The organism is Reyranella aquatilis (assembly GCF_020880995.1).
In the GTDB taxonomy this organism is placed as follows: domain Bacteria; phylum Pseudomonadota; class Alphaproteobacteria; order Reyranellales; family Reyranellaceae; genus Reyranella; species Reyranella aquatilis.
Genome location: NZ_JAJISD010000003.1, coordinates 56075 through 113335, shown reverse-complemented (window position 1 = coordinate 113335; position 57261 = coordinate 56075). Strand labels below are relative to the sequence as shown.

Sequence of the window (57261 nt, the reverse complement as noted above, 5' to 3'; positions counted from 1 at the left end):
CGCCGTAGTAGCCGTCGGCCAGCGTGTCGATCAGGGTCATCGGGCCGGGCAGGGTGAACTTGAGCTTGCGCGAGGTGGCGGCGCGGGCGATGCGCGCCTCCCGCTCGTGCACGAAGCGGCGGCGCTTCAGCGCCGAGGTGACGGTCGGGCAGTCGGCATCGTAGCGGTTGTTGCGGATGCCCATGCGGACCTTCTTGTCGAAGTCGACGCCGTCGACCTCGGCCAGGAAGCCGTGCACGAAATGCTGACGCGCCTGCTCGCCGTCGCTCACGATGTCGAGTCCGGCCTCTTCCTGGCGGCGGATGGCGAGGAAGGTCGCATCGTCCTTGGCTTCGAACAGCGGCTGGCCCGACAGGGTCCAGGGCGCCCAGAGCACGTTGGGCGTGGCGAGCCAGGCCGGCTTGGGCAGGCTGCCCGCGAGCGTCGTCTCGAACATGGCGTTTCCCCGTTTCTAGCTTGTCGTGTTGTTCGCGGCCGGCACCGGCAAGCCGGAGCCCGGACTCGATGTCGGCAGCGCCAGGCCCGGCGTCGCCTCAGGCGGCAGGATCTGGCCGTAGGTGCCCGGCGCGCGCCACTGCAGCGTCCCGAAGGCGCCGCAGCTCTCGCACACCGGCCGCCAGGCTTCGTGGTGGGCGCCGCACGAGGTGCAGCGCCAGGCGCGGTCGGCCGGCGCATCGGCGGCGCGGCCCAGCCACTCGCGCACCTTCTCCGGGCCGGTGTGGGCGCGTTCCTCGACCTCGGCCATCAGGCGGCAGACGCGCGTGGACGGGTTGGTGCCGGAGGCCGTCTCGAGATGGCGACGCGCCTCGCCCCACAGGCCGGCCTCGAGCGAGGCCTGCGCGAGCGCCAGATGGCTTTCGATGTCGCCCGGATTCTGCTGCGCCAGCCGGCGCACGATGCCGACGCGCTTCAGCGCCTCGGTCTCACCGGAGGACTCCAGATAGAGCGCGACGAGATCGGGATGCGGGGCGACCGACCAGCCGCGCTCGATGGTCTTCATCGCCTTCTTCGAATCGCCCGACTTGAGCTGCAGCTCGGCCAGGCGCTGCGTGACGGCGATGCGCTCGGGTGCGAGCCCGAACGCCTCGCGGGCCAGGGCCAGCGCGTCGCTCGCACGGCCCTCGCGCTCGGCCTCGCGGCTGCGCTCGACTTCCAGCAGGGCCTTCAGCGTGCGGCCCTTGTCGGCGGTGACGACCTTGCGTCGGATACCCGCTTCCAGCGTCTCCTGGGCGGCCTTCCACTGGCCCCCCTGCGCCTGCATGTCGAACAGCGAATGCACGACCCACGGCGTCTGCGGCCGCAGCCGGAAGGCGCGCTCGGCATAGGCCAGCGCCTGCGCCTGGTCGCCGTCGCGCAACGACTGGCCGATCAGGCCGCGCAGGCCGAGAAAAGCCATCTGGTCGTCGTCGAGCATCGCGCTGAAGGCACGGCGGGCGCCGTCGCGATCGCCGTTGAGCTGCGCGGCCTGTGCCGAAAGCAGCAGCGTCAGCGCGGGTTCCGACAGGAGCTGCTCGGCCTTGCGGGCATGCTTCTGCGCCTCCACGCCATCACCGGCGGCGACGGCGGCGAGCCCTTGCGTCAGCTCGCGATAGCCGCGACGGCGGCGGCTCTCGCCCCAGCCGTCGAGCAGCGCGCCCGGCGCGCCCACGATCCAGCGATAGAGCAGCCAGCCGGCGATCCCGATCAGGATCAGCACCACGACGGCGATCATCAGCACGCCGAAGCTGGTGTCGAGGCGCCAGCCGCGGAACTCCGCGGTGACCGACCCCGGCCGCTCGGCCAGCCACACCGCGCCCAGCATCGCGGCGATGGCGACGACGAACCAGATGATCGTGCGCAACATGGTCATGGGAAGGGACCTACTTCGCCGCGCCGAGCAGGGTGACAGCCTGGGCCGAGATCTGGTCGGCCGCCTGCTTGGCCGCGAGATGCGCCTCGGCGCGCGACAGCCAGCCGGCCGTGGCCTTCGCCGTCTGCGGCGGCAGCGACTTCACCAGCGCCACGGCCTTGGCGAGGTCGCCGGCGTCGAGCGCGGCTTCGGCGCGGGCGAGCTTGGCTTCGGTACCGTCGCCCTCGACATCGTTGCCGACGCGGCGCAGCGAGACCAGGCCGCGCACCTTGCCGAGCAGCCGCTCGCCGAAGGAATCGTCGGCGAGGTCGTCGGCCAGCGCCGCCTTGGCGACGGCGGGAAACTCCGTCACCAGCGCTGGCCGCGAGGCGACGCCGGTCTGGGCATAGGCCTGCAAGGCGGCGGTGCTCTCTCCGAGCTTCGCATCGCCCTGGACGAGCGGCGTCAACAGGGCGAGATCGGTGGCGAAGGGCAGGCCGGAACTGACGGCGGCGCTCAGCCGTGCAGCGATGCCGATGATCGCCGACGCCCGGGCCGTACTCATCGCCTTCTGCTCTCCCGCCGATCGCGCGGTCGCCTCGCCGCGCGCCTTCTCGACGGTCTCGGCCAGCAGCCGCGTCTGGTCGCGCTGGACGGCGACCGACTGGTCGATCGTCTGCAGCGTGTTGCGCAAGGTGGCCATCTCCAGACGCAGGGTCGCGAGTTCCTTCTCCTGCTCCGCCGTCACCGCCGGGGGTTGGGCGGGGGCTGCGGCCGGAGCAGGCGCGGCCGCGGGGGCCTGTTCGGGCGCCGACGTCGCGGCCCCGGCCGCACGGCCTTCCAGCGCCTCGACCTTGGCGCGCAGCTCGGCGATCGCCGGGTCGGGCCCCGCGGTGCCGCCGGTGCCGGACCTTTCCGTGATGGCGGCCGACGTGGCGCGCAGGCGCTTTTCGAGTTCGTCCAGGCGGGCGCCGAGATCTTTGCGGACGGTCTCGACCGAGGCATTGGCGACCGCGGCGGCATCCTGGCGGACCTGCTGCAGGTCGATCGCGGGAACGGGCGCGGCGGCCGTTGCTCCCTTCCCCTGCCAGAGCGCTCGGATCTCGGCCGGCCAGTAGGGCAGGGAGATCAGGGCGCCGGCCAGCACCAGGCAGGCGGCGATCACCCCGGTGACGAAGGCGCCGGCCACGCCGACGCCGCGCCGGACCTGGACGGGCGGCGGCGTCACGCGCGGGCTTTCCGATGCCGGCTCCGCCGGCGGGACCTGGGAGGAAGAAGGTGTGTCGCTCATGATGCTCGGTCCTTCCACGCCGGCTGCCGTGTCGGCCCAGGGGCCAGCTACGGGCAGACGCTCGATTTCGTCCAGCACGGACTGACGGGTCGGGCGTTGTGCCGCCACCGTCGCCCTGAATGGCAGCGCGCTCAAGGGTTCGAGCGCCGCGGCACTGATGGCGAGGGCGGTCACGGTCGACAGTGAACCGGCCAGTCCCGCCTCCTCCACCAGCCGGGCGAACAGGGTGGAGGCCCGTGGCGAGAAGAAGATCGCGACATCGAGTGCGCGCGCCTGCAACGCGGCCCGCGCCGAATCCGGCAGCTCGCCCGCCTCGCGCGCCTCGTAGAGCGGGATACGACGCACGTCGAAACCGGCGGGCGCGAGGCTCTCGGCAAAATCATGGGCGATGTCGACGCCGGAGATGTGGAGGAGAGGGCCGGCCTTCGGATCGAGGCGACGGCGGGCCAGTTCGGCGAGCGCCTCGGCGTCGCCGGCCGCGGAGGTCACGGAGACGAAGCCCAGACCCTCGGCCGTCGAGGCCGTGGTGTCGCCGACAGCGAGGACGGGCTTGGCGCGCTGCTCGGTCGCTGCGGCGAACGCCCGGGCGCCATTGGCGCTGCTCAGCAGCACGGCCTGGCACGCCGACAGGGTCGTCGCGAAATCTGCAGGCGGCCGCAAGATCTCGAGATGGAACAGCGGCGCGATGACGGGCACATGGCCGCGCTCGGCGAGCGCCGTGGCCAGCGTCGTCGCCTCGCGTTCCGGCCGGGTGATCAGCACGCGCATCACGCCTCCGTAGCCGGGGCGTCCCGCCGACGCAATCGAGAACAAGCCTCCTGCCGGCAAGGCTGCGAAGCCGCCGTTCGGAAGCATGGGCGATGCGAATCATGCCTGTTGCCCGCCCTTCGGGATGGCATGCTTCGCGGGGCTCCCGGCGGTGAGGGAATGGCGCTACAGCAGGACGACGCCCTCGATCGCCAGCAGCTGGCGCTTGGTCGGCAGGCCCTTGCCGCCCGAGAAGCCGCCTTCCTTGCCACCGCTGCCCAGCACGCGGTGGCAGGGCACGATGATCGGAATAGGATTGCGTCCACAGGCCATGCCGACGGCGCGCGGTCCGGAGCCCAGTGCGATCGCCATGCCGCCGTAGGTCGCCGTGCCGCCGAAGGGGATGTCGCACATCAGCTTCCAGACGCGCTTCTGGAAGTCGGTTCCGCGCGCGGCCAGCGGCAGCTCGAAGTGCCTGAGCCTGCCGGCGAAGTAGCGGTCGAGTTGTCGCAGCGCCTCGTCGAGCACCTGATTCGTCGAGGTGTCGTGCGCGCTTTCGCCGTCGCCGGCCCAGCGCACCGATGTCACGGCGTCTTGATCCGCTTCGACCGCCAACCGGCCGACGGGGGTATCGACGTAACGAATGGACATGTGGCAAGCGTAGCGCCCGCGTCCGGCTTTTGCCAACATGGGGAAGAATGTCTGGGGGAGTGAAGAGCAAGGGCGCAAAGCCCTCCGTGAAAGGCCCGACCCGCCGTGCGTTGCTCGGCGGCGCCGCCTTGTTGTGGCCGACGCTCGTCCTCGCCCAGCCGGTTCCGCGGCGCCAGCAGCCGGCAGCCGAGGCAGGTCCGCCGCCGGTCGTGTTCGTACACGGCAATGGCGATTCCAGCGCGCTCTGGATCAATAACCTCTGGCGCTTCGAGGCCAACGGCTACAAGCGCAACCAGCTGTTCGCGATCGACTTCGTTTATCCCAACGCGCGCAGCGACGATTCGAAGCCGCAGCCCTACCGGTCCTCCGCCGAGGACCAGATGAAGGAGCTGACCTCCTTCGTCATCCAGGTGCTCAAGGCGACGCGCCGCCGCAAGGTGGCGCTGGTCGGCTCCTCGCGCGGCGGCAACGCCATCCGCTCGATGCTGAAGAACGGCGGCGCCGACATGGTGAGCCATGCCGTGCTCTGTGGCACTCCCAACAAGGGGATCGTGATCTCCGAAACGCTGCTGCCCGGCAGCGAGTTCAACGGCGCCTTCCCGTTCCTGAAGGGCCTGAACGAAGGCCCCGACGATCTCGTTCCCGGCGTCGAGATGATGGCGATCCGGTCCGACCGGAACGACAAGTACTCCCAGCCCGACGGGCGCTTCATCGGTGCGCCCGGCAAGCCGACTGGCGTGAGTTACGATGCGTCGGAGCTGCGCGGCGCGCGCAATGTCGTGCTCGACGGGCTCGACCATCGCGAGGTCGCGTTCAACAAGCTGGCCTTCGCCGCGATGTTCGAACACATCACCGGCAAGCCCCCGGCCACCCTGTTCATCGCCCAGGAACCGCTGCCGATCCTGAACGGCCGGGTGACCGGCATGACCGAGGGCGTCTACACCAACATCGCGGCGGCCGGGGCCGAAGTCGAGATCTTCGAGGTCGATGCCAAGACCGGCGAGCGCAAGAGCGCCGTGGCCCTGCACCGCAAGACCACGGGCGAGGATGGCGTGTGGGGCCCGTTCGTGGGCCGCGCCGACGCCTACTACGAATTCGTGCTGCACATGCCGGGCCTGCCGACGACCCACACCTACCGGTCGCCGTTCCTGCGCTCGAGCGACCTCGTGCATCTCAGGCCGCAGCCCTTCGCCAAGTCCGACGAGGGCGCCGGCGCGGTCACGATCATGAGCCGCCCACGCGGCTATTTCGGCGTCGGTCGCGACAAGTTCTCGCTCGACGGCAAGGTGCCGCCGGGCATCAACGACGGCGTCCCCGGCGTTTCGACGGGACGCCTCACCTTCGACGCCACGCCACCGCGTACCGTAACGGCCGTGTTCAACAACGAGACTATCCCGACCCGCACCTGGCCCGCCAAGGACGGCCACATCGTGGTCGCAGAGTTCCTGAACTGAGCTTTCGTATTTCTCTCCCCCGATAGGGGGAGAGAAGAACGCGGTTCAACCTTCGTACGTGTATTTGAAATTGCAGTGGCTGGCGCCCTGCATGATCGTCTGCGTGCGTTCGAGCTTGAGCTTGGGGTCGTAGCCCTCGCAGAACGCGCCGTCGCGATTGCAGGAGAGCAGGGCGCCGATTTCGCTCAGGCCCATCGCCTTGTAGGTCTCGGCGTACCGGCAGCGCACGACGTTGAAGGTGAAGGTGTCGGCGGTCTGTTCCTTGACGTCGATCTCCAGCGACCCGCCCGCGGTCCACAGATGCTGAATGTCCTGGAACGACTTGAGCGACGTGCCGCCGGGCACCGAGGCGGCGAATTGGCGGGCCTGCTCGATGGCGGACCGGCGCACCGATTCCTCGATGGTCTTCTTCGCGACCTCGATGCCGTGGCTCGCCTTCAGGGTCTCGTACACCTCCTTCAGGATCTCGGCCTCGATACGGCGCTTCTCCAGCATGGAGAGGCCTTCGGGGTGCGGGGAGCTGGCGGCCGACTGGCTCATGGGCTTGTCTCCGGTGGGGAATAATCGAGCCTAGCGCGTCCCCGGCATCTTGACATGGGGGTCCCCCGATGAAATATCGGCCGCACCATGATTTCGCACGTCCTCCGGTCGCGACGTCGCCGCTTTGAAAAGCGGTTCGGAAACGCGCGCGCGTAACAAACGCGCCGTATCGTGAAGCCGCTGGAGAGACGAAGCGGCTTCCATCCTTCCTTCTCCAGTCGGCCATCCCTCAAAGGCCCAGCATCGAGAGAGAAGAACATGACCAGCAACAAGACCAAGATCTTCATCGACGGCCAGCACGGCACCACCGGGCTGCAGATCCTCGACCGCCTCAAGGACCGGGCCGACATCGAGCTGCTCGAACTGCCGCTGGCGGACCGCAAGGACCTCGGCAAGCGCGCCGAGATCGCCAGGGCGTCCGACATCACCGTGCTCTGCCTGCCCGACGCGGCGGCCAAGGAACTGGTGGCGGCGATGGGTGATTCCGACACGGTCGTGATCGACGCCTCGACGGCGCATCGCGTGGCCGACGGCTGGACCTACGGCTTCCCCGAACTGGCCAAGGACCAGCGCCAGAAGCTGCTCGCTTCCAACCGCATCTCCAATCCGGGCTGCTATCCGACCGGCGCCATCGCCCTGCTGCGGCCGCTGATCGACGCCGGCATCGTGCGCGCCGATTCGACGCCGGCCGTGTTCGGCGTCTCGGGCTACACCGGCGGCGGCAAGGAGTTGATCGCGGTCCACGAGCAGCCGGGCGTCGAGCCGTTCGGCCTCTACGGGCTCGAGCTGACGCACAAGCACGTGCCGGAGATGAAGAAGTATTCCGGCCTTACGCATGCGCCGCTCTTCGTGCCGTCGGTCGGTCACTATGCCCAGGGCATGCTGATCACCATCCCGATCACGCGCGACATCACCACGAAGCAGGTGACGGCCAAGGACGTCCACCAGGTGCTGAGCGACTACTATGCCGGCGAGACCTTCGTGCCGGTCCGGCCGCTCGCCGACCGGGCGTGGCTGGAGCGCGACCGGTTCCTGCGCGCCGACCGGCTGGTCGACACCAACACGATGGAGCTCGCGGTCTACGGCAACGATGCCGACGGCAACGTGCTCGCCGTGGCCTCGCTCGACAATCTCGGCAAGGGCGCGTCGGGCGCGGCGGTGCAGTGCATCAACCTCAAGACCGGCGTCGACGAGACGACGGGCCTCGCCGTCGGCTGAACCTTTCGCCATGGACGAGACGCCAGCGCTGCGGCGCGCGGTGGCGGACGATGCCGCCGCCGTGCGGACCCTCACGCGCGAAGCCTACGCCAAATGGGTCCCCGTGATCGGCCGCGAACCGATGCCGATGAAGGCGGACTACGAAGAGGCGGTGCGCCAGCATCGCATCGACCTCGCCTTTCTCGATGGCGGGCTCGCCGCCCTCATTCAGACGATCGACAAGGGCGATCACCTGGTGATCGAGAATGTCGCCGTCGCGCCGGCTTTCCAGGGACGCGGCGTCGGCCGGTACCTGCTGGCGCATGCCGAGCAGGTGGCGCGGGAACTGGGCTATGCCGAGGTCCGGCTCTACACCAACAAGATGTTCGAGGCGAACGTGCGGCTCTATCTCGCCTTCGGCTACCGCATCGATCGCGAGGAGACCTCCTCGCTCGGCGTCACGGTCTATATGAGCAAGCCGCTTCCCGCCGCTTGACCGTGGTTGCTTGAATGTGTTCGCGTCCGGCGCGGAGGAAAAGCCATGCCGGACAGCAAGCCGAAGAAGAAGACTCCTGATCAGCTGCGCAGCGCGCGCTGGTTCGCGCCCGACGATCTGCGCGCCTTCGGCCATCGCTCGCGCGCGATGCAGATGGGCTACGCGCCGGAGGAATGGGCCGGCAAGCCGGTGATCGCCATCCTCAACACCTGGTCCGACGCCCAGCCCTGCCACATGCACTTCAAGACCCGCGTCGACGACGTGAAGCGCGGCATCCTGCAGGCCGGCGGATTTCCCATGGAGCTGCCGGCGCTGTCCCTGTCGGAAAGCTTCCTGAAGCCCACGACCATGCTCTATCGCAATCTCCTCGCCATGGATGCCGAGGAACTGCTGCGCGGCCATCCGGTCGACGGCGTCGTGTTGATGGGCGGTTGCGACAAGACCACGCCGGCGCTGCTGCTGGGCGCGATCAGCATGGGCCTGCCCACGATCTACCTGCCGGCCGGGCCTATGCTGCGCGGCAACTGGAAGGGCAAGACTCTGGGCTCAGGCTCGGATGCCTGGAAGTTCTGGGACGAGCGCCGCGCCGGTAAAATTTCCGATAGCGACTGGGTCGATGTCGAGGCCGGCATCGCGCGCAGCTACGGCACCTGCATGACCATGGGCACGGCCGCCACCATGATGGCGATGGCCGAGACGCTCGGCATGTCGTTGCCCGGCGCCTCGTCGATCCCGGCCGCCGATGCCGGCCATATCCGCATGGCCTCGGCGTGCGGCCGGCGCATCGTCGACATGGTCTGGGAAGACCTCACGCCCAACAAGATCCTGACGCACGAGGCGTTCCTGAACGCCATCACCGTGGCGATGGCGGTCGGCTGCTCGACCAACGCCATCATCCACCTGATCGCGCTGGCGCGGCGCGCCGGCCAGAAGATCGGCCTCGACGATTTCGAGCGCGCCAGCCGCAAGGTGCCGGTGATCGCCAACATCCGCCCGAGCGGCGACAAGTATCTGATGGAGGATTTCTTCTATGCCGGCGGCCTGCCGGGCCTGATCGAACAGATCCGCGATCACCTGCATCTCGACGCGCTCACCGTCACGGGCAAGACCTTGGGCGAAAACGTGCAGGGCGCGGAGATCTACAACGACGACGTGATCCGCTCCGTCGCCAACCCGATCTACAAGGAAGGCGCGCTCGCCGTCCTCAAGGGCAATCTCGCGCCCGACGGGTGCGTCATCAAGCCGAGTGCCTGCGCGCCGAAGTTCCTGAAGCACACCGGGCCGGCGCTGGTGTTCGACGACTATCCGTCGATGAAGGAAGCGATCGACCGCGAGGATCTCGACGTCACCGAGGACACGGTGCTGATCCTGCGCAATGCGGGACCGCAGGGCGGGCCGGGCATGCCGGAATGGGGCATGCTGCCGATCCCGACCAAGCTGGTGAAGCAGGGCGTGCGCGACATGGTGCGAATTTCCGACAGCCGCATGAGCGGCACGAGCTACGGCGCCTGCATCCTGCACGTCTCGCCGGAATCCTATATCGGCGGGCCGCTGGCGCTGGTGAAGACCGGCGACATGATCTCGCTCGACGTCGACAAGCGCACGATCGACATGAACGTCTCCGACGAGGAACTCGCCCGGCGCAAGGCGGCGTGGAGGCAGCCCGAGCCGCGTTACGAACGCGGCTACGGCTGGATGTTCACGAAGCATATCAGGCAGGCCAACGAAGGCTGCGACTTCGATTTCCTCGAGACGGCGTTCGGCAAGCCGGTGGCGGAGCCGTCGATCTATTGAAGCGTTAGGCATTCTTCGCTTGCGCTCAGGATGACACCTGTTTGTTCAGGCAGCGTTGTCATCCTGAGCGAAGCGAAGGATCCTTTCTCTCGGCATTGGAGAAAATCCTTCCAAGGTGGTCGACGAACGCGACCACTTCTCATCCATTTTCGTCGGACGGATTGTTCTCAGCGACTGAATTTTCTATCTCAGGCGCCGCTTGCGCGATCGCGCATCCCGTTTTCGTAGAGAGTTGCATGCCCCTGTCATCGTTCCAGCGCCGCGCCTTCCTGGCGGGTGGCGCGTCGTTGTTGGCGGCCCCCGCGGTTCTTGCCCAGGGCGCACGCGTGCCGATCCGCATCGGCAACATTCCGGTGATCGGCGCGGCGCCCATCTTCGTGGTCGACAAGGAGGGCTGGGCCAGAGACGCCGGCCTCGACCTGACGCTCACCACCTTCCAGTCGGGACCGCACGCCATCCAGGCACTGGCCTCTGGCACGCTCGACGCCTATGTCGCGGGCATCGCGCCGCTCGGCGTTGCCCGCTCGCGCGGCGTCGATGTGAAAGTGGTGGCCGCTACGGCGAGCGGCGAGAACGTGTTCGTGGCCGTGCCGCGCCTCGCCCAGCATTTCGCGCCGGGTGTCGCACCGGCCGAGGCGTTCAAGCGCTACAAGGCGGCGACGGGCAAGCCCGCGCGCCTCGCCACCCAGCCCGCCGGATCCGTTCCCAACACGACACTGCAATACTGGCTGTGGGAAGTCATCAAGGCCAACCGAGAGGACGTCGAGATCGTCGCCATGGGCATCGACGCCACGCAGCAGGCTGTGCTGGCCGATGCTGTCGAAGGCGCGACCGTTCGCGAGCCGGCGCTGACCATCATCCAGAAGTCGAACCCCGGCATAAAACTCGTCGAGGTCGGCGACAAGCTGTTCCCCGGCCAGCCCGGCACCGTCGTCGCCGTCACCGGCGCGCTGATCGCCAAGCAGCCGGCGGCCGTGCAGGCGCTGGTCGATGCACTGGTGCGCGCGGGCGATCTGCTGAACCGCGATCCGGACAAGGCCGCGCCCGCGGTCGCGGCCAATCTCGCCAAGGGCATCGTCGACCTGGAGATCATCAAGACGGCGCTGAAGTCGCCGGCCACCAGGTTCGTCATCGATCCGCGTGAGGTGATCGCGCCGTCGAAGGCGATGGAGGCCTATCAGGTGAAGCTGGGCTCGCTCAAGGAAGCCGCGCCGCTCGACGATCTGTTCGACGTGCGCTTCTTCGAGAAGGCGCGGCGCCCGGGCTGATGGCCGGGCTGAACCGTCGCTGAACCGTTCCATGGCCCTCACGCAAACCGCCGACCTGCCGGCCTTATCCGCCTCCAGCCGCGCCCGCCTGGGCGCCCTGGGCTCGATCGGGCTCGGCGCCGCGGGCCTGCTCGCCTTCCTGCTCATCTGGCAGGCCGTGCCGGCGCTCGGCCTGGTCAATCCGATGATGCTGCCGGGACCGCTGGCGATCCCCACGGCTTTCCGCAGCGAGATCGATTCGGGCATGTGGCTGAAGGCGGTCACGGGCAGCCTCAGCCACTACGGCATCGGCCTGGTGATCGGTGCGGCGCTGGGCGTGGCGGTCGGCGTCCTCACCGGCATGTCGCGTGTCGCCGAGGACCTGACCTCGTGGGTCGTGCGGCTGTTGCGCCCGATCCCGGGCCTCGCCTGGGCGCCGTTCGCCATCATCTGGTTCGGGGTCACGCCCAAGGCCGCGGTGTTCATCATCGCCGTGTCGGTCTTCTGGATCGTCTTCTTCGCCGCGCACGGGGCGGTGCGCGGCGTGGATCGCGACCTGCTCGAAGTCGCCGAGGCGTTCGGCTTTCGCAGGGCTCACGAGAAGCTGCTCAAGATCTACCTGCCGGCCGCGATGCCGGGCATCCTCGTCGGCCTGCGCACGGCGCTCGGCCAGGCATGGATGGCCGTGGTCGCCGCCGAGATCTTCGGCGTGCCGGGTCTCGGCAATCGCATGATCGAGGCCTCGTCGCTGCTCGCGACCGACATCGTGGTCGTCTACATGCTCACCATGGCCGCGCTCTACGGCATCCTCGATTCCTTGTTTCTCGTGGCCCAGAACTGGTTGCTTCGATGGAAAGCGTGATCGACATAAGGGGGCTCGGCCTCACCTTCGAGCGCGACGGCCGCCGCACCGAGGTGCTGCGCGGTCTCGATCTTTCGATCCCGCGCGGCGCGTTCGTGGCCATCGTCGGCGCCTCCGGCGTCGGCAAGTCGACCTTGCTGCGCGTGCTGATCGGCCTGGCAAAGGCCAGCGCAGGACAGGTGTCGGTGACGACCCGCTCGGCGGCGCGCCAGCCGGTGGCACTGGTGTTCCAGGATTCGCGCCTGCTGCCGTGGCGCCGCGTCGTCGACAATGTCGCCCTGGGCCTCGAAGGCTCGGGCCTGTCCAAGATCGAACGCCGCGCCCGCGCGGTCGAAGCGTTGCGCGTCGTGGGACTGGCCGAGCTCGCCGGCCGCTGGCCCTATCAGCTCTCCGGCGGACAGCGCCAGCGCGTGTCGCTGGCCCGCGCGCTCGCCGTCGAGCCCGAGGTGCTGCTGATGGACGAGCCTTTCTCCGCGCTCGACGCGATCTCGCGCGAAGGGCTGCAGGACGAGCTGACCCGCATCTGGCGCGAGACCGGCAAGACCATCCTGTTCGTCACCCACGACATCGAGGAGGCGGTCTATCTCGCCGATCGCGTGGTCGTGCTGGCCGGCGCGCCGGGCCGGGCCGTGATCGATCGCACGATCGACGCCTCGCGGCCCCGGCACCGTGACGATCCCGCCCATTCGGCGTTGATCGCCGACATCCGCGGTCACATCGCCCGCCCGGGCTGACCTCGGCACCGGCGGGGCATCGACCTAACAGGTCGAACCCGTCACGAAACCGCAATGCCTCCCGGACTAGGAGGAGGCGATGGACGAGAGCGGGCTGGAGCCGGATCGTCGCAGCCCCGGCCGGGCCGCCGCGAGTTCGATTGACGCTGTTGACGGGCGGGCGTATGGCGCCTCGCGACTGAACGGAACAGGAGCCGATGACCCCTCGACCATGCCTCGCGCCGACCGCGCCTCACGCTCGCCTCGCGACCGTGCCCGCGTCCGGCGCCATGCCCCCGGGACTCATCGGCCGCTAGCCCGCCAACTCCAGGCGGTCGTGGCCGCGCTTCCCGGTCGGGTACCGCTCGACGGACCACCAGGAAGCAAACATGCGTACATCCCGTAACCACGCGGCCCGTCCGGCCGCACCGCCGCTCGGCCTGGGCGGCGGGCGCTTCGCGCCCAACCTCTTCGACGCGGCGATCTTCCTGCTGATCGTCGGCGTCTTCGTGCTTCTCGGCCACGGCGTGCGCGAGATGACCGCGCCGGTCGCACAGCTCGGAACGCCGGTCACGCTCGATCCCGCGAACCTGCCGGAATATGCGCTGCGCACCACGTTGCGCATGTTCGCCGCGATCGTGGCGTCGCTGGTCTTCACCTTGGTGGTCGCGACGCTGGCCGCGCGCAGCCGCAAGGCCGAGCTGGTCATCGTGCCGGCGCTCGACATCCTGCAGTCAGTGCCGGTGCTTGGCTTCCTCACCTTCACCGTCGCGTTCTTCCTGCAACTCTTCCCCGGCAGCGTGCTGGGGGCGGAGTGCGCGGCGATCTTCGCCATCTTCACCAGCCAGGCCTGGAACATGGCGTTCAGCTTCTACCAGTCGCTGCGAACCGTGCCGCGCGACCTCGACGAGGTGGCACGGCACTTCCGCTTCTCGCCCTGGCTGCGCTTCTGGCGGCTGGACGTGCCCTTCGCGGCGCCGGGCCTCATCTGGAACACCATGATGTCGATGTCGGGCGGCTGGTTCTTCGTCGTCGCCTCCGAAGCCATCACGGTCGGCGACACCACGGTGACGCTCCCGGGCATCGGTTCGTGGCTGGCGCTGGCGATCCAGGAGCGCGACATCCATGCCGTCCTGCTGGCGGTGGCCACCATGGCAGCGGTGATCCTGGCCTACGACCAGCTCATCTTCCGGCCGATCGTCGCCTGGGCCGACAAGTTCCGCTTCGAGCAGACTGCCGCCGATTCACGGCCGCGTTCCTGGCTCTACGATTTCTGGCGGCGCGCCCGCATGCTGCCACGCATCACCCGCGGCGTGGGCTGGCTGGTGAACCAGATCGCGCGGCTGCCGACGCCGATCACCCGGCCGCCCGGCCCGCCGCGCGCGACCCCGGCCTCGCGCCGGGGCGAGATGGTCTTCGCCGCGATCCTCGCCGGGCTGGTCGGCTATGCAGCCTGGCACATCGTGACGTTCACGCGCGCAACGCTCAGTCTGGACGATCTTCGGGCCGCGCTGGGCGACGGGTTGCTGACCCTGGTGCGCGTGCTGGTGCTGATCGCACTGGCCAGCTTCGTCTGGGTGCCGGTCGGAGTCTGGATCGGGCTGCGGCCGCGTCTCGCCACCGCCCTTCAGCCAGTCGCGCAGTTCCTGGCGGCGTTCCCCGCGAACGTCGTGTTCCCGGTCGCCGTCGTGGCGATCGTCAGCCTGCGGCTCGACCCGAACGTCTGGCTGAGCCCGCTCATGATCCTCGGCACGCAATGGTACATCCTGTTCAACGTCATCGCCGGCGCGAGCGCGATCCAGACGGACCTGCGCGACGTGGCGGCGCTGTACCGCCTGGGCGCCTGGCAGAAGTGGCGCCAGCTGATCGTGCCCGCGATCCTGCCCTACTACGTCACCGGCGCGCTCACGGCGGCGGGTGGATCGTGGAATGCCAGCATCGTGGCCGAGGTGGCGAGCTGGGGGGATACGCATCTGCGCGCCGAAGGCCTCGGCGCCTACATCGCCGATGCCACGGCGGCCGGCGACTTCCCGCGCGTCGTGCTGGGAATCGTCGTCATGTCGGGGATGGTGATCGCCTGCAATCGCCTGCTGTGGCGGCCGCTCTACCGGCTCGCCGAAAACCGCTTCAGGGTCGAGTAGGAGAAGCCCGATGGATACGCTCACCAACCCCGTGCAAGGCCGGACGCTGGTCGAGGTCGACCGGCTGCGCAAGGTCTATCCGAAGGGCAGCGGCGAGGACGTGCTGGTGCTCGGCGACGTCACCTTCACGCTCGGCCGCAACGAGATCGTGTCCTTCCTCGGCCGCTCGGGCTGCGGAAAGACCACGCTGCTGCGCATCCTGGCAGGCCTGATGCCGGCCAGCGGCGGCGAGGTGCGGATCGACGGCCGGCGCGTCGCGGGTCCGTCGCCCGACGTCGCCATGGTGTTCCAGTCCTTTGCCCTCTTTCCCTGGCTCACCGTCCTCGAGAACGTCGAGGTCGGGCTGGAAGCGCAGGGGATCGCGCCGGCCGAGCGTCATCGCCGGGCGCTGGCCGCCATCGATCTGATCGGCCTCGACGGATATGAAAGCGCCTATCCAAAGGAACTGTCGGGCGGCATGCGCCAGCGCGTAGGCATCGCCCGTGCGCTGGTGGTCCAGCCCACGGTGCTGCTGATGGACGAGGCCTTCTCCGCACTCGACGTGCTGACCGCGGAGACGTTGCGCACGGATCTGCTCGACCTCTGGATGGAAGGCCGCCTGCCGATCTCCGCCATCGCCGTCGTCACGCACAACATCGAGGAAGCCGTGCTGCTGTCTGACCGCGTGCTGGTCTTCGCCTCCAACCCCGGCCGCGTCGCGGCCGAGATCAGGATCGACCTGCCGCATCCGCGCAACCGCCTCGACCCGGCATTCCGGCAGATCGTCGAGGATCTGTATGCCAGCATGACCGCCCGCCCGGACGGCAAGACGGGGCAGGGGCATTTCTTCGGCACCGGCATCGCCATGCTGCTGCCGCGCACCTCGCCCAACCTGATCGCGGGCCTGCTGGAAGCGGTGGCGGCCGAGCCCCGTCCCGGCCATGCCGACCTGCCCGACCTGGCCGGCGACCTTCACATGGAGGTCGACGATCTCTTCCCGGTCGCCGAGGTGCTGCAGCTTCTGCGCCTCGCCGAACTGGCGGAGGGCGACATCAGGCTGACGGAGGCGGGGCGGCGATTCGTCGGCCTCGATCCCGACGGCCGCAAGAAGCTGTTTGCACAGCATGTGCTGACCTACGTGCCACTCGCCGCGCACATCCGGCGCATCCTCGACGAGCGCAGCACGCATCGCGCGCCGGGCAGCCGCTTCCGCGCCGAGCTGGAGGATCACATGTCGGAGTCCTTCGCCGACCAGACTCTGCGCACCGTCACCTCGTGGGGCCGCTTCGGCGAGATCTTCGCCTATGACGAAGTGAGCGACGTCTTCAGCCTCGACAATCCCGGCTGAGCGCCGAGGGAGTGGGAATCATGCACTTCGATCTGTTGGAACTCGGCGATACCGCGTTGCGACTGGGCATCGCCCTTCTGCTGGGCTCGGCGATCGGCTTCGAACGCCAATTGAACCAGAAGATGGCCGGCCTGCGCACCAATGCGCTGGTGGCGCTGGGCGCCTCGGGCTTCGTGGCCTTCTCCGGCTTAGTGGGCGCCGGCGATCCGACGCGGGTCGCCGCGCAGGTCGTGACCGGCATCGGCTTCCTCGGCGCGGGTGTCATCCTGCGCGAAGGGGTCAACGTGCACGGGCTCAACACCGCCGCGACGCTGTGGTGTTCGGCGATGGTCGGCACGATGGCCGGGTCGGGCCATGCCGCTCCCGCGCTGCTGGCGGCGGCGATGGTGGTGGCGACCAACCTGCTGCTGCGGCCGCTGGTGCGGCGCATGAACACCCGGCTGCTCACTTCGACGGATGTCGAGGGTCACTACACGGTGGAGGTCGTCTGCAAGGGCGCGGAGGAAGCGCATATGCGCTCGCTCCTGCTGCACGCACTCTCGCAGGCGGGCCTCGGTCTGCGTCGCCTCGACAGCGAGGACATTCCCGACACGTCGAAGGTAACGGTCACCGCCCAGGCCGTCGCCGCGAAGCGCAACGATACCGCGCTCGAACAGATCGTGGGCCGCCTCAGTCTCGAGCCCAACGTGTCCGCCGCGACCTGGCAGATCGACCGCGCGATTCCCGAATCGTGAACCGGCTTCAGCCGATGGCGCCGGTCTCGCGCAGCGTGGCGATTTCGGCGGCACTGTAGCCGAGCTCGCCCAGGATCTCTTCGGTGTGCGCACCGTGTCCCGGTCCTGGGCCGGGCGTCACCGGCTCGGGCGCGAAGGACATGCGGATCGGCGCCGAGATCGTGCGCGGCATGTCCTCCTGGCGCGTGTTCACCACCGCGCCGTTGGCGACGGCCTGCTCGTCGTCGGGAACGTCGCGCAGGATGCCAAGCAGGCCGAAGGTGATCTCGTGCTGCCGCAGGCGTTCCTTCCACTCGGGCCAGGGCCGCCCGGCAAATACCGGGTCGAGGATCGCGGCAAGGTCGGTTGCGTGCGCCCGCCGCTTCTCCGTGGTCTCGAAGCGCGGGTCTTCCATCAGGTCGGTGCGCTCGATCGCCTGGCAGAGTTCGGGCCACAGCTTGTCCTCGCGCACGATGGTGAGCTGGATCCAGCGCCCGTCGGAGGTGCGGTACTGGTTGGCGAGCGCGCTGCGCGGCTTGGTGCGCGGCGGGCGAGGGGCCACGAACGAGCCCAGCAGCGCGCCCTGCGCCAGGATGGCGTTGGACCACAGGCCGCTGGCATGCAGCGACGTGCCGACCTCGCTGCCCTCGCCGGTGCGTTCGCGGTGCAGCAGCGCCATCGAGATGGCGGCGAACAGGTTCATGCCCGCCATCTGGTCGCCCTGCGCCGGCAGCGAGAAGGCCGGCGGGCCGCCTTCGTAGGTGAGGCCGTCGAGCAGGCCGGAGCGGGCGAAGAAGGCGGTCGAATCGAAGCCCGGCTGCTCGGCGTCGGGACCGGCTTCGCCGTAGCCGGTCATCGAGGCGTAGATCAGTCGCGGATTGAGCGGCGCCACGTCCGAGTATCGCATCCTGAGCCGCGCGCGGACCTTCAGCGGGAAGTTCACCACCATCACGTCGGCGGTCTTCACCAGCCGGTCGAACGCGGCACGGCCCTCGGGTTTCTTGAGGTCGAGCACCAGCGAGCGCTTGTTGCGGTTGGTCATGTGCCAGCAGAAGTTGACCGGATGCTGCGGGATCGAATGGGCCTGACCCAGCTTGCGCTGCGGATCGCCCTCGCCGGGCGGCTCGATCTTGATGACCTCGGCACCGTAGTCGCCCATCACCGTGGTGGCGACCGGGCCGGCGATGAAGCTCGCGAGGTCGAGGACCCGGAGGCCCTGCAGCGGCAACTGTCCGCTCATTGAGTTTTCCCTTTCGAACGCCTACACCCCAGCCTATCCGGGGAGAACGGCATCAGGTCAATGGCCGGCAGGTTTCGCAATTTCTGGCTCTCAGGCGCCTTTCTGCTCGTGGTCGTCGGGCTCGGGATCGCCCTGCGGTCCGCGCTCTGGGCATGTGTCGCCGCCGCCGTGCTGGGTATCGCCGGCGTCGTGCTGTTCCGCGGCAACCGCTGGCGCAGCGGTGCGCTGCTCGCGACGGCGCTGGCGCTGAGCCTCGTGGCGCTCGACCTGTTCGCCGGCTTCCTGTCGCCCAAGGCAGTGAACGTGGGCGTGGTGACGCGCACGATCCCGCAATGGTGGCCGCCGCCCGATCCGATCCTCGGCTTCCGGCCCAAGCCCGACAGCGAAGTGATCGCCACGGCGACCTGGGGCGACGAGCTGGTCTATCGCCAGACCTACCATTTCAATTCGGCCGCGGCGCGCGTGACGCCGCCGGCACCAGCGACATCAGATACCTATCTGTTCATCGGCGATTCTTTCGTCTTCGGGCAGGGCGTGGCCGACGACCAGACGGTGGCATCGCAGTTGACGCGGTTGAGCAGCCCTCCGGCGCGCACCGTCAATCTCGGCGTGCCGGGCTACGGCCCCAATCATCTCGTCCGCGCCTTCGAGGCGGGTCTCTACGACCGCTACAAGGACCAGAAGGTGAAGGCCGTTGTGACCTGGATCATCCCGGCCCATCTGCAGCGTGTGACCGGTGACGGCTCGTGGCTCGGCTCCTCGCCGCGCTACGTCCTCGACGACGGCAAGCTGCGCTTCACCGGCACTTTCAACGAGCATCGGTGGCGCGATCCGCTGGCCGGTCTGCACTATCTGCTGGGCGAGCATTTCGCCTTCATCGAAGCGATCGGCCAGAAGCAGCGCCAGGAGGAGCAGATCGAGCTGTTCCTGGCGATGATGGCGAAGCTGCAGGCGGAGGCCCGCGCGAAGTTCAACGCCCCGCTGGTCATCATCTATTCCTGGCCCGACGAGAGCACGCAGAACCGCTACGGCGATTCCAAGGTCGAGCAGCCGCTGCTGGTCGCGACGCTGGTGAAGCTGCGCAAGCTGGGCGCGCCGATGCTGAGCGTCGCCGATGCGACCCAGGGCGAGACGGCAGCGCGATTGATGATCCCGCATGACGGACACCCCTCGGCTTACAGCACCGAGCGCATCGCCATCGCCTTGAAGAAGCTACTCGACGCACGCTGATCTCTCGCCTCGTCGTCGGGTCCGTTGCGTTTCATTTGACAGTTCGCCTGCAAACCCGGCAGCTTGTCGACAACAGGATCGTCCGCGCGAACGGATGACCGAGGAAGCGTTCTTGCGGGAGGATGGACAGGGTGAGCCATGTGGCGCCCATGCGCGCGCTCAACCGGCCGAAGCCATCGGTCTCGGTCGAGACTCGCGCTGACGGCGTTCTGATCCTTTCTTCCGGACGCTCGCTGCCGGCCGACCTGCCGCTCGTCATCGACTGGCTGGAACGGGCGGCCATGCGCCGGCCCGACGTCACGTTCCTCGCGGAGCGCCGTGGCCCGCACCGCGCGTGGCAGCGGCTTACCTACGCCGATGCCTGGGTGAAGACGGGCGCCGTCGCCTCCTGGCTGATCGCACAGGGCTTCGGCCCGGGGGCTATGCCGGTTGCGATCCTCTCCGACAACAGTCTGGAGAACGCCCTCTTCCTGTTCGGCGCATTGCGCGCGGGCGTGCTGGTGGCGCCGATCTCGCCCAATTACTCGTTGGCCGGCGACTTCGCGCGCTTCGATCACGCGCTGGGCATCGTCGAGCCGGGACTGGTTTTCGCACAGGACTCGGAAGTCTACGGAGCGGCACTCGACCGTGCCGAGCGGGCCGGCGCCCGTGTGGTCACGGTGGATGGCGGGCGCGGCCTTGCCTTCGGCGCGCTCGCCGCCTGCTCGATCGATGCCGCCGTCGCCGAGCGGCGCCAGCACGTCACAGCCGACACGCCGGCCAAGATCCTCTTCACCTCCGGCTCCACCGGCATGGCCAAGGGCGTGCTCAACACCCATGGCAATCTCACCGCCGGGGTCGAGATGATCCGCGCCGTCGGCGAACCGCTCGACGACAGCCGCATTGCCGTGTCGCTCGACTGGCTGCCCTGGCATCACACCTGGGGCGGCAACGCCAACCTGAACAGCATCATCCGGGTCGCGGGCTCTCTCTACATCGACGGCGGCCGACCGATTGCGGGCCGCTTCCAGGAGACGCTGGAGAATCTGCGCGAGCTCTCGCCCTCGGGCTTCGGCACCGTGCCGGCCGCCTATCCGATGCTGCTGGAAGCGCTGGAGCGCGACGCCGACCTGCGCGCCAAATTCTTCAAGAACATGCGCGGCCTGGGCTATGGCGGTGCGCTGCTGCCGCAGGAGAGTTTCGACCGGCTGCAGGGCGTGGCGACCGAACAGCTGGGCGAGCGACTGCCGTTCGGCTGCGGCTGGGGCATGACCGAGACCACCAGCACCGGGCTGATGGTCTACTGGAACGTCGAGCGCGCGGGTCTGCTCGGCCTGCCGCAGCCCGGGATGCTGGCCAAGCTGGTGCCGGCGGGCGACCGCTACGAGCTACGTGTGAAGGGCCCGAACGTGATGCCGGGCTACCATCGCAACGAGGCAGCCAACCGCGAGGCCTTCGACGAGGACGGATTCTTTCGGACCGGCGATGCCGCGCGCTGGGTCGACGAGAACCGGCCCGAGGCCGGCATCCAGTTCGCCGGACGTCTCTCGGAGGAGTTCAAGCTGGCGTCGGGCACCTGGGTCCGCGCCACCACCCTGCGCACACAGCTCATCGATGCGCTGCAGCCCTATGTGCGCGACCTCGTCATCGCCGCGCCCGACCGGCCGTATCTCGGCGCGCTCGTGTGGCTGGACGCCACGGCGTGTCGCGAGGCCGGAGGCCCCGCCGTATGGCAGCCGGCGCTGGCGCGTCTGCTGGCGGGTTTCAACGCGGGTCCGGGCGGATCGAGCACACGTGTGACGCGATTGCTGCCTCTCGACGCGCCGCCTTCGCCCGACGCGGGCGAAGTGACCGACAAGCGATCGATCAACGCGCGCCGCGTCCTCGAACATCGCGCGGCCGATCTGGCCCGCCTCTACGCCGAACCGGCCGATCCGGCGGTGGTCGCCGCCGAAGGGAAGGGTTGATGCAGGCCTATATCGTGCGCCGCGTATTGGCGCTCATTCCGACGCTCTTTTTCGCCAGCCTCATCGTCTTCGTGACGGTGCGCATGATCCCCGGCGACGTGATCGATCTGATGCTGAGCCAGAATGACATCGGCGCCTCGAAGATGGGCCGCGAGCAGCTGGAGAAGGCGCTGGGCCTCGATCAGCCGATGTGGATCCAGTACGGCCGCTGGATGGGCGCCATCCTGTTCCACGGCGATTTCGGCCGCTCGCTCTGGCAGAACACGCCGGTCAACGAACAGCTGCTGCAGCGCCTGCCCGTCACCTTCGAACTCGGCCTGATGGCGCTGATCGTCGGCCTCTCGGTGGCCATTCCCATCGGCGTCTATTCGGCGATCCGCCAGGACACGCCGGGCGACTACGTGGCGCGTTCCTTCTCGATCCTGATGCTGGCCGTGCCGAGCTTCTGGCTGGGCACCATGGTCATGGTCTTCCCGTCGCTCTGGTGGGGCTGGTCGCCGCCCATCCAGTTCGTGCCCTTTTCCAGGGACCCGTGGGGCAACCTCAGCCAGATGATCATTCCCTCGATCATCCTGGGATGCGCCCTATCGGCCATCACCATGCGGTTGACGCGCACGATGATGCTTGAAGTGCTGCGCCAGGACTACATTCGCACCGCCTGGGCCAAGGGCCTGGGTGAGAAACTCGTGGTGGCGCGTCACGCCCTGCGCAACGCACTCATTCCGGTGGTGACCCTGATCGGGTTGCAGGCGCCGCTGCTGATCGGCGGGGCGGTGATCATGGAGCAGATATTCGTCATTCCCGGCATGGGGTTGCTGCTGCTCGATGCGGTGAGCCAGCGCGACTATCCCGTCATCACCGGCGTGTTCCTGATCGTGGGCGTCGCGGTGATGTGCATCAATCTGATCGTCGACCTGAGCTACGGCCTCCTCGATCCCAAGGTGAGGTATCGCTGATGGCCACCGTTGCGGAAACAGCCGTTGCCGCCCCGCCGCGCCGCAAGCGCGGGCCGGTTCTGCACTTCATCGGCCGCCTCTTTCGCGAGAAGCCGCTGGGCGCCGCCGGCGCCGTCGTCTTCGTGCTGTTCCTGTTCTGCGGGATCTTCGCCGACGTGCTGGCGCCCTACGGCATGAACCAGATCTCGCCGCTCAACCGGCTGAAGCCGCCGTCCTGGGCGTTCCCGTTCGGCACCGACAATCTCGGCCGCGACATGCTTTCGCGCTGCCTCTACGGCGCCCAGCTTTCGGTCATCATCGGCTTCTGTGCCGCCGGCATCGCCACGATCATCTCGGTCTTCCTCGGTATCGTCTCCGGCTATCTGGGCGGCAAGTTCGACCTCGTCCTGCAGCGCTTCGTCGATGCCTGGATGAGCTTCCCCGACCTGATCATCCTGATCGTGGTCGTGTCGGTCGTCGGCCCCGGCATGCCGCAGATCATCGTCACCCTCGGCCTGCTGCTGGGCATCGCGGGCTCCCGCATCATCCGCGGTGCCGTCGTGTCGGTGCGCGAGAACATGTACGTACACGCCGCGCAGTCGACCGGCGCCTCGACCTTCCGCATCCTGTGGCGCCACATCCTGCCCAATGTCATGGCACCGGTGATCGTGCTGTTCACCACCCGTGTCGGCACGGTGATCCTGGCCGAATCGGGTCTGTCCTTCCTGGGCCTCGGCGTGCCGCCGCCGGCGCCGACTTGGGGCGGTCTGCTGTCGGGCAGCGGCCGCACCTTCATGCTGCAGGGACCTTGGCTCGCGCTGGCGCCCGGCCTCTGCCTCACCATCGTTGTCTACGCCACCAACATGTTCGGGGACGCCCTGCGCGATCTGCTCGATCCGCGCATGCGGGGCTCGCGCTGACGAAACGAAGAACAAGAAAACAGAACACGAGGAGGAAACGATGAAGATGAAGAGGTGGGCCAAGGGGCTCCTTGCCGGTGCAATGGGTTTGGCGCTCGCGGGAACCGCGCAGGCACAGGCCGAGAAGCCGCAATACGGCGGCACGCTGGAAGTCGGCACCGTCTACGTGACCCTGTCGGCGCTATCGTTCGATCCGGCCGACTGGAACTGGAAGCTGAACCACGACACCGGCCAGTTCTACGAGCAGCTCTTCGCCGCCGACCTCTCCAAGAGCAAGCGCAACGGCGGCAAGTATCCCTTCTATGCCGATGCCTGGCTGCCCTCCGACGCGATCCGCGGCGAATTGGCGGAGAAGTGGGTGTGGAGCGACAATCCGCTCCGGCTCACCATCGACCTGCGCAAGGGCGTGATGTTCCCGGAAAAGCCGGGCGTCATGAAGGAGCGCGAGCTCACGGCAGAGGACGTCGTCTTCGCCTTCAACCGCCTGGCCAACAGCCCCAAGAAGATCGCGGGCTACTTCGATCATGTCGAGAAGGTCGAGGCGACCGACAAGTACACGGTGGTCTTCACCTTCAAGTACTTCAACGCCGAATGGGACTATCGCTTCGGCTGGGGCTACTACTCGACGATCACCCCCAAGGAGGTCGCCGATGCGGGCGCCACAAACTGGAAGAACGTGAACGGCACCGGCCCGTTCATGCTGAGCGACTTCGTCCAGGGCAGCTCCAACACCTACTCCAAGAACCCGATCTACTGGGACAAGGAGAAGATCGACGGCGTCGAGTACAAGCTGCCGTTCCTCGACAAGGTCGTCTACCGCACGATCAAGGACGAGGCGACCTACCTCACGGCGCTGCGCACCGCCAAGCTCGACCTGCTGGAGAACATCCGCTGGAGCGCGGCGGACGACCTCAAGAAGTCGACGCCGCAGCTCAAGTGGTCCCGCTGGCTCGGCATGAGCGGCCAGTTCCTCGCCATGAGGGTCGACACCAAGCCGTTCGACGACATCCGCGTGCGCCGCGCGCTGAACATGGCGGTCAACAAGCAGGAGATCGTGAAGGCCTATTACGGCGGCAACGCCGAACTCTTCGCCTATCCGCAGCATCCCGACTATCTCGGCTACTACGAGCCGCTGGAGGCGATGCCGGAATCGGTGCGCGAGCTCTACACCTTCAATCCGGACAAGGCCAAGAAGCTGCTGGCGGAGGCCGGATACCCGAAGGGCTTCAGCTTCAAGGTCCAGGTCTGCTCGTGCAATCCCGACCATATGGACCTGTTGCCGCTGGTCGCCGCCTATCTCGAGGCGGTGGGCGTGAAGCTCGAGATCCAGCCGATGGAATATGCGGCCTTCCTCTCGGCGATGACGACCAAGACCAACGCGCCCGGCTACTTCATGAACAACGGCCACACCAACCCGACGACGACGATCCGCAAGAGCTTCGTCACCAAGGAAGTGTGGAATCCATCGCAGTACTCGGATCCGGAGTTCGACAAGAAGGTCGCCGAGATGTACCTGGAACGCGACGAGGCCAAGCGCCAGGTCATGATCAAGGCGCTCACGCGCGAGATCCTCGAGAAGACGCCCTACATCTGGCTGCCGACGCCCTACATCTATACGGCCTGGTGGCCCTGGGTGAAGGGTTACAATGGCGAGCTGCGCGCCGGCGCCGTGCGTCCGGGCCCGATCTACGCCCGCATGTGGGTCGACCAGGAACTGAAGAAGAAGATGGGCAAGTGATGCCTTCGCCGGGAGCGCGCCACTCCAGCGCCGCGGCCATACTCGATGCAACAAGTGACGCGCCGCGCGAGCGGCGCGCGCCGAGCCCATGACCGCTCCGCTTCTCAGCGTCCGCAACCTGTCGACGCGCTTCCGAACCGAACGCGGCACGGTACGGGCGGTCGACGGTGTGTCGTTCGATGTCGCCGCCGGCGAGACCCTGGCGATCGTGGGCGAATCGGGCTCTGGCAAGAGCGTGACCGCGCTCTCGATCCTGCGCCTGATCCCCGACCCGCCCGGGAAGATCGAGGAGGGCGAGATCCTCTTCGAGGGCCGCGACCTGCTGAAGCTCGACGATGCCGGCATCCGCGCGATCCGCGGCGACCGCATCGCCATGATCTTCCAGGAGCCGATGAGTTCGCTCAATCCGGCGCTCACGGTCGGCATGCAGGTCGGCGAGCCGATCAACCTGCACCGCAAGACCGTATGGGCGAAGGCGCTCGACAAGGCCGCCGAGCTCCTGGGCAAGGTCCGCATTCCCGACGGGCGCAGCCGGCTCTCCTCCTATCCGCACCAGTATTCCGGCGGCATGCGCCAGCGCGTGATGATCGCCATGGCGCTGGCCTGCCAGCCGCAGCTGATCATCGCCGATGAGCCGACCACGGCGCTCGACGTCACGGTGCAGGCGCAGATCCTGGCGCTGCTCAAGGAACTGACGCGCGAGGCCAACTCCGCGATGATCCTGATCACCCACGATCTCGGCGTCGTGGCGCGCTACGCCGACCGCGTCGTGGTAATGTATGGCGGCCGCATCGTCGAGACCGCGCCGGCGCGGCAGCTCTACAAGACGCCTCGCCATCCCTATACGCGCGGCCTCATGGCCTCGGTGCCGCGCCTCGACGGCGACACCGACCGGCCGCTGGTGCCGATCGAAGGGCAGCCGCCCGATCTCGCCACCCTGCCGCCGGGCTGCGCTTTCGCGCCGCGCTGCAAGGAGGCGGCCGATCGATGCCGCAGCGAGCGACCGCCGCTGGTCGAGAGTGCTCCCAACCATTTCTCAGCGTGTTTCTTCCATGACCGCCTCGCCAGCTGATCCCGTCCTGAAGGTCGAGGGACTGAAGATCCACTTCCCGATCACGGCGGGCGCGATCCTGCGCAAACAGGTCGGCACGGTGAAGGCGGTCGATGGTGTCAGCTTCAGCGTGGCGCGCGGCGAGACGCTGGGGCTGGTGGGCGAATCCGGCTGCGGCAAGTCGACGACCGGTCTCGCGATCCTGCGCATGCTCGACATCACCGAGGGCCGGATCGAGTTCGAGGGCGAGGACATCACGCGCCACGACCGCAAGCGCATGCGCCCGATCCGGCGGCGCATGCAGATGGTCTACCAGGACCCCTACGGTTCGCTGAACCCGCGCATGAAGGTGGCCGACATCGTGGGCGAGCCGCTGGTGGTGCACGGGCTGGCCTCCGACCAGGACAAGTACCGCGCCCGCGTCGCCGACCTGTTGCGCATGGTCGGCCTGCTGCCCGACATGGCCGAGCGCTATCCGCACGAATTCTCCGGCGGACAGCGCCAGCGCATTGGCATTGCCCGCGCGCTCGCGCTGGAACCCACGCTGCTGATCTGCGACGAGCCGGTGTCGGCGCTCGACGTGTCGATCCAGGCGCAGGTCGTGAACCTGTTCATGGAGCTGCAGGAGCGGCTGGGGCTCACCTATATCTTCATCGCCCACGATCTCAGCGTGGTGCGCCACATCAGCGACCGCATCGCCGTCATGTATCTCGGTCGCATCGCCGAGATCGCCACGCGCGAGCAGCTCTACAAGGACCCGCTGCATCCCTACACGCAGGCGCTGCTGGCCGCCGTGCCGATCGCCGATCCCGAGCTGGAGGCCGCGCGCGGCGCCGACATCATCGCCGGCGAAATCCCCAGCGCCATGCGCCCGCCGCCCGGCTGTCGCTTCCACACGCGGTGTCCCCGGGCAATGGACGTCTGCAAGGCGGTCGACCCGCCGCTGAAGGAGATGGACGACGGCCGTGCGGTGGCGTGCCATCTGCACGGCTAATGAGGATCACGTCGAATCCGCCTATTCCGCGATTTCGCTGCAGCAGGCGTAAGCCTGATCGATCCTTGGGGAGATCCCGACGACCGTCACAAGCGTTAGTGAGAACTCACCGTGAAAGCTGCAGCGCTGCGCACTGGTCGAGGACCCAGGCCTTGCGTTCCTCGAATATCGCGGAGGGGCGGTTGACTTCGGGGCGCTGATGGAACCAGCCGATCGTCGCCATCCAGCGGATCAGGCGGAACTCGGCGATCAGGCTCAGGGCTTCATCGGGGACGGGGCGCTTGGCGCGATAGCCGGCGAGGAAGGCGCGCTCGATCTCGGCGGCATTCGGCTTGGTCTGCCAGTGCGTGAGCGCGGTGGCGATGTCGTACTGATGCCAACCGAATCCCGCATCGTCGAAATCGATGACGGTCAGCCGCTCGCCGTCGACGACGATGTTGCCGGGATGCAGGTCGGCATGGATCACGCTGTAGGCGGACGGGTCCCGGCTCAATCGCGACAGCAGGGCGTGCAGGCGCTGCCGGACGTCGAGCAGCAGGCTGCGTTCGCCGGCCGTGAGCGAGCGATGTTCCCAGAACTCGCCCCAATGCGGGGCCATGCCCATCAGGCCGTCGCTGTCGAGCGCGTGGCGCTTGAAGCCCGGTGGCGGCGTCCAGGCACTCGCCTGGACATGCATCGCGGCGGTGATGGCGCCGAGTTGCTTGAAGGACGCCTCGATGAGGCTCTGGTCAGTCATCCCGGCCAGCACGTCTGACAGCAGGCGGCCCTCGGTCCAGCTCGCCATCCCGGCGAAGCGCTTCTCGCCGGTGGCGGCGATGATCACCGGGACATAATCCTGTCCGTCGCGCGTCATCACGGCGTCGGGGACATCGATTCCGGCCTCGGCCAGCGCCCGGATCCAGGCGCGCTCGGAGACCAGTTCGTCGAGCGTGTGATAGCCCGGCCGGTGGAGGCGAAGGACGTAAGGCCTTCCGTCGCGGCCGTCGGTCACCTTGAACGTGACGTTCTCGGAGAGCGACACCAGCGTGAGATCGCAGGCGTCGATCGGAAACGCTTCGAGCGCGGCGCGCGCCGCGGGCGCGAAGACGCGATCGACGGTCGCCTTGTCCATCGAGCCGGTCAACGGGCCTAACCGTCGACTTCCGCCATCGTCGAATCGAAGGCGACGAGGAATTCCTCCGCGTGGCTCTTCTGGAAGACCAGCGGCGGCCGGATCTTCACGACGTTCCGGTAGGCGCCGGCATTGCTGGTCAGGAAGCCGCGGTCCTTGAGGCGGTTGATGATGTCGACGGCCTTGTCGGCGTCGGGCTCGCGCGCCGCATCGCCCTTCGCGATCTCGACCCCGATGAACAGCCCATGGCCGCGCACGTCGAGGATCGACGCGAAACGGCCCTGGCGTTCGGCGAGCGCGGCCTTCAGGAACGCGCCCACGGTGGCGACGTTCGCGGCCAGCCCATCGCGCTCGATGACGTCGATCACCGCCATGCCGACCGCCGCCTGCAGCGGGCTCGAGGCGAAGGTGTTGAAGTAGCGCGTCGCGCTCCGGAACGTCTCGACCAGCCTGCGGCTCGCGGCGGTGGCGGCGAGCGGCAGGCCGTTGCCCATCGGCTTGCCGGTGACGACGATGTCGGGCCTGAAGCCCAGAACGTCGTAGCCCCACCAGACACCGCTGCGGCAATAGCCGGCCTGGACCTCGTCGGCGATCACCAGTCCGCCCGCTTCGCGCACGATCTCGGCGGCCCGCGCCATGAATCCGCGCGGCACGTCGGGCAGTCCCTCGTTGGCGAAGATCGAACAGACGATCAGCCCGGCGAAGCCCGTGCCGTCCTCCTCGAAGCTGCGTATGACCTGCCGCAGCCGGTCGAGATAGGCCTCGCACAATTCGTCCTCGGTCGCGCCGGAGATCAGCGGGCGCAGCATCTCGGGGAAGGGGATCGCGCGCACGTCGCCGGCGCTGTTCTGCCCGTTGCCGATGCGCGTCATCTTTCCGACCGCCTCGCTGTTGCCGTGATAGGTCGCGTTGGTGCAGACGATGCCGGCCTTGCCGGTCGCCATGCGCGCCATACGCAGCGCCACCTCGTTGGCCTCGGTGCCGGAGCAGGAGAAGATCACGCTCTCGATCTCCCGGCCGTGCAGCGCCGCCAGCCGCTCGGCGAAGGAAACGATGCCTTCGTGCAGGTAGCGGCTATGGACGTTCAGCGTCGACTGCTGGCGGGCCATCGCCTCGGCCACATGGGGATTGGCGTGACCGACGCAGGGCACGTTGTTGTACATGTCGACGTAGCGCCGGCCCTCGGGATCGAACAGCTCGACCCCCTGGCCCCGCACGATGTGCAGAGGCGTGTTGTAGAAGAGGGGTGCGCCGGCTCCGAGAGCGCGGTCGCGGCGGGCGGCGAGTGTCGTCGAGTCCATCGGTCGGCCTTTCGGTGGCGTCGACCGCGACGATAGCGCCCGCCGTGCGCCGTTCCTACATCTTCCCCGAAACGATGCGCGCGCCCAGCGCCCAGCGATGGACCTCCGACGGTCCGTCGTAGACACGGAAGGCGCGCGAATCGCGGAAGAAGCGCTCGACCACCGTGTCGCGCGTGATGCCGAGGCCACCCAGGATCTGGACGCAGCGGTCGGCGACGCGGAAATAGGCCTCCGAGCAGATGACCTTGGACATCGAACTTTCGTTCGACGCGCGCTCGCCCTGGTCCAGCAGCCAGGCGGTGTGCCAGATCGACAGCCGCGCCTGGTTCATGTCCATCAGATTGTCGGCCAGCATGAACGACACGCCCTGATGCTCGCCCAGCGTCTTGCCGAAGGCGACGCGGGTGCGGGCATAGTCCGTGGCGATGTCCTGCGCGCGCATGGCCGCGCCCAGCCAGCGCATGCAGTGGCTGAGGCGGGCGGGGGCGAGGCGGACCTGGGCGTAGCGGAAGCCCTTGCCGATCTCGCCCAGCACCGCGTCGGCCGGCAGGCGCAGGTTCTTGATCTCGACCACGCCGTGGCCGCCGGTGAAGCTCGAATCCATCGTGTCGAGCGTGCGCTCGAGGCGGATCGCGGGGTCGGGCAGGTCGGCCAGGAACATGGTGGCGTGGCCGTCCATCGGGCCGCCCTCGTTCTTCGCCATGATGATGGCGCAGCCCGCACCCTCGGCGCCGGTGATCAGCCACTTGCGGCCGTTGATCACCCACTCGTTGCCTTCGAGGCGCGCCGTCGTCGTCATCAGGCTGGGATCGGAGCCGGCGCCGCCCGGCTCGGTCATGCAGAAGATCGAGCGGATCTGGCCGGTCGCCATGCGCTTCAGGAAGTGCTCGCGCTGGTCGGGCCGGGCCACGACGTCGAGCAGGTGGATGTTGCCCTCGTCGGGCGAGGCGCAATGGATCGCCGTCGGCCCCAGGATCGAATAGCCCGCCGCCTCGAAGACATGGGCGCGGCCGACCTGGCTCAGCGCCTGGCCGCCATATTCCTTCGGCACCTGCGGCGCGAACACGCCGGCGGCCTTGGCGAGTTCGTTCATCTCGATCCGCAATTCGTCGGTTGGCCCGTGCGCCGTCCAGCGCGGATCGGTCTCGTAGGGGATGATCTTTTCTTTGACGAAGTCCTTCACCTTGGCGGCCAGGTCGGTGATCGCCGCCGGCGGCGTGAAGTTGAGGTCGTCGATCTTCTGCCTGGTCGTCACGAAACTCTCCCGCGTTTGCGGCCGGAACCTAGCACGGGTCGCGACCGGACGGGGACAAGCCGGTCGCAGAGCAATATGCAACCATAACGTGCTTTACTCTTGACATGCTCGTTCCTTAATTGTTCCCATACGCAACGGGAGCAGGACATGCAGGCGAAGGTTCGGACGGTGGCGTTCCAGGGCATCGATGTGTTGCCCGTCGACGTGCAGGTGCTGGTGGCACCGGGCACCATCGCCTTCACCGTGGTCGGCCTGCCCGACAAGGCGGTGGGCGAGAGCCGCGAGCGGGTGCGGGCCTGCTTCCGGGCACTGGGGCTGGCCCTGCCGCCGCAGCGCATCACCGTGAACCTCTCGCCGGCCGATCTCGCCAAGGAGGGCAGCCACTACGACCTTCCCATCGCCCTCGGCCTCCTGGCCGCGATGGGCGTGCTGCCGCGCGAAAGCGTGGAGGGGTTCGTGGCCCTCGGTGAACTGGCCCTCGACGGTGCGCTGTGTCGCGTGCCGGGCGTCCTGCCGGCGGCAATCGCCGCCCAGGCGGCGGGGCGCGGCGTGATCTGTCCGGCGGTCTGTGGCGGCGAGGCCGCGTGGGGTGGCTTCGATCCGGCTCATGACACCGACCGGCCGCCGATCATCGCCGCGCCTTCGCTGCTGGCGCTGATCAACCACCTGCGCGGCCAGCAGACCCTGCCGGCGCCCGAGGCGCTGATGGCCGACGACCGCACCCACTATCCCGACCTCGCCGAGATCAAGGGCCAGGAGAGCGCCAAGCGCGTGCTCGAGATCGCCGCGGCCGGCGGCCACAATCTGCTGATGATCGGGCCGCCGGGCTCGGGCAAGTCGATGCTGGCGGCACGCCTGCCGGGTCTGCTGCCGCCGCTCGAACCGGAGGAGGCGCTGGAAGCCTCGATGGTGCGCTCGCTGGCCGGTGACCTGGGCGAGGGGCGTCTCAGCCGCCGCCGCACCTTCCGCGACCCGCATCATTCGGCGACGCTTCCGGCGCTGATCGGCGGCGGCACGCGCGTCAAGCCGGGCGAGGTCTCGCTGGCCCATCACGGCGTGCTGTTCCTCGACGAACTGCCGGAGTTCAACCGCGCCACGCTCGAAGCGCTGCGCCAGCCGCTGGAGAGCGGCCGCGTGACGGTGGCGCGCGCCAACGCGCACGTCACCTACCCGGCGCGCTTCCAGCTGGTCGCCGCCATGAATCCCTGCCGCTGCGGCCACCTGATGGACCCGACCCGCTCCTGCGCCCGCGGCCCGCGCTGCGGCGCGGACTACCAGGCCAAGCTCTCGGGCCCATTGCTCGACCGCATCGACCTCACCATCGACGTGCCGGCCGTCGCCGCCGCCGATCTCGCGCTGCCGCCGCCGGCGGAAAGTTCTGCCGATGTCGCGGCCCGCGTCGCGGCCGCCCGCACCGTGCAGCGCGAACGGCTGGCCGAGCTCGATGCGAAGGGAAAGCTGGTCGCCGTCGAAGCCGACCCTGCCGCCGGCCTTCTCGCGGACCGGGCCCGCAACTGGGCCAAGCCACGCTGCAACGCCGACACCGACGGCGCCCTCCTGGCCGCCATCGCCGAACCCGACGCCGAGGGACGGGCACTGCTCGCCCGTGCCGCCGAACGCCTCGGCCTCTCCGCCCGCGCCTGGCACCGCACCCTCAGGGTCGCGCGGACGCTCGCCGATCTCGACGGCTCCGACGCCGTGCGCCGCCTGCACATCGCCGAGGCCCTGAGCTATCGCCGCCCGCAGTCGCGCTCGATGCTGGCCGCTTAAGCGTGCTCGCGATAGCCCGTAAGAGCCGCGCACTGCGTTGAATGGTGTATCTGGACAGCTAGGCCAAGACATCGCGCAGGGGGGGGCCTTATGCAGCGCCGCGCGTCAAGGAAACTGTGGTGCATATCGGCTTTAGACGTCTAGTGAGGACTTAAATTCTTGGGTGCTCATTAGACGTTGTGTCTAACTCCATTAGACTTCACTATCGGATGCATTACCAAGGAAGTTACAACCCTAAATGGCCCAGCTATTTTTAGCTTTTCCGAAGGATCTGGCTGAGACAGATCTAGCTGCTTCGCTGATAAGGACTCTTGGGAGGGAAGGCCATGACGTCGAATTAGCCGATGATATCCCTCCTGGTGAGGATACGGCAAAGTATCGGACTCGCAAGATTCAGGAGGCAGATGCATTTGTCCCAGTAGTTCTGCGAGAGATATCACCATCTCAGGAAGACGACCTTGGTGATGCGTTGCGGTCGGCATCGACAAGTGGCAAGCCCTTGATCATCCCCGTCTTGCTTGCGGACACCGTTTCGCCAGCGGAGATTGCACACCTTGCCGCCGTAAGATGGAAGCCGGGCGACGATCTTATTGAGATAGCTAGGCCAATAACGCGCTCACTGAATCTTGCTTTAGAAAGACGACGAGAGCAGCGTCAGAAGTCCGCAGATGAGACCAAAAAGATCGAGGTGACATCGGCAACATTCATCGATGAGACGATGAAGTCCCTACGACGAGAAAGCTTCAATAGCCGCGCGCAGGGCGTTCTCTGGTATGTTGGAGGCTTCCTTTCGCTGTTGGGCGGTGCTGCCATTACGTATGCAGCTTTCGGCCAGTTCACCAGTAAAGCTGGTGATGATGGCTGGGCGCTTGTTGCGCTAGTCGCAATAAAGGGCATCGTTGGCGTTGGTCTACTAGCTGCGTGTGCTCGGTATGCGTTTGCTCTGGGCAAATCTTATACAAGTGAGGCTCTGAAGACTTCTGACCGAATTCACGCGATCGCGTTCGGCAGGTTCTACCTCCAACTCTATGGCACGGAGGCGAAATGGGACGAAATAAAAGAGGCCTTTCAGAACTGGAATATTGATCGCCAGTCGGCATTCTCCGGTATTGATGCCAATCAAATAGACCCCAAGTTCATGGATAAGGTCGTTGATCTCATAAACGCCGTGAAGCCCAATAAGTAAGGTCGCTATCGGATAGAAAGCACAGGGCAAGCACTACCGGTCCCGGTTCTCCATCAGGACGATCGCCTGCCTGAGCGGTTTGGCATCGACGGCGGTCTGGCCCTTGAAGGGCTGGTCCATGATGAAGACGAAGCCGATGAAGGCACCCATCACCGCCATCTGGGCCGCGAGCACGTAGGCGCGGAAGGCGCTGCGCTGCATGGTGCTGGTGATGAACAGCAGCATCAGCACCGCAAACAGCACGACCTGCCAGTAGGGCTGGGGGAGCGAGAGCGAGACGGCGTTGAGGCGGGCGTCGCGGGACTCCGCGATGGAGTCGAAAGACCTCAGGATCTCCGCATAGATCGTCGCCTCGCGGCCGGGCTTCGGCTCGATCTCGAAGATTCCCCGCGACAGCGGCGCGAAGGCCAGCCGCACCTTGTCGCTGCGCTCGCCGCGCAGCATCGCGGGCCACTCGTCGTCGACGATCGCCTTCGTGTATTCCAGCAGGTTGAGCCTCAGCTCCGTGACCTGCTCGTCGCCGTAGCGGTTGAGCAGCCGGTCCAGGCGATTGATCTGCGACGCCTCGTTCGAGACCAGCGCGTCGGCCTTGCGGAAGTTGGCCTCCGCCTCCACCAGGGTGAAGGCCAGCACCAGGCTCGTCATGGTGAAGAGCGTGGCCTGCATGCGCAGCACGAAGTCGTTGTTCTCGTTACTGGTCTGCAGCCCCGGCAGGCGATGCACCAGCGACGGCATGGCGAGGATCGCGCCCGCCATGATGAGCGCGCAGGCCACCAGGATCAGGGTCTCGGGGAGCGAGTAGAGCCAGTCGATCATCTTCAGGTGCCGCAGTTGACGCTAACAATTTCAGTGGGCGCGCAATTTACGAGATTGCTCCCGAATGGCGCGCTCGACTAGGGTCGGGAGGTCGCGGCCGCCGGTTGCTGACGACCGCCCTGGAGAGAGTAGCCGATGTTCCGTTCGCTCATGTTCGTTCTCACGTCTCGATTCACGATCGGTCTCCTCTCTCTCCTGATCTGCATCCCCATGACCATCACTCTAATCGAAGTCTCCCACGCGTTGTGGGGCAAGCCCGACCTCAAGGAGGAGATGGAGATCGTCACCGGCATCGGCATCATCATGATCGGCTGGGGCGTCCTCCTGGAGGAGCGCCGGACGCTGCGCGAGATTTTCGGCCTGCTGGATGGCCCGGACGAGGCATGGCAGTCTGCGATCGACCATGCCTGCCACAATTACGGCGTCGGCCAGCTTTCCATCGGCCTGATGGCCGAGATCTGCATCGAGCTGATCAAGATCCCCAACACCATCATCTACACCGGCGAGGTCGACGACTATCTCGTCGCCGCCGGTCTCTTCTGCGTGGGCATGGGCGCGCTGCTGCTCGTGCGCCACGTGCTGGTGATGTTCTTCTTCCTGCCGCGGTCGGTCGCGGCGGCGCACTGAGGCGCCTCGGTCAGGGATCGATCAGCACGCCCGGGTTCATCATCCCCTTCGGATCCAGTTCGCGCTTGGCGCCGCGCAGGGCGCGCGCGAACAGCTCGGGCCGCTGTCGGTCGTAGAACGGCCGGTGGAAGCGGCCCACCGCGTGATGGTGTGTGGTCGTGCCGCCATGCTCCACCGTCGCGGCGGTGCAGGTCGAGAGGATCTCCATGAACTGCGCCAGCGCATCCTTCTTCGGATCGAACAGGCCGCCGAACGTGAAATAGAGGCAGGGCCCGTCGGGATAGACGTGGGTGAAGCGGCAGGTGACGGTGCCCTCGCGGCCCGTGACGGCCTTGATGGTCTCCTTCGTCAGCTTCGTGATCTTCGCATGGAAGTCACGATAGCGCTCCCAGGTCATCGAGGTCTCGAAGGTCGAGGAGAGGATGCCGCGCGCCACCGCATGCTCGCCATAGTGCGGCGCGCGGATGAACTTGTTGCGCCAGGCGCCGGCCGCGCCCGACCGATGCGCGTTCTCGTCGTCGTCGCTCTGGTCGGCGACACCGCCATGCGCTGCGCAGATTTCGAGTGCGCGCTTCATCCAGGCGTCGAGCGGATGGTCGGGCGATTCGAAGGCCAGCACCAGCACGGCCTCCTCGTTGCTCCACGGGATTCCGGGCAGCGCCTCGCGCGCCTCGAGCAGGCGGCAGTTGGCGGGATAGAGGCCGGCCTGCGTGATGTCGCGCACCGCGTCGGCGCCGGCATGGAAGTCGCGGAAGCGGACGCTCGCCGAGGCACGGAAAGTCGGCTTCTTGCGCAGGCGCACCCAGGCCTCGGTGATGATGCCGAGAATGCCCTCGGAGCCGATGAACATCCGGTCGGGGCTGGGGCCGGCGCCGGAACCGGGCAGGCGGCGCGTCTCCAGCGTCCCCTCGGGCGTCACGACGCGCGTGCTCTCCACGAAATCGTCGATGTGGGTGTAGAGCGTCGCGTAGTGGCCGCCCGAGCGGGTGGCGATCCAGCCGCCCAGGGTCGAGCAGCGATAGGCCTGCATGTAGTGGCGCATGGTGAACGGCGTGTCGCGCAGCGCATCCTCGATCGCGGGCCCGTAGATGCCGCCCTGGATGCGCGCCGCCTGGCTCACCGCATCGACCTCCAGCACCTTGTCCATGTGGCGCGTCGAGATCGTCACCACCCTGTCGAAGGCGGCCGAGGGCTCGATGCCCTTCACGACGGAGGAGCCGCCGCCATAGGGGATCGCCTTGGCGCCGATGCGGCCGCACCAGTCGAGGATCTTCGCGATGTCCTCCTCGGTCTCGGGGAAGGCCACCGCGTCGGGCGGGTTGGGCACGGAGCGCATGAACATGCGCAGCGTGTCGAAGCCCGCCTTGCCGTAGCTGTGCTCCAGCCGCGTCAGGTGATCGGTGCGCACCATCGCCTGCAGCGCCGACGGCACCTCGACCCGGCTCTTGCGCAATTCGATCTCGTCCGCCTTGGGCGGCGGCTTCACGTCGAAGCCGGAGAGGCCGTAGCGCTGGGCGATCTCCGCTTCCCAGGGCCGGATCTCGTCGGGAGTCAGGTCCTCGTCGGCGTAACCCCAGGCATAGAACTTCTTCTGCCGCCGCATGTTTCCTCCGGAGACTTGTTCATTGTCTTGCTTTCGTCCTTCAGGCGGCGAAGGCGATCGGCTTCGTCGTCCCCTTGATCTGGGTACGGTGCATCACGCGCCGCGCCGCCTTGTCGAACGGGTCGCGGCGATGCATGGTCGAGCGGTTGTCCCACATCACCAGGTCGCCGACCTTCCAGACATGCTGGTAGATGAAGCGCGGCTGCGTGACGTGCGCCCACAGCTCCTCCAGCACCGCGTCGGATTCGGCCTTCGTGTAGCCCTCAACGTAGGAATTGCGGCGGCGTCCGAGATAGAGCGTCGCGCGGCCGTTCACTGGGTGGCGCAGGATGGCCGGATGCCAGGCACCGGGCGCGACCATCGGGTCGTCGGTCGGCGTGACGCCCTTGCGCAGGAAGCCGCCGGAATTGTAGGTGCCGTCGTGCTTCACGCGGCGGCCCTCGATCTTCGCCCGCAGGGCCGCGGGCAGGGCGTCGCAGGCGGCCTGCATGCTGGTGAACCAGGTGTTGCCGCCGGTCGGCGGAATCTCCAGCGAATAGAGCATCGAGGCATCGGGCGGCACGTCGAGGTAGCTCATGTCGGTGTGCCAGACCGCCTCGCCGTCGCCCAGCGCGCCGATCGGATCGCCCTTGGTGTCGAGCACGTTCGAGACGACATAGATGTCGGGATAGCCCGGCGGGCTGATGCGGCCGCGTTCCTGGTTGGGCGGCGGGTCGAGCTCGCCGAAGCGGCGGCTGAAGGCCAGCAGGTGGTCGTCGCTGAGCTGCTGCCCGCGCAGCAGGATCATCGAGTGCGCATACCAGGCGCGCTCGATGGCAGCGAACTCCTCGTCGCTGAAGTTGCGCAGGTCGACTCCGAGGATTTCCGCTCCGACGGCATCGGTCACGGGACGTACTGTTACGGCCATGTCTTGTTCTCCGGCTTTGCCGCGATGATCGGCCGGTCGCGCGGGTCGATCAAGCGCCGAGCGCCGGCACCAGCCACTTGAGCAGCGTGCCGGCGACGGCCGGCGAGAGCGGGCCGCCGAACCCCGGATCGGCCGGACCGGTCACCGTCTTGAGATTGTGGCTGACCTGCGGGATCACCACGGCCTCGCCGGATATGTTGCGGGTCCGCAGCGCGTCGATCAGGGGCTGCACGTCCTCCATCGGCACCACCTGCCGGTCGGCGCCGCCCTGGACGAGCAGGCAGGGCAGGCGGCTTTCGGCGAGCGCCGCCGCGGGATCGAACGACATGAGGCTTTTCAGGAAGGGTCCGGCATAGAGCGGGAAGAGGAGCTGCAGTTCGGGCGGCAGGTTGTTCGGCACGCGGCCGGTCTCGAGGATGGCGGCGATCGCGCGATCGGTGGGCAGGCGCAGCGACGGCGGCGCATCGCGCGCGATCTGCGCCTGCAAGATGTCCTCGAGCTTGCGGCCCGGCGTGGCGGCCAGGACCAGCGCATGCAGCTTCCTCGTGGCCAATGCCCGGCTTGCGGCAAGAGCCAGCAGGCCGCCCTCGCTGTGGCCCAGCAGCGCCGTCGCATAGGGTTTGATCTCGTCGTGACGCAGCAGTTCGGCATGCGCGGCCTCGACGTCGCCCACGAAATTGTCCCAGGCGAAGAACGCCTCCTGCTCCTCCAGCGAGCCGCGCGGCCGTGGCGTCGACTGGCCGATGCCGCGCTTGTCGTAGCGCAGCGAGGCGATGCCGTTGCGCGCGAGCAACTCGGCGATCTCCCTCAGGAGATCGATGCGATCCGGCGCCAGCGGGTTGTTGCCGTCGCGATCGGTCGGTCCGCTGCCGGCGACCAGCACGATGCCCGGCACGTACTGGATCTCGCTGAACAACGGCATCAGCAGCGTACCGGCCAGGCTGACGCCGCCGGTGCCGGCGAAGCGCACCGCTCGCGTCTTGGTCCTGCCCTTCGCGTACCAGCCGCTCTCGGTCAGCGACTGCGGCGTCCGTCTCCGGTCCTGCGCCTGCGCCCACGCGGCGCCGGGAAGCAACGCACCGGCACCCAGCAGGGCGCGCCGTCGGATCAAGCCTGCTTGTCCGGCTTCGGCATGCCTGTCGAATGGCCCATGATTCCGCCGCCGAAGATGTGGACGTGGAAATGGAACACCAGCTGCCCGCCATTGGGTCCGTGGTTGGCCACGATGCGATAGCCTTCGGGATCGAGGCCGAGATCGCGCGCGATCTTCGAGACGGCACGCCAGAAGCCGACGATCATCTCCGCCGGCGCCCTGGCGCCGAAATCCGCCTGGCTGACATACTCGCCCTTGGGGATCACCAGCACGTGCACGGGCGCCAGCGGCGCGATGTCGTGGAAGGCCAGCACGAACTCGTCCTCGTACACCTTCCGGCACGGCAACTCGCCGCGCAGGATGCGGGCGAAGACGTTGCTGCGGTCGTAGGCGGCGATCATCGAGTCAGGCGCGGACATGGTGGGCTCCGGAAGAAGCGGGGACCTCCTATATAGGGAAGGTTGCCGCCCAGGCAGAACGCCAAAACGCCGCCCGAATTCGCACGGCGCTATCCTTTCAGCAGGCGCGGCCGTCCAGGCGATTCGATGGTGGCAGGCCTGGCCTGCCGTCGCAGCGCTGCCACCAGCACGTCGCGGGCTTCGTCGATCCGGGCGGCGAGATACGGCGAACCGCCGGTATCGGGATCGGCGCCGCGCATGAGACGACGGTGGGCGACGTGAACGCTCGCGAGATCCGCGCCCTCCGCGAGGCCCAGCACGTCGAGTGCCTCCTTCACGGCCATGCCGGCGTCGTCCTGGTCGTCGGGCGTAAAGGAAATCTGTCGCTGGGGTGACGCGGGCGAAGTCGCATGCTTCAGATAGGCTTCGAGCAGCGCCGCCGCGTGCTGCACGGCGCGCGGATCGGGCGCGGCCGACTCCTGCCAGACTGGTGGCATTTCGAAAGGCGGTGGCTTTGTCCGGAAGAGGGCGAAGGCGGCGCGCAGCGGCATCAGGATCGCGCGCCACTTGAGAAACGTGGGCACGACGATCATCGCCGCGCCGAGCAGCATCGCGGCCGCGTACTGTTCGCGCGCGATCAACATCACCAGGAGTGGAATGGCCGCGATCACCAGCAGCAGCAGCATCCATCGGATGGTGCGCACCATCGTCTTGGGATCCGAATGGAGGAACCAGTCGATGAACTTCGCGCCGGTGGCCAACACGGAAAGGCCGAGCACGATCGCGGAGATGATGACGGCATAATCCATCGACGCACTCCTTCAGGAAGAGCCTAACCGCGAACCAAAACGAAATCAGCGGTCAGCACTGCAATTTTCTGCCTGTGTTTCGCGGCGAGTCGTGTCTAGACTTCGCGTACATTGTGAATCAGGGAGTGCAGCGGATGACTGAGCCCACTCGAGAAACACCGGCCACCAAGGTTTCTCAGGAAGTTCCGCCTCTCGTTTCTCCCGTGTCGTCGAGTTCGGAATCGAACATTCCCTCGCGCCAGGGTTCGATCGACGAATTCCTGCGCCGCAACGAAGAAGTGCTCGCCAAGGATCGCGAGGAGTTCCAGGCCTATCTCGTCGCCAAACACGAACAGGCGACGCTGAAGGCCAAGGCGGAAGCCGCGAAGCCAAAGGTCAAGACGAAGATGAGCCGGCGCACGATGCTCAACGTCGCCGTCGGCACGGCCGCGACCGCCGAAGTAGCCGTGCTCGGCTATCATGCGATGGGCGGCGGCTCGTCTTCGGACAACGGCATCCTGCAGGCCGCCGGCACGGGCGCGCAGCAGTCGCCGATCGTGCGCGAGACGGTCGATTCGATGTCCGAACTCAAGGGACGCGGTCTCGGCCGCTGGGTTGCCCTGCTCCCGACCAAGATGGGCGGCGGCACCTACGCGATGGATCTACACTCGAACCGCGTGCTGGCCTCGATCTGGTACTGGAACTACGGCGACTACAATCCGATCAGCCATCATCTCTGTGCCTTCCCGAGCTCCGATCCCTATCGCGACTTCGAGTTCGTGAATTCGACGCAGGGCGGCCAGAACTCCCTGATCTACGGCATCCCGACCAACGTGACGGCGGAGAACGCGCCGGGCGGCACCAACATCTATCGCGTGCGCTACGACGGCTCGCAGATGCAGATGATCGAGAACGTCTCGGAGACGACGGGACTGGGGCTCGGCGTGCATGTCACCGTAAACCCGAAGGATGCGCAGTCCTATTTCGTGACCGACGGCCAGAAGGACATCGCCGCCTGCTTCGACCGCACCACCTCGCGGGTAAAGGCGGCGCTGCGCTTCGACTGGGAGCCGAACGTGCCGGAGTTGCGCAACGCATGGATCAAGGGCGGCACGCTCACCATCCGGAAGATCTATCCGGACGAGAAGACCGGCCTCTACAATTACCGCGGCACCAAGGGCAACAAGATCGACTGGGAAATGGTGCCCATGGGCGAGCTGTTCGTCGAGGAAGGCTCGCTGCCCGGCGAGGCGCCGCTGACGCTGACCGGTGCCGACGGCACGATCTGGCATCCCGAAGGCCGCTGGGCTGCCACGGTGGTGAGACTCTGCGGCGGCATCTGTATCCTCGACCCCGAGAAGAATTTCGAGCCGGCCGCCTTCCTGCAGTTCAACAAGGATTCGCAGGACCAGTACAAGGTTGAGCAGGTCGACAAGGACACGTGGAAGGTCGTCTTCGACAAGATCCACTCGCCGGGCCACGAGATCGGCTTCTCGCCGGACGGCAAGTTCCTGGTGATGATGAACAATCTGCGGGAAAACAACTGCTCGGTTTTTTCCTGCACCGATCCCGACCCCACGAAGTGGCGAAAGGTGGCGCATGTCGAGGACCCGCTGTGGCGCGGCAAGTATCCGAACCCGTTCCACATGGTCTTCTCGATGGACAGTTCGAAGCTTTACCTGTCCATCCTGCACCCCTCGCCGGCGTCCAGCGGCATCATGGTGGTCGACACCAAGACCTGGACGATCCTGAAGGAGATCCAGGGAATTGGGCCCGACCTGCAGACACCCGCCATCACCTACGACGGCAAGTACGTGCTGACGCCGTTCAGCGGCTTCCAGCGCCAGTCGAGCGGCATCGCGGTCATCGACACCTCGACCGACACGTTGATCGGCATCCTGCCGAGCAACGGCGGGCACCATGATTGCGTGATCATCCCGACCAAGCTGGAGCACATGAAGCACACGCGCTCCTGTACGCTCTGAGTGGGCACGCCTTGAGGCTGCTCGCCAGCCTGGCGCTGCAGAATCTCGGACGTCGCAAGGCCCGCAGTCTTCTGTTGATCGCGGCCGTGGCGGTGGCCAGCGGCGTGGTCTTCACCGGCGCCACGCTGATGCGCAGCATCGACAGAAGCATGGCTGTGGGCTTCACCCGGCTGGGCGCCGACATGATGGTGGTGCCCGAAGGCGCGCTCACCAACATCACGGCGGCGCTGCTGACGGTCGAGCCCACGGATCTCGTGCTCGACCAGGATCTGTTCGCCCGGGCAGCGATCACCAGCGTGAACCGCGCGGCCCCGCAGAAGATCGCGCGCGTCGAGCATTCCGGCATCGGCAGCCATCACGATTCGGTCGATCTCATCGGCTTCGAGCCGGCACTCGACTTCACGGTGCAGCCCTGGCTGGTCGAGAAGCTGAACCGCGACCTGCGGCCGGGCGACGTCATCCTGGGTGCCGGCCGCACCGCGCCGCTCGGGTCGGAGCTGCTGATCTTCGGCAAGGCGCATACAGTTTACGGACGGCTCGGGAAGACCGGCGTCGGCACGCACGAGCGCGGCGTGTTCATGAGCTTCGCCACACTGGAGGCGCTGGCGGGATCGGTCCATGGACCCAACGGCCCGCCGGCCGCGCTGCAGCAGGGCAAGGTCAGCGGCTTCCTGGTGGAACTGGCGCCCGGCGCCACGCCGCTGCAGGCTCGGTTCGCCATCCTGTCGACCGTGAAGGGCGTTCGCGTCGTGACAGGGGATTCGACCATGAGCGGCATCCGCCAGGGGCTGGCGGCGCTGCTCGACGGCATCCTGGCGCTGATGGTGCTGATGTTCGCCAGCACCGCCCTCATGGTCAGCGTGCTCTTCTCGGCGATCGTCACGGAGCGCCGCGGCGAGCTCGGCCTGTTGAAGGCGGTCGGCGCCCGGCGCGGGCAGATCGTCGGCATGATGGTCATCGAGGCGATGATCGCCACCGGTGCCGGCGGTGCGCTGGGCGTCGTGCTTGGGATCCTGGTGATGCGCCTCTACGAACGCTCGCTGGTCTACTACCTCGAGACCATCGGCGTGCCCTTCGTCTGGCTCGACGGGCCGCACATGGTGGCCGTGGCGATGCTTGCGGTCGTGATGGCCTCGATCATCGGCGCGCTGGGTTCGCTCTATCCGGCGTGGCGCGCCAGCCGGCGCGATCCCTACGATCTCGTGCGCGGCGAGGGCTGAGGCGATGCTCTCCTGCCGGGCGCTGCGGAAGGACTATGTCACGGAGCGTGGCCCGGTGGCGGCCGTGGCCGGTGTCGACCTCGACGTGGCGGCCGGGCGCTACGCCGCGATCATCGGCCGCTCGGGCTCGGGAAAGTCGTCCCTGATGGCGATGATCGGCGGTCTCAGCCGCCCCTCGGCCGGGCAGGTCCTGGTCGAGGGCACCGATATCTGGAGCCTGTCGGACAACGCGCTGTCGGCTTTCCGCAACCGGCGCATTGGCTACGTCTTCCAGTTCGCGAGCCTGCTGCCGACGCTGCGTCTGATCGACAATGTCGCCCTGCCTGGCATGCTGGGCCGCACCGGTGCGACGAAACCCCTCTATGCGCGCGCCGCCGCCCTGCTCGGCCAGATGGGATTGGGCGATCATCTCGACGCCTATCCGGGCGAGGTCTCGGCGGGCGAGCAGCGGCGTGCGGTCATCGCCCGTGCGCTCATCAACGAGCCGGCGCTGATCCTGGCCGACGAACCAACCTCCGATCTCGACGAGCAGACCGAGATCGAGATCATGGACGAGCTTCTGGCGGTCAACTGCGAGCGCGGCACGACGCTGATCCTCGTCACCCACAATCTGGCGCTGGCCGAGCAGGCCGAGCAGATCGTGCACATCGCCCACGGGACGATCGTCGCATGAGCGTGCCGCCCGCCGCGCCGGACAAGGATGCGCTGATCGCCGACCTGCGGCGCCAGCTTGCCGCCGCACAGTCAGAAGCGCGCGTGCTGAGGCGGCGCCTGGGCATCGCGGCGGCGGCGAACGCCGCGTCGGGCGATTCTGCACCGGCGCGGGGATTGCTGGACGAACTGCGCGCCGCCGCGCCGCGCAAGGTCGATGCCCCGTCCACCATCGCGGTAAAGCTCGGGCGGCGCTTCGATCTCTGGCGGTCGCCCGCGGTCATCGGGCTGGTCATGGTGTTGCTGACGGCCTTCGCGATCGATGCCGGCGTCGGCCTGTACCAGGCGCGCGCGGCCCGCGAGGCGCGCCAGGCGCGGCTGCTGCTCGAGAACACCGCGATGCGCTCGCTCTATGTCGAGCTCAAGGGCATCGCCTACGATCCCGACGGCAAGTCGTATCGCATGACGCTCTTCCTGCAGAATGTCAGCCCCAAGGGGCCGCTCTACGTGATGTTGAACGCGGTGGCCGTCTACGTTCAGACGGGCATGGTCTGGCAGCAGGTACCGTCGCGCCCGGCGGAGGGTACGAGCTGGGGCGTGGTGAAGGTCGTGGACGGCTACACCTATGACGTCGTGTTCACGCCCGACGTTGCCAACTGGGCTGAACTCATTCCCGGCTACATGCATGTCCGCATCCAGTCGGACTTGCTGGTCAGCGAGAAGGCCCAGCCCGGCAACGATGTCGTCGAGCGCCGAACGCCCTATTACGTCTACCTGAAGCCGCACGGCGCCAACGACGAAGACATCAAGACGCGCAGCAGGTCGACCCGCACGCCGCCGCTCTTCATCCCGATGCCGCCGCACTGAAAAGGACGACGCGAAACGGCAGTCACGCCCTCATGCCGTCCTGGGCGTAGCGACGGATCTCGCGGCTGCAAGGGAGTCCGCTGGTCGTTCCGTCAGGTCCTTCGCGGGCGCTCGGGACGACGGGTTCAACGCTTGCGGCTGGCCTTCTCGGCGATGCCGGACAGGCCCTCGCGGCGGGCCAACTCGTCCCATACGGACTTGGGCTTCACGCCCACCGCGGCCCACAGGGTGAGCAGATGGTAGAGCATGTCGGCGCTTTCGCCGACCAGCTTGGCCTTGTCGCCGCGGATGCCTTCGATCAGCGCCTCGACGGCCTCCTCGCCCAGCTTCTTGGCGATCTGGGGTCGGCCACGGCTGAAGAGCCGCGCCGTGTAGGACGTTTCGGGGTCTGCGCCCTTGCGGCTGTCGATCACCAGGTACAGGCGATCGAGCACGTGCTCGTCGATCGTGACGATGTTCGGCCTTAGCGCCTTCTTGGCTTTTTTCTTCTTTGCCATCCGCGGGGAACTCCGCCGCCCGGGGGGAACGGGCGCTCGAAAATCTGACTACGCCTCTTGGACGGGCGCCGCGGCGACTTTACGCCAAAATCATGCCGCGCGCGAGATTTGTCGCACCGGAACGCCGGCGCGCGCGAGATGTTCCTTCGCCTGCGCGATGGTGAATTCACCGAAGTGGAAGATCGATGCGGCGAGCACCGCCGAAGCGCCGCCCTTTGTCACGCCATCGACCAGATGATCGAGCGTGCCGACGCCGCCGGATGCGACCACTGGCACCGGCACGGCATCCGACACGGCACGCGTCAGTTCGAGATCGAAACCCGACTTGGTGCCGTCGCGATCCATCGAGGTGAGAAGGATCTCGCCCGCCCCCGACTCCGCCATGCGGCGCGCCCAGTCGACCGCGTCGAGACCGGTGCCCTTGCGGCCGCCGTGGGTGAAGACCTCCCACTTGCCGGGGCCGGTGGTGCGCGCGTCGATCGCCACGACGATGCACTGGTCGCCGTACTTGCGGGCGGCTTCGCGCACGAATTCCGGCCGTGCCACCGCTGCCGAATTGATGGAAACCTTGTCGGCGCCGGCCAGCAGCAGGCGGCGGATGTCCTCGACCTGGCGCACGCCGCCGCCCACGGTCAGCGGCATGAAGCACTGCTCCGCGGTGCGGCCGACGACGTCGAGGATGGTGTCGCGGTTCTCGTGGCTGGCTGTGATGTCGAGGAAGGTGAGTTCGTCCGCGCCGGCGGCGTCGTAGATGCGCGCCTGCTCGACCGGATCGCCGGCATCGCGCAGGCCCACGAACTGCACGCCCTTCACGACGCGGCCGTCCTTGACGTCGAGGCAGGGGATGATGCGGACCTTCAGCACGGCGCCGCTACTCGCCCTTCAGCACGCGGATCGCGTCGGGCACGGTCACGCGACCGTCATAGAGCGCGCGGCCGACGATGGCGCCGACGATGCCGAACTCCTCGGTGGGCTTCAGCTCGCGCAGGTCGTCCAGCGAGCTGACGCCGCCCGAGGCGATGACCGGCGTGGTGAGATGCTGCGCCAGCGTCACCGTCGCATCGACGTTGACCCCGCCCATCGCGCCGTCGCGGTCGATGTCGGTGTAGATGATGGCCGAGACCCCGGCATCCTCGAAGCGCAGCGCGAGGTCGAGCGCCCGCACCGTGCTCTGCTTGGTCCAGCCGTCGACCGCCACGATGCCCTCGCGGGCGTCGATGCCGACGGCGATCTGGCCGGGCCACTGCTTGCAGGCGGCCTTCACCAGCCCCGGCTCCTTGACCGCGATGGTGCCCAGGATCACGCGCTTCACGCCCGCCTCGAACCACTGGGCGATGCTCTCGATGGTGCGGATGCCGCCGCCCAGCTGGGTCGGAACGTCGACGTCCTTCAGGATACTCTCGACCGCCGCGCGGTTGACCGGATGGCCCTCGACCGCCCCGTTCAGGTCGACCAGATGCAGCCATTCGCAGCCGGCGTTGGCGAAGGCCTTGGCCTGGGCGGCGGGGCTGTCGTTGAACACGGTGGCACGCTGCATGTCGCCGCGAAGCAGGCGCACGCACTTGCCGTCCTTGAGATCGATCGCAGGGAAAAGGATCATGGCGGCGCGGCTTTAGCGCGTTGCGGGCAGGGGCGCCACCCCGCCCGATGCCACACCGAACCGTCCCTCCTGGCGGATGCGGCGGCCGGGGATCACGGCACCGTCAGCGCCTGCCGATGCCGACGATCGCCCCGATCAGGCGGCCGAGATGGAACTTCGTCCAGATGTCGGCGGCGGAAAAGGCCGGACGCGCCTGCATGGCGGCCCAGTAGCGGGCGAGCGCCGGGCGTTTCGGGATCTCCGCGCCGAGACCGGCGAATTCCATGCGGCCGAGAAACACGGTCCAGACGACGTCGGCGACGCCGTAGGCGGGCGGTACCAGGACCGCGCGGCCATCACGCAGCGTCTGCTCGAGCCGGTCCATGAAGCCGATGGCCTCCGCGCGGCGGCGTTCCGAGAGCTTGACGACGGCGTCAGGCTCGAAGGTGGCGATCCGCCGGGCGAATACCGCGGCGCGCGCTCGATAGACCGCAGCCAGATCGGGATTTGCCGCGGCATGTGCCAGGAGCTGGCGGCGCGCCGCCTCCAGCCGCTTCGGGATCATGATCCGCGCCAGCGGGTTGCGGGCGAGCAGGCCTCCGAAGGTCAGTTCCTCGATCGGATAGGCATAGTGGAGGTCGACCCAGGCCTTCGTTTCGGGATCGGAGGTAGAGCCAAGCGCATACTCGGCGATGTCGCGACTCTCGACGAGGATGCGATCAGCCAGCACCAGCGTGGGCACCGTCATGCCCGGATTGAGCCGCACGTAATCAGGCTGCTGCTGGCTCAGCCGGTAATGGATATCGACGAAGACGCGTTCGTGGTCGATGCCGCCCTCGGCGAGCGCGAGGCGCGCGATCATCGAATAGTAGGAGGACGGCGTCTGATAGAGCCGCGGTCTCGCGCCGGAGAGCCTGGCAGTCTCAGTCATGAGGGTTCATCCGAACTGGGGGAACGACGAATGTGCAGGAGGCCTGCTGCCCGCACAACCGCAAGGCGTTGTCCTTCCGAGCGCGACGACGCTAATCTCCGGGCATGACCCGTTACACCCCCGATCTTCTCGCCGGCGACCTGGCCGATCTCACCGCCATCCGTCGCGACATCCACCGCCATCCCGAGACCGCCTTCGAGGAGGTGCGGACCGCCCAGATCGTGGCCGACAAGCTCACCTCCTGGGGTATCGAGGTGCATCGCGGCCTGGCGACTACCGGCGTTGTCGGCACGCTGAAGGGCAATCGTCCCGGCCAGAAGACGATCGGCCTGCGCGCCGACATGGATGCGCTTCACCTGCAGGAGCGCAACGATTTCGAATACGCCTCGTCGATTCCCAACAAGATGCATGCCTGCGGCCATGACGGCCACACCACGATGCTGCTGGGCGCGGCCAGGCGGCTCGCGGCGGCACCCGATTTCGGCGGCACCGTCCACTTCATCTTCCAGCCCGCCGAGGAAGGGCTGGGCGGCGCGCGGGTGATGATCGAGGAAGGTCTGTTCGAGAAGTTCCCCTGCGACGTGGTCTACGGCATGCACAACATGCCGGGCTTCCCGGTCGGCCACTTCGCGATCCGCACCGGGCCGATGCTGGCCTCGTCCGACAGCTGGGAAGTCGTGTTCAAGGGCACGGGCGGCCACGGCGCCATGCCCGACCGCGGCACCGACCCGACCTTCGTGGCCGCGCAGTTCATCGTCGCGGTACAGGGCATCGTCGGCCGCAACGTGCCGTCCAGCCAGGCCGCGGTGTTGAGCGTCGGCCACATCGCTGCCGGAACGCCGGGCTCGCCCAACGTGATTCCCTCGGAAGTGCTGATCCGCGGCACCGCCCGCAGCTTCTCGGCCGAGGTGCGCAATCTGCTCGAGAAGCGCCTGGCCGAGGTGGCGGCCGGCATCGCGCAGGCGGGCGGCTGCGAGGCCGTCTCGAAGTACCATCGCCGCTATCCGGCGCTGGTTAACGCCGCCGAGCAGACGTCGGTTGCCGTCGAGGCGGCGGCGATGACGGTCGGGCGCGAGAACGTCGAGGCGAACACCTCGCCGCTGGCTGGCGCCGAGGACTTCGCCTTCATGCTGGAGAAGAAGCCCGGCGCCTACATCATGATCGGCAACGGCGGCACCGGCGAGGGCGGCTGCCAGAACGTGCATTCGCCGCTCTACGACTTCAACGACCGGATCCTGACGACCGGCGCGGCCTACTGGATGAACCTCGTCCAGCTCGAGCTGGGCGACGCGGCCTAGACGGCGTCGCACTCTCTTCGGCGCTCCTGGACATTGCAGCGCTTGGCGGCTTGTAACCAAGCCGCGGCCAGATGCTCGCAGGCAGAGCGAAGCTCGGCCTAGACGTGGTCGAAAGACCACCCGGCGTCGGTCTGGTCCCAGTTCATGCCGTCCTGCAGGTGAAGGACGGCGTGGCTGTCGGCACCGAACTCGTAGATGGCTGCACTCGTGTGCAGGGGCGCGGGCTCGTCGGCTGTCGGCAGCATCAGCCCGTCCGACAGATCGCTGAGAACGACCAGCGTATCCTCGCCGGCCATGGCGGTGAGATCGGCGTCGACTGAACCCGGCACGCCATTGACGAAGACGTCGCCCGCCTCGCCGAACAGGCGGTCGAGCGGTGCGCCATAGGAAACCGGATCGGCGCCGGCTTCCGCCCAGAGCGAAGCGGGCGTGGCGTAGATCGGCAGGTTGCTGCGGTCGAATTCGACGAGGTCGGTGCCGACGATGAAGGGGGCGTCGGCCGAGCTGTCGGACGGCTCCGAATGGCTCATGGAAAAGTCTTTCGTTTCAAAGAACTCAAATAATGCTTCAAATATAAAGAATAGAACGTTGAGAATAAAGAGAGAACGTTCGACTTACGGAATTTCTCCTTCATTCGCAAAGACTTGGGTAAACGCCACGACTGGCCTAGGGTGCCGGCCGATTCAAAATCATCCGCGTTTGGGGGAGTCGATGAACGGAGCTGAAAGTCTGGTCCGCACCTTGGTGAAGGGCGGCGTCGAGGTCTGTTTCGCCAACCCCGGCACCTCGGAGATGCATTTCGTGGGCGCGCTCGATCGCGTCGAGGGGATGCGCTGCGTGCTCGGCCTGTTCGAGGGCGTCTGCAGCGGCGCGGCCGACGGCTACTACCGTATGACCGACAAGCCGGCCTCGACCCTGCTGCATCTCGGCCCGGGCCTCGCCAACGCGGCGGCCAACCTGCACAACGCCAAGAAGGCGGGCTCCGGCGTCGTCAACATCGTGGGCGAGCACGCGCTCTATCACATCAAGTACGACACGCCGCTCACCGCGGACATCGAAGGCATCGCGCGTCCCTTCTCGCACTGGGTGAAGACCTCGCCGACCTCGAAGACGGTGGCCGGCGACGGCGCGCTGGCGATCCAGGCGGCGAATGTCGCGCCGGGCCAGATCGCGACCCTGATCCTGCCCGCCGACACCGCCTGGGGCGAAGCCGACGGCGTGGCCGAGACGCCGGCCGCGCCGGCGCCGGCCAAGCCGTCGAAGGAGACGGTCGTCGCGGCCGCCAAGGCGTTGAAGCAGCCGGGCGCCATGCTGTTCATCGGCGGCCGTGCACTGCGCGCCCGCGGCCTCGAACTCGCCGGCAAGATCGCCGCCAAGACCGGCTGCAAGGTGCAGGGCGCCGGCGGCACGGCGCGCATCGAGCGCGGCGCCGGCCGCATCCCGGTGCTGCGTCTGCATTTCGTGGTCGAGAACGCGCTGGCCCAGCTCAAGGGTACCAAGCAGATGGTGCTGTGCGGCGCCAAGGCGCCGTTCGCTTTCTTCGCCTATCCCGGCAAGCCGTCCGTGCTGTCGCCGGACGATTGCGAGATCTCGACGCTCTGTCCGGTCGAGGGCGATCCGATCGGCTCGCTCGAGGCGCTGGCGATGGAACTCGATGCGATGAACGTGAAGCCCGAGGGCATCGCCCAGCCGAGTCGGCCGGAGCGTCCCACCGGCAAGTTCACGCTCGACGGGCTGGGTCAGGCACTGGGCGCGACGATGCCGGAAGGCGCGATCGTGGTCGACGAATCGGTCACCACGGGCCGCGGCTTCTTCCCGTTCAGCGCCGGCGCCCCGCCGCACGACTGGCTGAACAATATGGGCGGCTCGATCGGCTTCGGCGGACCGGTGGCGGTCGGTGCGGCCGTCGCCTGCCCGGACCGCAAGGTCATCTGCATGATCGGCGACGGCTCGGCGATGTACACGATCCAGTCGCTGTGGACGATGGCGCGCGAGAATCTCGACGTCTGCGTGATGATCTTCTCGAACCGCTCCTACAACATCCTCTACAGCCAGCTCGCCGACGTCGGCGCCGCCAATCCCGGCCCGCGCGCCATCGACATGCTGACTCTCGACCGGCCGACGCTCGACTTCTCGATGATGTCGAAGAGCATGGGCGTCCCGGGCGGCAAGGCGCACAATCTCGAGGAGTTGACCAAGCAGCTCACCTACGCCATGTCGCAGAAGGGCCCGTACCTCATCGACGTGATCATGTAGGGCCGCGCGGAAAGCATCATGGAAGAAGCCCGCCGACGCACGCTTCATGGCCGTCGACGGGGCAAGAAACTGCGGGCCGGGCAGCAGTCGCTGCTCGACACGCTGCTGCCTCGCCTCGAAGTCGCCCTGCCGGCCGCGCCCGTCGTCACACCCGACAACGAGGTTGCCGAAAGCGCCGCCAAGATCGATCTCGCCCGTCTGTTCGGCGACACGCTGCCGGCTGCCGGCGTCTGGCTGGAAGTCGGCTTCGGTGCCGGCGAGCATCTGGTCTGGCAGGCCGAACATCATCCCGACGTCGGTCTGATCGGCTGCGAGCCCTACATCAACGGCGTTGCAAAGTGCCTCGCGCACGTCGAACGGACGGGCGTGTCGAACGTGCGCCTCTTCACGGACGATGCGCGCTTCGTGATGCAGGCGCTGCCGCCGCAGTCATTGTCGCGCGCCTTCGTGCTGTTTCCCGATCCATGGCCCAAGGCGCGCCATCACAAGCGCCGCTTCGTGCAGCGCGCCAACCTCGACATCCTGGCCCGCCTGATGAAGCCCGGCGCCGAGCTGCGGGTGGCGACGGACGACCCGAGCTACCTGCCCTGGATGGTCGAGCACGCCTGCCGCCATCCCGCCTTCGAATGGCTGGCCGAATCTCCCGCCGACTGGCGCGGCCGGCCGGAAGACTGGCCCGAGACCCGCTACGAAAAGAAGATGCTCGCCGGCCACAAACCGGTCTTCCTGAGGTTGCGGCGTCGCTAATTGGCCCTCCGCGGTGTAAGGCGCCGCCTCCCCTTTTGAATGGGCAGGGTTAGATGACACTATATATAGAGGGCAGTTCGGGTCCCCCCATAGGGGGTGCGGAATCCCTTGCCAGTTGAAGGGCGGGAGCCTATATCCGCGCCATCCTCATCGGGTTCACGGGATGAACCAAAGAAAAAGAGTGGGCCAAAAACCCGCTCTTTTCATTTGGCCTCCTCCCAACCGCCCAAATCGTCGAGAAGCAAAGCCCGCGTGACCGATCTGCTGCGTCGAATCGAAGACATCGTTGCCCCGACCATCGTCGGCATGGGCTTCGAGGTGGTTCGCGTCGCCCTGAGCAAGGGCGGGACGCTGCAGATCATGATCGAGCCGGCCGACGGCCGGCCGCTGGACGTCGAGGATTGCGCGACCGTGTCGCGCGCGGTCTCGGCCGTGCTCGACGTCGAGGACCCGATCGCCGGGGCCTACACGCTGGAAGTGAGCTCGCCCGGCATCGACCGGCCGCTCACCAGGGCGAAGGACTACGCGCGCTGGGCGGGTCATCTCGCCCGTCTCGAGACCGCCCTGCCGGTCGAGGGGCGGCGGCGCTTCAAGGGAACGCTGCTCGGCCTCGACGGCGGCCTGGTGCGCCTCAAGCTCGACGACGGCAAGGAAGCCGCGGTGCCGCTCGAAGCGGTGACGCGCGCCAAGCTCGAACTGACCGACCGTCTGATCGAAGAACACCGTCTGGCCGCCGAGGGCGCGGCCGGGCAGACCCACTGAACGGACTGGCTAGAGAAGAGGGAAGAAACATGGCGACGACAGCCGATATCCCGCGCCTTGAGATGCTTCAGGTGGCCGACATGGTCGCCCGCGAGAAGGGCATCGAACGCGAGGAAGTGCTCGAGGCGATGGAACAGGCCATCCAGAAGTCGGGCCGCGCCAAGTACGGGCTTGAGCACGATATCCGCGCCGAGATCGACCGCAAGACCGGCGAGATCAAGCTTCTGCGCTACATGCAGGTGGCCGATCCGATCGAGAACGAGAACATCCAGGTCTCGGTCGCCGAGGCCCAGCGCCGCAATCCCGAGGCCCAGGTCGGCGACTTCCTGACCGACGAACTGCCGCCGATCGACTTCGGCCGCGTCGCCGCGCAGACAGCCAAGCAGGTGATCACGCAGCGCATGCGCGAGAGCGAGCGCAAGCGCCAGTACGAGGAATTCAAGGACCGCATCGGCGAGATCGTGTCGGGCGTGGTCAAGCGCGTCGACTACGGCAACATCACCGTCGACCTGCAGCGCGCCGAGGGCGTGATCCGTCGCGACGAGACGATCCCGCGCGAATCGCTGCGCGTGAACGACCGCGTGCGCGCCTACATCTTCGACGTGCGCGAGGAGCCGCGCGGCCCGCAGATCTTCCTGTCGCGCAGCCATCCCCAGTTCATGGCCAAGCTGTTCACGCAGGAAGTGCCGGAGATCTACGACAACATCATCGAGATCAAGGCTGTCGCCCGCGATCCCGGCAGCCGCGCCAAGATCGCGGTGCTCTCCCACGACAGCTCGATCGACCCGATCGGCGCCTGCGTCGGCATGCGCGGCAGCCGCGTGCAGGCCGTCGTGCAGGAGCTGCAGGGCGAGAAGGTCGACATCATCCCGTGGTCGAACGACACGGCGAACTTCATCGTCAACGCGCTGGCGCCGGCCGAGGTCAGCAAGGTGCTGATGGACGAGGAGAAGAACAAGACCGAGGTCGTGGTTCCCGACGACCAGCTCAGCCTCGCGATCGGCCGCCGCGGCCAGAACGTGAAGCTCGCCTCCCAGCTCACCGGCTGGGAGATCGACATCATGACCGAGACCGAGGAGAGCGAGCGCCGCCAGAAGGACACGCGCGAGCGCACCGAGCTGTTCAAGGCCACACTCGACGTCGACGACGTGATCGCCCACCTGCTGGTCGCCGAAGGCTATGCCACGGTCGAGGACGTCTCGGAGGCCGCGGTCGAGGACCTGGCCGGCGTCGAGGGCTTCGACGAGGAGATCGCCACCGAGCTGCAGCGTCGCGCCCGCGAGTATCTCGAGAAGCGCGATGCCGAACTGGCAGAGCGCCTCGCGACGCTGGGCGTCGCGGAAGAGGTCGCCAACGCCGAGGGTCTGACGCTCGCGATGGTCGTGGCGCTGGGCGAAGCGGGCGTGAAGACGCTCGACGATCTGGCCGATCTCGCCTCCGACGAGCTGCGCGAGATCGTGGGCGAGAGCACCATCGACAACGATGCCGCCAACGCCATCATCATGAAGGCGCGCGAGCACTGGTTCGCCGACGAGGCCGCTCCGGCCGACGAAGCGAAGGCCTGAGCGGAGGAAGAGCGCCCCGTTGTTCGACCCCTCCACCCTTGCCGTCGCCATGAGCGAACCCCATCTCACGGTGCCCCCCGCCGGCCCGATGCGCACCTGCATCGCGACCGGCGAGGAAGGCGCACCGGAGAAGATGATCCGGTTCGTCGTCGGCCCCGAAGGCGATGCCGTGCCCGATCTGGCGCGCCAGCTTCCGGGTCGCGGCATGTGGGTGCGGGCGGAGCGTGCGGCGCTCGAACGGGCAATCGAAAAGAAGCTGTTTTCGAAGGCCGCGCGGGCGCCGGTCAAGACGTCGCCTGATCTGGCCGACCGGGTGGAGCGGCTGCTGCTCGATCGGGTGCTGGCCGATCTCGGCCGGGCCCGTCGCGCCGGGCGTGCGGTGGCGGGCTTCGTGAAGGTCGAGCAGATGATCGGCCGCGGGCAGGCGGGGCTGATCGTCGTCGCCGACGAGGCCGACGGCGATGGATTGCAGAAGTTGCGGGCGACGGGCCTGCGGCTCGAGAGACTGGGCGATGCGGCCGCGCTGGGCGGAATCTTCGGCCGCGAACAGGCGGTTTACGTGGCGATCGCGCGCGATGATGCGGGCGGGGCCTTCATTGAACGAATTTCTGCCGGGGCGTCGCGATGGCGCGGCTTCCGGTTGAACAGCGCCGGTTGACGGGCCGGGGCGGACCAAGGACAACAGCCGACATGACGGAACAGAACGAACAGAACAAGACGACCAAGCCGCTGACCCTCTCGACCACGCGCACGGGCGCGGCGGCGAAGGCAGACGCGACGCAGGTGCGCCAGAAATTCTCGCACGGGCGTACGCGCGCGGTGACGGTCGAGGTCAAGAAGCCGGTGAAGCGCGCCGGGGCGGCGACGCCCACGGCGGCGCCCGCGCCTGCACCGGCGCCCGCACCGGCACCCGAGCCTCCCAAGCCTGCGGCGGCCCCGGCCGGGCGTACGCTGAAGCTGGGCGGCGGCGGCGCTTCGGCGCCTGCCGGCAATCGCGGCACCGGACCGGTCCGGCCCGCCGGATCGCAGGGCGGTCGCGGCATCGTGCTGCGCACCCTGACCGAGGAAGAAAAGGAAGCGCGCGCGCGCGCCCTGGTCGACGCCAACCGCGATGCCGAGATCGCGCGCAAGCGCGCGGCCGAGGAAGCCGCCCGCCGCGCCATCGAGGAAGAGGCGCGTCAGAAGGCCGAGGAGGAGCATCGCAAGCGCCTCGCCGAGGAAGAAGCGCGCAAGAAGATCGAGGAAGAGGTCAAGCGCAAGGCCGACGCGCTGGTGCAGAAGCGCCTCGACCAGGCTTCGACGGCCGCGCCGCAGACCACCATCGCGCGTCAGGCCCAGGAGATCGAGGCCCGCCCGGCGCCGGCACCCGCCGCTCCGGCTCCCGCGGCCGCCGCTCCGGCGGCGCCGATCCGCCGTCCGGCCGCGCCCGCCGCGGCCGACGCGGTGCGCCGTCCGCTGCCGCCGATGCGATCGACGATCGCCAAGCGCCTGCCGCAGCCCACGGGTGCGCGGCGCGAGGCGCCCAAGCGCCGCAACGACAAGGTCGACGTCGGCCGTGCGGTCGAGGGCGAGAACGACTTCCGCAGCCGGTCGGTGGCGCAGCAGCGCCGCCGCCTGGAGCGCGAGCGCCGGCAGCAGTTCGGCAGCGAGCCGCAGCAGAAGGTCTATCGCGAGGTCACGATCCCCGAGACGATCACCGTCCAGGATCTCGCGGCGCGCATGTCCGAGCGCGGCGCGGACGTCATCAAGACGCTGATGCGCATGGGCGTGATGGCGACCATCAACCAGGCGATCGACGCCGACACGGCCGAACTGGTCGTGACGGAGATGGGCCACCGCTCCAAGCGCGTGGCCGAAGGCGACGTCGAGACGGGCCTGGCCGACGTGCCGGATTCGCCCGACTCGCTGCAGCCGCGTCCGCCGGTCGTCACGATCATGGGTCACGTCGACCACGGCAAGACCTCGCTGCTCGACGCCCTGCGCGCGACCGACGTGGCCGCGCACGAAGCGGGCGGCATCACGCAGCATATCGGCGCCTATCAGGTGACCCTGCCCTCGCAGGAGAAGATCACCTTCCTCGACACGCCGGGCCACGAGGCGTTCACCGCCATGCGCGCCCGCGGCGCCAAGGTGACGGACATCGTCGTGCTGGTGGTGGCCGGCGACGACGGCGTCATGCCGCAGACCAAGGAGGCGATCGCCCACGCCAAGGCGGCGGGCGTGCCGATCATCGTGGCCGTCAACAAGATGGACAAGCCGGGCGCGGATGCGAGCCGGGTCCATAACGAGCTGCTGCGCGAGGAAATCCAGGTCGAGGCGCTGGGCGGCGACGTCCAGTCGATCGAGGTCTCGGCGACCAAACGGATGAACCTCGACAAGCTCGAGGAAGCCATCCTGCTGCAGGCCGAAGTGCTCGAGCTCCAGGCCAATCCCGACCGCGACGCCGACGGCGTGGTGATCGAAGCCAAGCTGGATCCGGGCCGCGGCTCGGTCGCCACGGTGCTGGTCCAGCGCGGCACGCTGATGGTGGGCGACATCCTCGTCGCCGGTTCGGTGTGGGGCCGCGTGCGTCGCCTGGTCGACGATCGCGGACAGGCCGTCGAGGATGCCGGTCCGGCCTTCCCGGTGGAGGTGCTGGGTCTCGCCGGCACGCCGCAGGCGGGCGACGAGTTCCACGTGGTCGAGAGCGAGGCGCGGGCGCGCGAGATCGCCGACTTCCGCGCCCGTCGCGATCGTCAGCTCGAACTGGCGCGCGCCGCGGGCGGCCGCGGCACCCTCGAGGAGATGATCAAGGGCATCCGCGAGGGTACCGCCAAGGAACTGCCGGTGCTCATCAAGGCCGACGTGCAGGGCTCGGCGGAAGCGCTTGCCGGCGCGCTGTCGCGCCTCGGCACCGACAAGGTCATCACCCGCGTCGTCTACAGCGGCGTCGGTGGCATCAGCGAGGCCGACATGACGCTCGCCAAGGCGTCGGGTGCGCTGATCATCGGCTT

The 57261-nt window shown here is 67.7% G+C and carries 51 protein-coding genes (2 of these 51 only partly in view); 31 read left to right on the top strand and 20 right to left on the bottom strand.

All coding sequences use genetic code 11. From position 1 onward, the window contains the following. The 4 genes from LJ725_RS08695 to LJ725_RS08680 form a co-directional block, all read right to left on the bottom strand. On the bottom strand, window positions 1-436 hold the beginning of the coding sequence (locus tag LJ725_RS08695; protein WP_230550261.1) for a methionine synthase. Its footprint begins 584 nt before the window's first position; 436 of the gene's 1020 nt are visible here — the first part of the coding sequence; the start codon lies at window positions 434-436; its stop codon lies beyond the left edge, outside the window. A gap of 15 nt (window positions 437-451) precedes the next feature. Next, a complete protein-coding gene (locus LJ725_RS08690; RefSeq protein ID WP_230550260.1) occupies window positions 452-1849 on the bottom strand; it encodes a heme biosynthesis protein HemY in 1398 nt (465 codons plus the stop codon). A 10-nt stretch (window positions 1850-1859) separates the two neighbouring features. Continuing rightward, on the bottom strand, window positions 1860-3887 hold the full coding sequence (locus LJ725_RS08685) for a uroporphyrinogen-III synthase (protein ID WP_230550259.1): 2028 nt from the start codon (window positions 3885-3887) through the stop codon (window positions 1860-1862). A 165-nt stretch (window positions 3888-4052) separates the two neighbouring features. Then, window positions 4053-4517 carry a methylated-DNA--[protein]-cysteine S-methyltransferase gene (locus tag LJ725_RS08680; protein WP_230550258.1) on the bottom strand — a complete coding sequence of 155 codons (465 nt, stop codon included), beginning with the start codon at window positions 4515-4517 and terminating at the stop codon, window positions 4053-4055. Window positions 4518-4603: 86 nt separating this feature from the next. Between LJ725_RS08680 and LJ725_RS08675 the strand changes: the two genes are divergently transcribed. After that, entirely contained in the window at window positions 4604-5971 is a 1368-nt protein-coding gene (locus LJ725_RS08675) for an alpha/beta fold hydrolase (protein ID WP_230550257.1), read from the top strand. A 45-nt stretch (window positions 5972-6016) separates the two neighbouring features. Here the strand turns inward: LJ725_RS08675 and LJ725_RS08670 are convergent, their stop codons facing one another. Then, window positions 6017-6511: an L-2-amino-thiazoline-4-carboxylic acid hydrolase gene (locus LJ725_RS08670; RefSeq protein ID WP_230550256.1), complete on the bottom strand. Its 495-nt coding sequence runs from the start codon at window positions 6509-6511 to the stop codon at window positions 6017-6019. Window positions 6512-6769: 258 nt separating this feature from the next. Here LJ725_RS08670 and argC point away from each other — a divergent pair, with 258 nt between their 5' ends. From argC to LJ725_RS08625, 9 genes are all read left to right on the top strand, one after another. After that, the gene (gene argC, locus LJ725_RS08665) at window positions 6770-7729 is read left to right on the top strand and encodes an N-acetyl-gamma-glutamyl-phosphate reductase (RefSeq protein ID WP_230550255.1); all 960 of its coding nucleotides are present in this window, start codon (window positions 6770-6772) and stop codon (window positions 7727-7729) included. Between the two features lie 10 nt (window positions 7730-7739). Continuing rightward, a complete protein-coding gene (locus LJ725_RS08660; RefSeq protein WP_230550254.1) occupies window positions 7740-8204 on the top strand; it encodes a GNAT family N-acetyltransferase in 465 nt (154 codons plus the stop codon). A gap of 45 nt (window positions 8205-8249) precedes the next feature. Beyond that, window positions 8250-9998, top strand: a complete 1749-nt coding sequence (gene araD, locus LJ725_RS08655; RefSeq protein ID WP_230550253.1) for an L-arabinonate dehydratase — start codon at window positions 8250-8252, stop codon at window positions 9996-9998. A gap of 236 nt (window positions 9999-10234) precedes the next feature. Then, a complete protein-coding gene (locus LJ725_RS08650; protein WP_230550252.1) occupies window positions 10235-11266 on the top strand; it encodes an ABC transporter substrate-binding protein in 1032 nt (343 codons plus the stop codon). Window positions 11267-11297: 31 nt separating this feature from the next. Beyond that, on the top strand, window positions 11298-12107 hold the full coding sequence (locus tag LJ725_RS08645; RefSeq protein ID WP_230550251.1) for an ABC transporter permease: 810 nt from the start codon (window positions 11298-11300) through the stop codon (window positions 12105-12107). Then, complete coding sequence (locus LJ725_RS08640; RefSeq protein WP_230550250.1) at window positions 12095-12841, top strand: ABC transporter ATP-binding protein; 747 nt, start codon at window positions 12095-12097, stop codon at window positions 12839-12841. The genes LJ725_RS08645 and LJ725_RS08640 overlap by 13 nt, the downstream gene beginning before the upstream one ends. Window positions 12842-13209: 368 nt before the next feature. Continuing rightward, the gene (locus tag LJ725_RS08635; protein ID WP_230550249.1) at window positions 13210-14961 is read left to right on the top strand and encodes an ABC transporter permease; all 1752 of its coding nucleotides are present in this window, start codon (window positions 13210-13212) and stop codon (window positions 14959-14961) included. Between the two features lie 10 nt (window positions 14962-14971). Then, a complete protein-coding gene (locus LJ725_RS08630) occupies window positions 14972-16288 on the top strand; it encodes an ABC transporter ATP-binding protein (protein ID WP_230550248.1) in 1317 nt (438 codons plus the stop codon). Between the two features lie 20 nt (window positions 16289-16308). After that, complete coding sequence (locus tag LJ725_RS08625) at window positions 16309-17022, top strand: MgtC/SapB family protein (protein ID WP_230550247.1); 714 nt, start codon at window positions 16309-16311, stop codon at window positions 17020-17022. Window positions 17023-17029: 7 nt separating this feature from the next. Here the strand turns inward: LJ725_RS08625 and LJ725_RS08620 are convergent, their stop codons facing one another. After that, window positions 17030-18241, bottom strand: coding sequence for a CaiB/BaiF CoA transferase family protein (locus LJ725_RS08620; protein WP_230550246.1), 1212 nt, complete (start codon window positions 18239-18241; stop codon window positions 17030-17032). Window positions 18242-18301: 60 nt separating this feature from the next. Between LJ725_RS08620 and LJ725_RS08615 the strand changes: the two genes are divergently transcribed. From LJ725_RS08615 to LJ725_RS08585, 7 genes are all read left to right on the top strand, one after another. Further along, window positions 18302-19471, top strand: a complete 1170-nt coding sequence (locus LJ725_RS08615) for a hypothetical protein (protein ID WP_230550245.1) — start codon at window positions 18302-18304, stop codon at window positions 19469-19471. A 131-nt stretch (window positions 19472-19602) separates the two neighbouring features. Next, the gene (locus tag LJ725_RS08610) at window positions 19603-21417 is read left to right on the top strand and encodes an AMP-binding protein (protein ID WP_230550244.1); all 1815 of its coding nucleotides are present in this window, start codon (window positions 19603-19605) and stop codon (window positions 21415-21417) included. Next, on the top strand, window positions 21417-22373 hold the full coding sequence (locus LJ725_RS08605; RefSeq protein ID WP_230550243.1) for an ABC transporter permease: 957 nt from the start codon (window positions 21417-21419) through the stop codon (window positions 22371-22373). The genes LJ725_RS08610 and LJ725_RS08605 overlap by 1 nt, the downstream gene beginning before the upstream one ends. Next, entirely contained in the window at window positions 22373-23272 is a 900-nt protein-coding gene (locus LJ725_RS08600; protein ID WP_230550242.1) for an ABC transporter permease, read from the top strand. The genes LJ725_RS08605 and LJ725_RS08600 overlap by 1 nt, the downstream gene beginning before the upstream one ends. A 40-nt stretch (window positions 23273-23312) precedes the next feature. Next, window positions 23313-25010, top strand: coding sequence for an ABC transporter substrate-binding protein (locus tag LJ725_RS08595; RefSeq protein WP_230550241.1), 1698 nt, complete (start codon window positions 23313-23315; stop codon window positions 25008-25010). An 88-nt stretch (window positions 25011-25098) separates the two neighbouring features. Beyond that, the gene (locus tag LJ725_RS08590; RefSeq protein ID WP_230550240.1) at window positions 25099-26082 is read left to right on the top strand and encodes an ABC transporter ATP-binding protein; all 984 of its coding nucleotides are present in this window, start codon (window positions 25099-25101) and stop codon (window positions 26080-26082) included. Further along, entirely contained in the window at window positions 26063-27055 is a 993-nt protein-coding gene (locus LJ725_RS08585; protein ID WP_230550239.1) for an ABC transporter ATP-binding protein, read from the top strand. Before LJ725_RS08590 ends, LJ725_RS08585 begins: the two co-directional genes overlap by 20 nt. Window positions 27056-27161: 106 nt before the next feature. Here the strand turns inward: LJ725_RS08585 and LJ725_RS08580 are convergent, their stop codons facing one another. From LJ725_RS08580 to LJ725_RS08570, 3 genes are read right to left on the bottom strand one after another with little or no spacing between them, the layout of a single operon-like run. Then, window positions 27162-28166: a phosphotransferase enzyme family protein gene (locus tag LJ725_RS08580; RefSeq protein WP_230550238.1), complete on the bottom strand. Its 1005-nt coding sequence runs from the start codon at window positions 28164-28166 to the stop codon at window positions 27162-27164. Window positions 28167-28183: 17 nt separating this feature from the next. Next, window positions 28184-29467 carry an aspartate aminotransferase family protein gene (locus tag LJ725_RS08575; protein WP_230550237.1) on the bottom strand — a complete coding sequence of 428 codons (1284 nt, stop codon included), beginning with the start codon at window positions 29465-29467 and terminating at the stop codon, window positions 28184-28186. A 55-nt stretch (window positions 29468-29522) separates the two neighbouring features. Continuing rightward, a complete protein-coding gene (locus LJ725_RS08570; protein ID WP_230550236.1) occupies window positions 29523-30722 on the bottom strand; it encodes an acyl-CoA dehydrogenase family protein in 1200 nt (399 codons plus the stop codon). A 147-nt stretch (window positions 30723-30869) separates the two neighbouring features. Between LJ725_RS08570 and LJ725_RS08565 the strand changes: the two genes are divergently transcribed. After that, window positions 30870-32492, top strand: coding sequence for a YifB family Mg chelatase-like AAA ATPase (locus LJ725_RS08565; RefSeq protein WP_230550235.1), 1623 nt, complete (start codon window positions 30870-30872; stop codon window positions 32490-32492). A 238-nt stretch (window positions 32493-32730) separates the two neighbouring features. After that, a complete protein-coding gene (locus tag LJ725_RS08560) occupies window positions 32731-33678 on the top strand; it encodes a TIR domain-containing protein (RefSeq protein WP_230550234.1) in 948 nt (315 codons plus the stop codon). 33 nt (window positions 33679-33711) lie between these two features. Here the strand turns inward: LJ725_RS08560 and LJ725_RS08555 are convergent, their stop codons facing one another. Next, window positions 33712-34494 carry a bestrophin-like domain gene (locus LJ725_RS08555; RefSeq protein WP_230550233.1) on the bottom strand — a complete coding sequence of 261 codons (783 nt, stop codon included), beginning with the start codon at window positions 34492-34494 and terminating at the stop codon, window positions 33712-33714. A gap of 135 nt (window positions 34495-34629) precedes the next feature. Here LJ725_RS08555 and LJ725_RS08550 point away from each other — a divergent pair, with 135 nt between their 5' ends. Next, the gene (locus LJ725_RS08550) at window positions 34630-35121 is read left to right on the top strand and encodes a hypothetical protein (RefSeq protein WP_230550232.1); all 492 of its coding nucleotides are present in this window, start codon (window positions 34630-34632) and stop codon (window positions 35119-35121) included. A gap of 10 nt (window positions 35122-35131) precedes the next feature. On the opposite strand, the gene LJ725_RS08545 is transcribed toward LJ725_RS08550, so the two are convergent. The 5 genes from LJ725_RS08545 to LJ725_RS08525 all read right to left on the bottom strand — a co-directional run bounded on the left by LJ725_RS08545 (window position 35132) and on the right by LJ725_RS08525 (window position 39931). Further along, on the bottom strand, window positions 35132-36724 hold the full coding sequence (locus LJ725_RS08545; RefSeq protein WP_230550231.1) for an FAD-binding oxidoreductase: 1593 nt from the start codon (window positions 36722-36724) through the stop codon (window positions 35132-35134). A 40-nt stretch (window positions 36725-36764) separates the two neighbouring features. Next, window positions 36765-37631 carry a TauD/TfdA dioxygenase family protein gene (locus LJ725_RS08540; RefSeq protein WP_230550230.1) on the bottom strand — a complete coding sequence of 289 codons (867 nt, stop codon included), beginning with the start codon at window positions 37629-37631 and terminating at the stop codon, window positions 36765-36767. Window positions 37632-37680: 49 nt separating this feature from the next. Beyond that, window positions 37681-38742 carry an alpha/beta hydrolase gene (locus LJ725_RS08535; protein WP_230550229.1) on the bottom strand — a complete coding sequence of 354 codons (1062 nt, stop codon included), beginning with the start codon at window positions 38740-38742 and terminating at the stop codon, window positions 37681-37683. Continuing rightward, entirely contained in the window at window positions 38739-39143 is a 405-nt protein-coding gene (locus LJ725_RS08530; RefSeq protein ID WP_230550228.1) for a histidine triad nucleotide-binding protein, read from the bottom strand. Before LJ725_RS08530 ends, LJ725_RS08535 begins: the two co-directional genes overlap by 4 nt. An 89-nt stretch (window positions 39144-39232) precedes the next feature. After that, window positions 39233-39931: a J domain-containing protein gene (locus tag LJ725_RS08525; RefSeq protein ID WP_230550227.1), complete on the bottom strand. Its 699-nt coding sequence runs from the start codon at window positions 39929-39931 to the stop codon at window positions 39233-39235. A gap of 134 nt (window positions 39932-40065) precedes the next feature. Here LJ725_RS08525 and LJ725_RS08520 point away from each other — a divergent pair, with 134 nt between their 5' ends. From LJ725_RS08520 to LJ725_RS08505, 4 genes are read left to right on the top strand one after another with little or no spacing between them, the layout of a single operon-like run. After that, window positions 40066-41895, top strand: coding sequence for a YncE family protein (locus tag LJ725_RS08520; protein ID WP_230550226.1), 1830 nt, complete (start codon window positions 40066-40068; stop codon window positions 41893-41895). An 11-nt stretch (window positions 41896-41906) separates the two neighbouring features. Beyond that, window positions 41907-43115: an ABC transporter permease gene (locus tag LJ725_RS08515; RefSeq protein ID WP_230550225.1), complete on the top strand. Its 1209-nt coding sequence runs from the start codon at window positions 41907-41909 to the stop codon at window positions 43113-43115. 4 nt (window positions 43116-43119) lie between these two features. Then, window positions 43120-43788 (top strand): ABC transporter ATP-binding protein, encoded by a 669-nt coding sequence (locus tag LJ725_RS08510; protein ID WP_230550224.1) that lies wholly within the window; start codon window positions 43120-43122, stop codon window positions 43786-43788. Continuing rightward, a complete protein-coding gene (locus LJ725_RS08505; RefSeq protein WP_230550223.1) occupies window positions 43785-44633 on the top strand; it encodes a hypothetical protein in 849 nt (282 codons plus the stop codon). Before LJ725_RS08510 ends, LJ725_RS08505 begins: the two co-directional genes overlap by 4 nt. Before the next feature lie 125 nt (window positions 44634-44758). On the opposite strand, the gene LJ725_RS08500 is transcribed toward LJ725_RS08505, so the two are convergent. From LJ725_RS08500 to LJ725_RS08485, 4 genes are all read right to left on the bottom strand, one after another. Then, the gene (locus LJ725_RS08500) at window positions 44759-45130 is read right to left on the bottom strand and encodes a phosphoribosyl-ATP diphosphatase (protein WP_230550222.1); all 372 of its coding nucleotides are present in this window, start codon (window positions 45128-45130) and stop codon (window positions 44759-44761) included. A 90-nt stretch (window positions 45131-45220) separates the two neighbouring features. Then, the gene (gene hisF / locus LJ725_RS08495; protein WP_230550221.1) at window positions 45221-45994 is read right to left on the bottom strand and encodes an imidazole glycerol phosphate synthase subunit HisF; all 774 of its coding nucleotides are present in this window, start codon (window positions 45992-45994) and stop codon (window positions 45221-45223) included. A 7-nt stretch (window positions 45995-46001) separates the two neighbouring features. Then, window positions 46002-46730, bottom strand: coding sequence for a 1-(5-phosphoribosyl)-5-[(5-phosphoribosylamino)methylideneamino]imidazole-4-carboxamide isomerase (gene hisA / locus LJ725_RS08490; protein ID WP_230550220.1), 729 nt, complete (start codon window positions 46728-46730; stop codon window positions 46002-46004). 103 nt (window positions 46731-46833) lie between these two features. Beyond that, a complete protein-coding gene (locus LJ725_RS08485; protein WP_230550219.1) occupies window positions 46834-47640 on the bottom strand; it encodes a glutathione S-transferase family protein in 807 nt (268 codons plus the stop codon). Window positions 47641-47744: 104 nt separating this feature from the next. Between LJ725_RS08485 and LJ725_RS08480 the strand changes: the two genes are divergently transcribed. Continuing rightward, entirely contained in the window at window positions 47745-48938 is a 1194-nt protein-coding gene (locus tag LJ725_RS08480) for a M20 aminoacylase family protein (RefSeq protein ID WP_230550218.1), read from the top strand. 98 nt (window positions 48939-49036) lie between these two features. Here the strand turns inward: LJ725_RS08480 and LJ725_RS08475 are convergent, their stop codons facing one another. After that, a complete protein-coding gene (locus LJ725_RS08475; RefSeq protein ID WP_230550217.1) occupies window positions 49037-49468 on the bottom strand; it encodes a hypothetical protein in 432 nt (143 codons plus the stop codon). Between the two features lie 181 nt (window positions 49469-49649). Here LJ725_RS08475 and LJ725_RS08470 point away from each other — a divergent pair, with 181 nt between their 5' ends. From LJ725_RS08470 to infB, 6 genes are all read left to right on the top strand, one after another. Next, the gene (locus tag LJ725_RS08470) at window positions 49650-51194 is read left to right on the top strand and encodes an acetolactate synthase large subunit (RefSeq protein ID WP_230550216.1); all 1545 of its coding nucleotides are present in this window, start codon (window positions 49650-49652) and stop codon (window positions 51192-51194) included. A gap of 18 nt (window positions 51195-51212) precedes the next feature. Continuing rightward, a complete protein-coding gene (gene trmB / locus LJ725_RS08465; RefSeq protein ID WP_230550215.1) occupies window positions 51213-51941 on the top strand; it encodes a tRNA (guanosine(46)-N7)-methyltransferase TrmB in 729 nt (242 codons plus the stop codon). A gap of 252 nt (window positions 51942-52193) precedes the next feature. Further along, complete coding sequence (gene rimP, locus LJ725_RS08460) at window positions 52194-52703, top strand: ribosome maturation factor RimP (RefSeq protein WP_230550214.1); 510 nt, start codon at window positions 52194-52196, stop codon at window positions 52701-52703. 29 nt (window positions 52704-52732) lie between these two features. Then, the gene (gene nusA, locus LJ725_RS08455) at window positions 52733-54268 is read left to right on the top strand and encodes a transcription termination factor NusA (protein WP_230550213.1); all 1536 of its coding nucleotides are present in this window, start codon (window positions 52733-52735) and stop codon (window positions 54266-54268) included. Window positions 54269-54356: 88 nt separating this feature from the next. Beyond that, window positions 54357-54926 (top strand): RNA-binding protein, encoded by a 570-nt coding sequence (locus LJ725_RS08450; protein WP_230550212.1) that lies wholly within the window; start codon window positions 54357-54359, stop codon window positions 54924-54926. Between the two features lie 32 nt (window positions 54927-54958). Continuing rightward, window positions 54959-57261 carry the 5' portion of a translation initiation factor IF-2 gene (infB, locus tag LJ725_RS08445; protein ID WP_230550211.1) on the top strand. It continues 433 nt past the right edge of the window, so 2303 of the gene's 2736 nt are visible here — the first part of the coding sequence; the start codon lies at window positions 54959-54961; its stop codon lies off the right edge, out of view.

Coding starts and splice junctions, on each gene's coding strand:
- LJ725_RS08690 (WP_230550260.1), bottom strand. CDS start 1,849: ATGACCATGTTGCGCACGATCATCTGGTTCGTCGTCGCCATCGCCGCG.
- LJ725_RS08685 (WP_230550259.1), bottom strand. CDS start 3,887: ATGCGCGTGCTGATCACCCGGCCGGAACGCGAGGCGACGACGCTGGCC.
- LJ725_RS08680 (WP_230550258.1), bottom strand. CDS start 4,517: ATGTCCATTCGTTACGTCGATACCCCCGTCGGCCGGTTGGCGGTCGAA.
- LJ725_RS08670 (WP_230550256.1), bottom strand. CDS start 6,511: ATGAGCCAGTCGGCCGCCAGCTCCCCGCACCCCGAAGGCCTCTCCATG.
- argC (WP_230550255.1), top strand. CDS start 6,770: ATGACCAGCAACAAGACCAAGATCTTCATCGACGGCCAGCACGGCACC.
- LJ725_RS08660 (WP_230550254.1), top strand. CDS start 7,740: ATGGACGAGACGCCAGCGCTGCGGCGCGCGGTGGCGGACGATGCCGCC.
- araD (WP_230550253.1), top strand. CDS start 8,250: ATGCCGGACAGCAAGCCGAAGAAGAAGACTCCTGATCAGCTGCGCAGC.
- LJ725_RS08650 (WP_230550252.1), top strand. CDS start 10,235: ATGCCCCTGTCATCGTTCCAGCGCCGCGCCTTCCTGGCGGGTGGCGCG.
- LJ725_RS08645 (WP_230550251.1), top strand. CDS start 11,298: ATGGCCCTCACGCAAACCGCCGACCTGCCGGCCTTATCCGCCTCCAGC.
- LJ725_RS08640 (WP_230550250.1), top strand. CDS start 12,095: ATGGAAAGCGTGATCGACATAAGGGGGCTCGGCCTCACCTTCGAGCGC.
- LJ725_RS08635 (WP_230550249.1), top strand. CDS start 13,210: ATGCGTACATCCCGTAACCACGCGGCCCGTCCGGCCGCACCGCCGCTC.
- LJ725_RS08630 (WP_230550248.1), top strand. CDS start 14,972: ATGGATACGCTCACCAACCCCGTGCAAGGCCGGACGCTGGTCGAGGTC.
- LJ725_RS08625 (WP_230550247.1), top strand. CDS start 16,309: ATGCACTTCGATCTGTTGGAACTCGGCGATACCGCGTTGCGACTGGGC.
- LJ725_RS08620 (WP_230550246.1), bottom strand. CDS start 18,241: ATGAGCGGACAGTTGCCGCTGCAGGGCCTCCGGGTCCTCGACCTCGCG.
- LJ725_RS08615 (WP_230550245.1), top strand. CDS start 18,302: ATGGCCGGCAGGTTTCGCAATTTCTGGCTCTCAGGCGCCTTTCTGCTC.
- LJ725_RS08605 (WP_230550243.1), top strand. CDS start 21,417: ATGCAGGCCTATATCGTGCGCCGCGTATTGGCGCTCATTCCGACGCTC.
- LJ725_RS08600 (WP_230550242.1), top strand. CDS start 22,373: ATGGCCACCGTTGCGGAAACAGCCGTTGCCGCCCCGCCGCGCCGCAAG.
- LJ725_RS08595 (WP_230550241.1), top strand. CDS start 23,313: ATGAAGATGAAGAGGTGGGCCAAGGGGCTCCTTGCCGGTGCAATGGGT.
- LJ725_RS08590 (WP_230550240.1), top strand. CDS start 25,099: ATGACCGCTCCGCTTCTCAGCGTCCGCAACCTGTCGACGCGCTTCCGA.
- LJ725_RS08585 (WP_230550239.1), top strand. CDS start 26,063: ATGACCGCCTCGCCAGCTGATCCCGTCCTGAAGGTCGAGGGACTGAAG.
- LJ725_RS08580 (WP_230550238.1), bottom strand. CDS start 28,166: ATGGACAAGGCGACCGTCGATCGCGTCTTCGCGCCCGCGGCGCGCGCC.
- LJ725_RS08575 (WP_230550237.1), bottom strand. CDS start 29,467: ATGGACTCGACGACACTCGCCGCCCGCCGCGACCGCGCTCTCGGAGCC.
- LJ725_RS08565 (WP_230550235.1), top strand. CDS start 30,870: ATGCAGGCGAAGGTTCGGACGGTGGCGTTCCAGGGCATCGATGTGTTG.
- LJ725_RS08560 (WP_230550234.1), top strand. CDS start 32,731: ATGGCCCAGCTATTTTTAGCTTTTCCGAAGGATCTGGCTGAGACAGAT.
- LJ725_RS08555 (WP_230550233.1), bottom strand. CDS start 34,494: ATGATCGACTGGCTCTACTCGCTCCCCGAGACCCTGATCCTGGTGGCC.
- LJ725_RS08550 (WP_230550232.1), top strand. CDS start 34,630: ATGTTCCGTTCGCTCATGTTCGTTCTCACGTCTCGATTCACGATCGGT.
- LJ725_RS08545 (WP_230550231.1), bottom strand. CDS start 36,724: ATGCGGCGGCAGAAGAAGTTCTATGCCTGGGGTTACGCCGACGAGGAC.
- LJ725_RS08540 (WP_230550230.1), bottom strand. CDS start 37,631: ATGGCCGTAACAGTACGTCCCGTGACCGATGCCGTCGGAGCGGAAATC.
- LJ725_RS08530 (WP_230550228.1), bottom strand. CDS start 39,143: ATGTCCGCGCCTGACTCGATGATCGCCGCCTACGACCGCAGCAACGTC.
- LJ725_RS08525 (WP_230550227.1), bottom strand. CDS start 39,931: ATGGATTATGCCGTCATCATCTCCGCGATCGTGCTCGGCCTTTCCGTG.
- LJ725_RS08520 (WP_230550226.1), top strand. CDS start 40,066: ATGACTGAGCCCACTCGAGAAACACCGGCCACCAAGGTTTCTCAGGAA.
- LJ725_RS08510 (WP_230550224.1), top strand. CDS start 43,120: ATGCTCTCCTGCCGGGCGCTGCGGAAGGACTATGTCACGGAGCGTGGC.
- LJ725_RS08505 (WP_230550223.1), top strand. CDS start 43,785: ATGAGCGTGCCGCCCGCCGCGCCGGACAAGGATGCGCTGATCGCCGAC.
- LJ725_RS08500 (WP_230550222.1), bottom strand. CDS start 45,130: ATGGCAAAGAAGAAAAAAGCCAAGAAGGCGCTAAGGCCGAACATCGTC.
- hisA (WP_230550220.1), bottom strand. CDS start 46,730: ATGATCCTTTTCCCTGCGATCGATCTCAAGGACGGCAAGTGCGTGCGC.
- LJ725_RS08485 (WP_230550219.1), bottom strand. CDS start 47,640: ATGACTGAGACTGCCAGGCTCTCCGGCGCGAGACCGCGGCTCTATCAG.
- LJ725_RS08480 (WP_230550218.1), top strand. CDS start 47,745: ATGACCCGTTACACCCCCGATCTTCTCGCCGGCGACCTGGCCGATCTC.
- LJ725_RS08475 (WP_230550217.1), bottom strand. CDS start 49,468: ATGAGCCATTCGGAGCCGTCCGACAGCTCGGCCGACGCCCCCTTCATC.
- LJ725_RS08470 (WP_230550216.1), top strand. CDS start 49,650: ATGAACGGAGCTGAAAGTCTGGTCCGCACCTTGGTGAAGGGCGGCGTC.
- trmB (WP_230550215.1), top strand. CDS start 51,213: ATGGAAGAAGCCCGCCGACGCACGCTTCATGGCCGTCGACGGGGCAAG.
- nusA (WP_230550213.1), top strand. CDS start 52,733: ATGGCGACGACAGCCGATATCCCGCGCCTTGAGATGCTTCAGGTGGCC.
- LJ725_RS08450 (WP_230550212.1), top strand. CDS start 54,357: ATGCGCACCTGCATCGCGACCGGCGAGGAAGGCGCACCGGAGAAGATG.